The sequence below is a fragment of the Pseudomonas sp. RHF3.3-3 genome, from assembly GCF_048069595.1.
GTDB lineage: Bacteria > Pseudomonadota > Gammaproteobacteria > Pseudomonadales > Pseudomonadaceae > Aquipseudomonas > Aquipseudomonas fuscovaginae_B.
This window is the reverse complement of sequence record NZ_CP182250.1, coordinates 1,254,833-1,311,956: the sequence shown is the minus strand read 5'-3', so window position 1 is coordinate 1,311,956 and position 57,124 is coordinate 1,254,833. Positions and strand designations below refer to the sequence as shown.

49 protein-coding genes, 1 pseudogene and 1 riboswitch (2 of these 51 cut by a window edge) are annotated in these 57,124 nt (G+C 60.8%); of the genes and pseudogenes, 24 read left to right on the top strand and 26 right to left on the bottom strand.

What is annotated here, in order from left to right:
- From ACMGT0_RS05930 to ACMGT0_RS05905, 6 genes are all read right to left on the bottom strand, one after another.
- Positions 1-1,507, bottom strand: the 5' portion of a protein-coding gene (locus tag ACMGT0_RS05930; protein ID WP_054059892.1) for a putative bifunctional diguanylate cyclase/phosphodiesterase. 188 nt of this gene lie to the left of the window's left edge; only the first 1,507 of its 1,695 coding nucleotides appear in the window; the start codon lies at positions 1,505-1,507; the stop codon falls past the left edge of the window.
- A gap of 177 nt (positions 1,508-1,684) precedes the next feature.
- On the bottom strand, positions 1,685-4,408 hold the full coding sequence (locus ACMGT0_RS05925; RefSeq protein ID WP_416771837.1) for a LuxR C-terminal-related transcriptional regulator: 2,724 nt from the start codon (positions 4,406-4,408) through the stop codon (positions 1,685-1,687).
- Positions 4,409-4,613: 205 nt separating this feature from the next.
- Complete coding sequence (locus ACMGT0_RS05920) at positions 4,614-5,978, bottom strand: DUF1329 domain-containing protein (protein ID WP_054061455.1); 1,365 nt, start codon at positions 5,976-5,978, stop codon at positions 4,614-4,616.
- Positions 5,979-6,007: 29 nt separating this feature from the next.
- Positions 6,008-7,876, bottom strand: coding sequence for a DUF1302 domain-containing protein (locus ACMGT0_RS05915; RefSeq protein ID WP_416771835.1), 1,869 nt, complete (start codon positions 7,874-7,876; stop codon positions 6,008-6,010).
- A gap of 333 nt (positions 7,877-8,209) precedes the next feature.
- A complete protein-coding gene (locus tag ACMGT0_RS05910; RefSeq protein WP_416771834.1) occupies positions 8,210-9,892 on the bottom strand; it encodes a fatty acid--CoA ligase in 1,683 nt (560 codons plus the stop codon).
- A 148-nt stretch (positions 9,893-10,040) separates the two neighbouring features.
- Positions 10,041-11,225, bottom strand: coding sequence for an MFS transporter (locus ACMGT0_RS05905; RefSeq protein WP_416771832.1), 1,185 nt, complete (start codon positions 11,223-11,225; stop codon positions 10,041-10,043).
- A 110-nt stretch (positions 11,226-11,335) separates the two neighbouring features.
- Between ACMGT0_RS05905 and ACMGT0_RS05900 the strand changes: the two genes are divergently transcribed.
- Positions 11,336-12,109 carry an AraC family transcriptional regulator gene (locus tag ACMGT0_RS05900; protein ID WP_054061451.1) on the top strand — a complete coding sequence of 258 codons (774 nt, stop codon included), beginning with the start codon at positions 11,336-11,338 and terminating at the stop codon, positions 12,107-12,109.
- Here the strand turns inward: ACMGT0_RS05900 and ACMGT0_RS05895 are convergent.
- Positions 12,093-12,722, bottom strand: a complete 630-nt coding sequence (locus tag ACMGT0_RS05895) for a LysE family translocator (RefSeq protein ID WP_416773426.1) — start codon at positions 12,720-12,722, stop codon at positions 12,093-12,095. The two genes, ACMGT0_RS05900 and ACMGT0_RS05895, sit on opposite strands and share 17 nt — an antisense overlap.
- Before the next feature lie 255 nt (positions 12,723-12,977).
- On the opposite strand from ACMGT0_RS05895, the gene ACMGT0_RS05890 reads away from it, so the two are divergent.
- The 3 genes from ACMGT0_RS05890 to ACMGT0_RS05880 all read left to right on the top strand — a co-directional run bounded on the left by ACMGT0_RS05890 (position 12,978) and on the right by ACMGT0_RS05880 (position 15,809).
- On the top strand, positions 12,978-13,943 hold the full coding sequence (locus tag ACMGT0_RS05890) for a 2-hydroxyacid dehydrogenase (RefSeq protein WP_054064164.1): 966 nt from the start codon (positions 12,978-12,980) through the stop codon (positions 13,941-13,943).
- A gap of 33 nt (positions 13,944-13,976) precedes the next feature.
- A complete protein-coding gene (locus ACMGT0_RS05885; RefSeq protein WP_054064163.1) occupies positions 13,977-14,975 on the top strand; it encodes a class I SAM-dependent methyltransferase in 999 nt (332 codons plus the stop codon).
- A gap of 41 nt (positions 14,976-15,016) precedes the next feature.
- A riboswitch (yybP-ykoY riboswitch) is annotated at positions 15,017-15,136 on the top strand.
- An 88-nt stretch (positions 15,137-15,224) separates the two neighbouring features.
- Positions 15,225-15,809, top strand: coding sequence for a TMEM165/GDT1 family protein (locus tag ACMGT0_RS05880; protein WP_054058556.1), 585 nt, complete (start codon positions 15,225-15,227; stop codon positions 15,807-15,809).
- 63 nt (positions 15,810-15,872) lie between these two features.
- Here ACMGT0_RS05880 and ACMGT0_RS05875 read toward each other — a convergent pair whose 3' ends face one another.
- Positions 15,873-16,691: a M48 family metallopeptidase gene (locus ACMGT0_RS05875; protein WP_054058555.1), complete on the bottom strand. Its 819-nt coding sequence runs from the start codon at positions 16,689-16,691 to the stop codon at positions 15,873-15,875.
- Positions 16,692-16,731: 40 nt separating this feature from the next.
- Here ACMGT0_RS05875 and ACMGT0_RS05870 point away from each other — a divergent pair.
- Positions 16,732-18,246: pseudogene (locus tag ACMGT0_RS05870) on the top strand (HAMP domain-containing protein); the annotation flags it as partial.
- Positions 18,247-18,261: 15 nt separating this feature from the next.
- Entirely contained in the window at positions 18,262-19,104 is an 843-nt protein-coding gene (locus tag ACMGT0_RS05865; protein WP_416773424.1) for a methyl-accepting chemotaxis protein, read from the top strand.
- Positions 19,105-19,254: 150 nt separating this feature from the next.
- On the opposite strand, the gene ACMGT0_RS05860 is transcribed toward ACMGT0_RS05865, so the two are convergent.
- The 3 genes from ACMGT0_RS05860 to ACMGT0_RS05850 all read right to left on the bottom strand — a co-directional run bounded on the left by ACMGT0_RS05860 (position 19,255) and on the right by ACMGT0_RS05850 (position 20,513).
- Positions 19,255-19,875 (bottom strand): SOS response-associated peptidase, encoded by a 621-nt coding sequence (locus ACMGT0_RS05860; RefSeq protein WP_054058553.1) that lies wholly within the window; start codon positions 19,873-19,875, stop codon positions 19,255-19,257.
- A gap of 180 nt (positions 19,876-20,055) precedes the next feature.
- Positions 20,056-20,316 (bottom strand): putative signal transducing protein, encoded by a 261-nt coding sequence (locus ACMGT0_RS05855; protein WP_054058560.1) that lies wholly within the window; start codon positions 20,314-20,316, stop codon positions 20,056-20,058.
- A 14-nt stretch (positions 20,317-20,330) separates the two neighbouring features.
- Positions 20,331-20,513 (bottom strand): CPXCG motif-containing cysteine-rich protein, encoded by a 183-nt coding sequence (locus ACMGT0_RS05850; RefSeq protein WP_416771828.1) that lies wholly within the window; start codon positions 20,511-20,513, stop codon positions 20,331-20,333.
- Positions 20,514-20,655: 142 nt separating this feature from the next.
- On the opposite strand from ACMGT0_RS05850, the gene ACMGT0_RS05845 reads away from it, so the two are divergent.
- Positions 20,656-21,822, top strand: a complete 1,167-nt coding sequence (locus ACMGT0_RS05845) for a 1-acyl-sn-glycerol-3-phosphate acyltransferase (protein WP_054058551.1) — start codon at positions 20,656-20,658, stop codon at positions 21,820-21,822.
- Positions 21,823-21,999: 177 nt separating this feature from the next.
- Here ACMGT0_RS05845 and ACMGT0_RS05840 read toward each other — a convergent pair whose 3' ends face one another.
- The gene (locus tag ACMGT0_RS05840) at positions 22,000-22,287 is read right to left on the bottom strand and encodes a hypothetical protein (RefSeq protein WP_192842709.1); all 288 of its coding nucleotides are present in this window, start codon (positions 22,285-22,287) and stop codon (positions 22,000-22,002) included.
- A gap of 203 nt (positions 22,288-22,490) precedes the next feature.
- On the opposite strand from ACMGT0_RS05840, the gene ACMGT0_RS05835 reads away from it, so the two are divergent.
- On the top strand, positions 22,491-22,697 hold the full coding sequence (locus tag ACMGT0_RS05835; protein ID WP_017904795.1) for a hypothetical protein: 207 nt from the start codon (positions 22,491-22,493) through the stop codon (positions 22,695-22,697).
- Between the two features lie 76 nt (positions 22,698-22,773).
- Here the strand turns inward: ACMGT0_RS05835 and ACMGT0_RS05830 are convergent, their stop codons facing one another.
- The gene (locus ACMGT0_RS05830) at positions 22,774-23,358 is read right to left on the bottom strand and encodes a YajG family lipoprotein (protein ID WP_054058558.1); all 585 of its coding nucleotides are present in this window, start codon (positions 23,356-23,358) and stop codon (positions 22,774-22,776) included.
- A 358-nt stretch (positions 23,359-23,716) separates the two neighbouring features.
- Here ACMGT0_RS05830 and ACMGT0_RS05825 point away from each other — a divergent pair, with 358 nt between their 5' ends.
- Positions 23,717-23,950: a hypothetical protein gene (locus ACMGT0_RS05825; RefSeq protein ID WP_054064160.1), complete on the top strand. Its 234-nt coding sequence runs from the start codon at positions 23,717-23,719 to the stop codon at positions 23,948-23,950.
- Between the two features lie 731 nt (positions 23,951-24,681).
- A complete protein-coding gene (gene mqo / locus ACMGT0_RS05820) occupies positions 24,682-26,190 on the top strand; it encodes a malate dehydrogenase (quinone) (RefSeq protein WP_054058549.1) in 1,509 nt (502 codons plus the stop codon).
- 71 nt (positions 26,191-26,261) lie between these two features.
- Here the strand turns inward: mqo and ACMGT0_RS05815 are convergent, their stop codons facing one another.
- Positions 26,262-26,549, bottom strand: coding sequence for a PA4642 family protein (locus ACMGT0_RS05815; RefSeq protein ID WP_054064159.1), 288 nt, complete (start codon positions 26,547-26,549; stop codon positions 26,262-26,264).
- Positions 26,550-26,611: 62 nt separating this feature from the next.
- Positions 26,612-27,106, bottom strand: coding sequence for a hypothetical protein (locus tag ACMGT0_RS05810; RefSeq protein ID WP_054058547.1), 495 nt, complete (start codon positions 27,104-27,106; stop codon positions 26,612-26,614).
- Positions 27,107-27,251: 145 nt separating this feature from the next.
- Here ACMGT0_RS05810 and glsB point away from each other — a divergent pair, with 145 nt between their 5' ends.
- From glsB to ACMGT0_RS05795, 3 genes are all read left to right on the top strand, one after another.
- Positions 27,252-28,160, top strand: a complete 909-nt coding sequence (gene glsB / locus ACMGT0_RS05805) for a glutaminase B (RefSeq protein WP_054058546.1) — start codon at positions 27,252-27,254, stop codon at positions 28,158-28,160.
- Between the two features lie 187 nt (positions 28,161-28,347).
- Complete coding sequence (locus tag ACMGT0_RS05800) at positions 28,348-29,997, top strand: hypothetical protein (protein WP_054058545.1); 1,650 nt, start codon at positions 28,348-28,350, stop codon at positions 29,995-29,997.
- 14 nt (positions 29,998-30,011) lie between these two features.
- Complete coding sequence (locus ACMGT0_RS05795; protein ID WP_054064158.1) at positions 30,012-30,200, top strand: hypothetical protein; 189 nt, start codon at positions 30,012-30,014, stop codon at positions 30,198-30,200.
- 81 nt (positions 30,201-30,281) lie between these two features.
- Here ACMGT0_RS05795 and ACMGT0_RS05790 read toward each other — a convergent pair whose 3' ends face one another.
- The 4 genes from ACMGT0_RS05790 to ACMGT0_RS05775 all read right to left on the bottom strand — a co-directional run bounded on the left by ACMGT0_RS05790 (position 30,282) and on the right by ACMGT0_RS05775 (position 34,746).
- Positions 30,282-31,031 carry a FadR/GntR family transcriptional regulator gene (locus ACMGT0_RS05790; protein ID WP_054058543.1) on the bottom strand — a complete coding sequence of 250 codons (750 nt, stop codon included), beginning with the start codon at positions 31,029-31,031 and terminating at the stop codon, positions 30,282-30,284.
- A gap of 71 nt (positions 31,032-31,102) precedes the next feature.
- Positions 31,103-32,833: an ABC transporter ATP-binding protein/permease gene (locus ACMGT0_RS05785; RefSeq protein WP_416771823.1), complete on the bottom strand. Its 1,731-nt coding sequence runs from the start codon at positions 32,831-32,833 to the stop codon at positions 31,103-31,105.
- A 96-nt stretch (positions 32,834-32,929) separates the two neighbouring features.
- Positions 32,930-33,490: a response regulator transcription factor gene (locus ACMGT0_RS05780; RefSeq protein ID WP_017904783.1), complete on the bottom strand. Its 561-nt coding sequence runs from the start codon at positions 33,488-33,490 to the stop codon at positions 32,930-32,932.
- Positions 33,487-34,746 carry an ATP-binding protein gene (locus ACMGT0_RS05775; RefSeq protein ID WP_054058541.1) on the bottom strand — a complete coding sequence of 420 codons (1,260 nt, stop codon included), beginning with the start codon at positions 34,744-34,746 and terminating at the stop codon, positions 33,487-33,489. The genes ACMGT0_RS05780 and ACMGT0_RS05775 overlap by 4 nt, the downstream gene beginning before the upstream one ends.
- A gap of 221 nt (positions 34,747-34,967) precedes the next feature.
- On the opposite strand from ACMGT0_RS05775, the gene ACMGT0_RS05770 reads away from it, so the two are divergent.
- From ACMGT0_RS05770 to ACMGT0_RS05725, 10 genes are all read left to right on the top strand, one after another.
- On the top strand, positions 34,968-35,678 hold the full coding sequence (locus ACMGT0_RS05770; RefSeq protein ID WP_054058540.1) for an SIMPL domain-containing protein: 711 nt from the start codon (positions 34,968-34,970) through the stop codon (positions 35,676-35,678).
- 104 nt (positions 35,679-35,782) lie between these two features.
- A complete protein-coding gene (locus ACMGT0_RS05765; RefSeq protein WP_054064154.1) occupies positions 35,783-37,384 on the top strand; it encodes an ABC transporter substrate-binding protein in 1,602 nt (533 codons plus the stop codon).
- A gap of 259 nt (positions 37,385-37,643) precedes the next feature.
- Positions 37,644-39,269: an ABC transporter substrate-binding protein gene (locus ACMGT0_RS05760; protein WP_054058538.1), complete on the top strand. Its 1,626-nt coding sequence runs from the start codon at positions 37,644-37,646 to the stop codon at positions 39,267-39,269.
- A 298-nt stretch (positions 39,270-39,567) separates the two neighbouring features.
- Positions 39,568-41,166: an ABC transporter substrate-binding protein gene (locus ACMGT0_RS05755; protein WP_054058537.1), complete on the top strand. Its 1,599-nt coding sequence runs from the start codon at positions 39,568-39,570 to the stop codon at positions 41,164-41,166.
- 169 nt (positions 41,167-41,335) lie between these two features.
- Positions 41,336-42,715: an OprD family porin gene (locus tag ACMGT0_RS05750; protein ID WP_054058536.1), complete on the top strand. Its 1,380-nt coding sequence runs from the start codon at positions 41,336-41,338 to the stop codon at positions 42,713-42,715.
- A 91-nt stretch (positions 42,716-42,806) separates the two neighbouring features.
- Positions 42,807-44,402, top strand: a complete 1,596-nt coding sequence (locus tag ACMGT0_RS05745; protein WP_054058535.1) for an ABC transporter substrate-binding protein — start codon at positions 42,807-42,809, stop codon at positions 44,400-44,402.
- Between the two features lie 73 nt (positions 44,403-44,475).
- Positions 44,476-45,486 (top strand): ABC transporter permease subunit, encoded by a 1,011-nt coding sequence (locus ACMGT0_RS05740; RefSeq protein WP_054058534.1) that lies wholly within the window; start codon positions 44,476-44,478, stop codon positions 45,484-45,486.
- A 10-nt stretch (positions 45,487-45,496) separates the two neighbouring features.
- A complete protein-coding gene (locus ACMGT0_RS05735) occupies positions 45,497-46,408 on the top strand; it encodes an ABC transporter permease subunit (protein WP_054058533.1) in 912 nt (303 codons plus the stop codon).
- Positions 46,409-46,418: 10 nt separating this feature from the next.
- The gene (locus ACMGT0_RS05730; RefSeq protein WP_017902286.1) at positions 46,419-47,387 is read left to right on the top strand and encodes an ABC transporter ATP-binding protein; all 969 of its coding nucleotides are present in this window, start codon (positions 46,419-46,421) and stop codon (positions 47,385-47,387) included.
- A complete protein-coding gene (locus ACMGT0_RS05725; protein WP_054058532.1) occupies positions 47,387-48,355 on the top strand; it encodes a peptide ABC transporter ATP-binding protein in 969 nt (322 codons plus the stop codon). The genes ACMGT0_RS05730 and ACMGT0_RS05725 overlap by 1 nt, the downstream gene beginning before the upstream one ends.
- A gap of 442 nt (positions 48,356-48,797) precedes the next feature.
- On the opposite strand, the gene ACMGT0_RS05720 is transcribed toward ACMGT0_RS05725, so the two are convergent.
- The 7 genes from ACMGT0_RS05720 to ACMGT0_RS05690 form a co-directional block, all read right to left on the bottom strand.
- Complete coding sequence (locus ACMGT0_RS05720; protein ID WP_054058530.1) at positions 48,798-49,061, bottom strand: hypothetical protein; 264 nt, start codon at positions 49,059-49,061, stop codon at positions 48,798-48,800.
- Between the two features lie 398 nt (positions 49,062-49,459).
- Positions 49,460-50,146, bottom strand: a complete 687-nt coding sequence (locus tag ACMGT0_RS05715; protein ID WP_054064152.1) for a dTMP kinase — start codon at positions 50,144-50,146, stop codon at positions 49,460-49,462.
- Positions 50,143-51,279, bottom strand: a complete 1,137-nt coding sequence (locus ACMGT0_RS05710; protein WP_416771817.1) for a radical SAM protein — start codon at positions 51,277-51,279, stop codon at positions 50,143-50,145. The genes ACMGT0_RS05715 and ACMGT0_RS05710 overlap by 4 nt, the downstream gene beginning before the upstream one ends.
- A gap of 17 nt (positions 51,280-51,296) precedes the next feature.
- Complete coding sequence (locus tag ACMGT0_RS05705) at positions 51,297-52,136, bottom strand: inositol monophosphatase family protein (protein WP_081009909.1); 840 nt, start codon at positions 52,134-52,136, stop codon at positions 51,297-51,299.
- Between the two features lie 2 nt (positions 52,137-52,138).
- Positions 52,139-53,197: a hypothetical protein gene (locus tag ACMGT0_RS05700; RefSeq protein ID WP_239687980.1), complete on the bottom strand. Its 1,059-nt coding sequence runs from the start codon at positions 53,195-53,197 to the stop codon at positions 52,139-52,141.
- A 47-nt stretch (positions 53,198-53,244) separates the two neighbouring features.
- The gene (locus ACMGT0_RS05695) at positions 53,245-54,303 is read right to left on the bottom strand and encodes a hypothetical protein (RefSeq protein ID WP_054058529.1); all 1,059 of its coding nucleotides are present in this window, start codon (positions 54,301-54,303) and stop codon (positions 53,245-53,247) included.
- Positions 54,304-54,616: 313 nt separating this feature from the next.
- Positions 54,617-56,200 carry a peptide chain release factor 3 gene (locus ACMGT0_RS05690; RefSeq protein ID WP_054058528.1) on the bottom strand — a complete coding sequence of 528 codons (1,584 nt, stop codon included), beginning with the start codon at positions 56,198-56,200 and terminating at the stop codon, positions 54,617-54,619.
- Between the two features lie 379 nt (positions 56,201-56,579).
- Here ACMGT0_RS05690 and ACMGT0_RS05685 point away from each other — a divergent pair, with 379 nt between their 5' ends.
- Positions 56,580-57,124, top strand: the 5' portion of a protein-coding gene (locus ACMGT0_RS05685; protein ID WP_192842710.1) for an ABC transporter permease. 145 nt of this gene lie beyond the right edge of the window; only the first 545 of its 690 coding nucleotides appear in the window; the start codon lies at positions 56,580-56,582; its stop codon lies off the right edge, out of view.

Sequence of the window (57,124 nt, the reverse complement as noted above, 5' to 3'; positions counted from 1 at the left end):
CGATGGCCAGGTCGCTCTTGTCGGTGAGCATGTCGCGCACGAAGCTCTGGTCGATCTTCAGCACATCGATGGGAAAACGCTTGAGGTAGGCCAGGCTCGAGTAGCCGGTGCCGAAATCGTCGATGGCCACGTGCACACCCAGCGCCTTGAGCGCCATCAGGGTTTCGCGGGCGTTGTCGGTGTCACGGGCCAGCACCCCTTCGGTGATTTCCAGCTCCAGCCACTGCGGGGCGAGCCCGGAATCGAGCAGGATGTCCTTGACCATCCCCAGGAACGACGACTCGCGGAACTGCACGGCACTGATGTTGACGCTGACGCAAACCGGAAAACCCTGCTCGTGCAGTTTGCGCGTCTCCTTGCACGCCTGGAGCATCACGTATTTGCCGATGGGGATGATCAGCCCGGTTTCCTCGGCCAGCGGGATGAAGTCCGAGGGCGAAACCAGATTGCCGCCACCATCGCGCCAGCGGATCAGTGCCTCCATGCCGACCACCCGATGCTCGCGGACATCGACCTTGGCCTGGTAGAAAACCTCGAACACCCCATCGTCGATGGCGGCGCGCATATGCCGTTCCAGCAGATGCCGGGCGCGCATACCGCTTTCGATGGCCGGCGAGAAGAACTGGTAGCGATTGCGTCCGGCCTGCTTGGCCTGGTACATCGCGGAGTCGGCATGGCGGTAGAGCGACTCCAGGTCTTCGCTGTCCTCCGGAAACACGCCGATGCCGATACTGGCGCTGAGGTCGTAGCGATTGCCTTGCAGCGAGAAGGGGTTGGAAATGGTGGTCAGCACCTGCTCGGCAAAATCGCCGACCGCCTCGAAACTGTCGACCTCCGACAGCAGGATGATGAACTCGTCCCCACCCTGCCGGCTGAGGGTGTCCATGCTGCCGAGGATCAGCGACAACCGCGTGGCCACGTACTTGAGCATCTGATCACCGACCGAATGCCCCATGGAGTCGTTGATGGCCTTGAAGTTGTCCAGGTCCAGCAACAGCATCGCCAGCCGACCGTGATTGCGCCGGGCCATTTTCAGCGCCTGTTCCGCCCGGTCCTGCAGCAGCATGCGGTTGGGCAGGCCGGTGAGGGCGTCATGATTGGCCAGGCGCTTGGCCTCGTTGCGCAGGGTCAGGTGGGCGTTGATATGGGCCCTGGCCACCGGCAGGTTGAGGGGTTTCTGGATGAAATCGATCCCCCCGTAGCCCAACGCCTGCAGCTCGTAGTCGGCCTGGGCATGGGAGGTGACGAAAATCACCGCGGCGTCGGACAGCTTGGGGTCGGCCTTGAGTGCCCGACAGACTTCGAAGCCGCTCATGTCGGGCATTTCTATGTCCAGCAGAACCACATCCGGACGAAACTGGCGAGCCACGCGCAAGGCTTCCTCACCACTGCTGGCGACATACACCTGTGCCAGGTCCCGCACCGACTCACTGAGAATAAGCGCATCGGTTGTCTGGTCATCGACTATCAGCACAACCGGAGCGGGATTGAAGGAGGTTTCACGCATTCCTTGCTCCCAGACATTCCTTGGTAACTCATGATCGAAGGGCGCCGGAGGTTTCCCGCCCTCTGGGCCACCACAGGACGTGCGGCGCGGCAGGCGTCGCAAAGGAAATCACACGTCTATTGGTTATAGCGCAGACAAGGCGTATAGCCACCCCCTGGACGGGGATTACGCCGCAAACTACTGCAGCAGCCCCAGGTCCTGGGCCCGCGCCACGGCCTGAGTGCGCCGCTCTACGCCCAACTTGCTGTTGATGTGGCTGGCGTGGGTTTTCACGGTGTGCAGCGAGATGAACAACTGGTCGCTGATTTCCTGGTTCGAGCAGCCCTGGGCGATCAATTGCAGAACCGCCAGCTCGCGGGCGCTCAATTGTTCGCTCGGATGGCTGGGCTCACGTACCACGTGGGCCGGCAACAGCCCCAGCAGACTCTGGCGCAGGGGCGTGTCCGGCCCCGCCAGCAACTGCTCGCGCATCCACTCCGGATGGCTGCCGCTCAGGGCCTGGAACGGCAGCAGGGCTCCGCCGGTTCCGGCCTCCATGGCCCGGGCGAACAGCGAACGGGCCTGGGCGTCCCGCGACTCGGCGAGCGCCAGCACCACCAGTTGATTCCAGGCCAGGATGCTGAGCAGTTGCCCCCCGCTGGCCTGCCCCTGGGCCACCAGCCTGCCCAGGCGCTGCCGGGCCGCCTCGGGTCGGCCCTGGCGCACATCGAGTTGCGCCTGCTGCAACTCGATGTGCGCTGGCAGTTGGGGATGAAACTCCGGCGCGGCGGCCGGCTGCTCGCCGGTGTAGGTCTGCCCCAGGCGACCGAGCCAGGCTTCGGCCAGGTCGACACGCCCTTGGGCCAGCCACAGCTCGCATTTGACCAGGGTGATCATCGCCAGGTAGTAGATCGGCGGCACATCCCAGACATGCATCAGTCGCTCGGCTTCGGCCAGTTCGGCAAAGGCCCTGGCAAAGTCGCCGCCCTGGCCTTCCTGGCAGGCGATCACGCAATAGCCGATCAGCACGCTGACATCACGACAGGCCCGTGCTTCGTGCAGTCCGGCCAGCAGGCGCTGGCGCGATGCCTGCGGTTGCAGGCGCAGGTTCAGCAGGTAGCCCTCGTATATCGTCAGCCGCGCCCGTGCCGCATAGACCCGTTGCGCGGGCAGGCCCTGCAGGCGCTGCAAGCCTTGCCGCACCTCCTCCAGTGCCCGCAGCACTTCGCCGCGCGCCTGCAGCACCCGCGCCCGGTCATAGTGGGCCAGCGCCTCGAACAGCGGGTTGCCGACCCGCTGGGCCAGTTCCAGGGACTCCCGGTTCAGGCTCCGGGCGCGCCACAGGTCGCCCTCGGCAATCGCCAGGTTGGACAGCGTCGACAGGCACAGCAGGCGCTGCCCATAACGCTTGTGGGGCAGGCTGAGCAAGGCCTCGCCGCAATAGGCCAGGGTCCGCTCACGATCACCGCGACCGCGGGCGATGATGCCACTCAGGGCCAGCCACTGGGCCAGCATGGACTGCTGCGCGGTGGCCGACGGTGCTGGCAGGAAGTTGCTCAGGTTGCTGGCCAGTTCCTGCGCCGCATCCAGTTGACAGGCCAGCCCCAATGCCCAGGCGTACAACACGATCAAGCGTGGCGAACTGGTCAGCAGGCTGTCGGGCAGGTCCATTTTCCAGCGCAGCAGCATGCCGACGTTCTGCTCGGCCAGCAGTTGCTCCTCGGAAAGGTTCTGCACCAGGTTGGCCGCCACATCCAGGTGACCGGCGCGCAAGGCCTGCTCCACCGCTTCATCCAGCAACCCCTGGGAGCTGAACCAGCGGCAGGCGCGCAGATGCAGGCTGGCGGGTGGGACCAGGCCGTTGGCCGCGGGGCGGCTGCGCAGCAGGTCGGAAAACAGATGGTGGTAGCGGAACCAGTGGCCATGCTCGTCCAGCGGCACGAGAAAGACCTGGTGCGATTGCAGGTAATCGAGAATCTGCCCGCTGTCATGGGACTCGCGGATCGCATCGCACAGCTCGCGGCAAAAACGCTCCTGGGAAGCGGTGTCGTAGAGAAAGGCCTGGACGTGCGCCGGCAGGAAATCGATCACCTCCTCCAGCAGGTAGTCGCGAATCAGGCCCTCGCCGCCATGCAGGACCTGGGGCAGTTGCTCATCGTTGGCCTGTGCCGCCAGCAACCAGAAGCGCAGACCGGCGACCCAGCCCTCGCTGCGCTCGATCAGGGTCTGCAGGGCTTCGCCGCTCAAGGCGTTGCGGTGCCGGTCGAACAACGCCATGGACTCGCCGAGCGTCAGCCGCAGGTCCTGTTCGCTCAGTTCCAGCAATTGGCGCGACAGGCGCAGACGCGCCAGATGCCATTCCGGTCGCTGGCGACTGGTGACCAGCACCAGCAGCCCCGGCGGCAGGTGGTTGAGAAAGAATTGCAGGCAACGGTCGAGCACCGGTCCCTGGGCCAGGTGATAGTCATCGAGCACCAGCAGCAGGGGCGTATTGTTCGAAAGCTGTACCGCCAACTCATCGAGCAGCCCGTCCAGCCACTCCTCGAAGGCGAACGGCTGATGACGCTGGCGCATTTTCAACAGGCCCAGCGCTCGGCCACCCAGGTCGGGAAAATACTGTTGCAGGCCATCGAGCAGACGCTCCAGGAAACGTCCCGGATCGCTGTCGCGCGGACTGAGCCCCAGCCACAGGCTTTGCCAGTGGCCGGGCAGGCTCTGGCAGAACTCCACCGCCAGCGAACTCTTGCCAAAACCGGCCGGGGCACTGATCAACAGCAGACGGCCATTGAGCCCCTCGCCCAGACGTTCGCACAGACGAGGTCGCAGCACATGCCCTTCTGGCAACGGCGGTCGGTAGAAGCGTCCTTCCAGTGCAGGTATGGCCGGGACCACGGGGTCTGGCATACGGAACAGATCAGTCATGGCCGGCTCTTGTCAAAGGCGGTTATCGGCAAGGCACATCAGCGCAGACTAGCGGGAATGGTCAGCGCAATGAAGGTTTTTTAGCGTAAATGTGTCGAAATGCCTGCATATTGAAATATCTAGCCACAGTTTTGCCGGGCAAAAAAACGCCCCGAACCTGTCGGGGCGTTCTGACAGAGGATGCGCCTCTGTCCTACGAAAAACCTCAGCGAACGCCGTCCTGGCGCAATGCTGCGGGGGTGAAGTCACTGGTGCTGGCGGTGAAGCCGAAGTCATACGCCTGCTTCTCTTCGTTCTTCATGCCCAGCGCCAGGTAACGGCCGGACTGCAGGTCGTAGAGGGTTTCCAGGGCGTACCACGGCACCTGCTTGTCGTAGTAGTTCTCGGCATGGGCCTCGGCCACGCGCCACAGTTGGCCACGACCGTCGTAGTGGTCGATCACCGCCGCCTGCCAGGTGTCCTCGTCGATGTAGAAGTCACGCTTGGCATAGATGTGGCGCTGGCCTTCCTTCAGGGTCGCGACCACATGCCAGACCCGGCGCAGCTCGTAGCGAGCCAGGTCCTGGTTGATATGACCGGCCTTGATGATGTCGGTGTACTTGAGTTTCGGATCGTCGAGCTTGTAGCTGTCGGAGGCGATGTACATCTCCTTCTTGCCTTCGAGCTTCCAGTCGTAGCGGTCCGGTGCGCCGTTGTACATGTCGAGGTTGTCGGAAGTGCGCAGGCCGTCGGCCGCGGTACCCGGGCCGTCATAGGACACCTGCGGGGCACGCCGCACGCGACGCTGGCCGGCGTTGTAGACCCACGCCGAACGCGGCTCCTTGACCTGGTCGAGGGTTTCGTGAACCAGCAGCACGCCACCGGCCAGACGCGCCGGCGCGGTCACCTTCTGCTTGAAGTAGAACAGGATGTTGCCCGGGTTGGCCGGATCGTAGTCCTTCATCTTGTCGCGGAAAACGAACTGGTCCTGGAAGTACACCAGGCTGAACGAACCGTTGGCCTGGGGCGTGGCCTGGGTCACCAGGCGGGTCACGCTGCCGCCGCGATAGCGGGTGATGTGGTTCCAGATCACTTCCACGCCGCTTTTCGGGATCGGGAACGGGATCGCCGTCTTGAAGTTCTCCAGGCCGTTGCCGCCGCTGACCAGGTTGGTCTTGGTGGCGTTCTCCCTGATCGCGGCAAACACGTCATCCGGTACCGTGGCACCGCGGTGGGACGGATACACCGGCATCTTGAAGGTGTCCGGGTAGCGCTTGATCATCGCGTACTGGCCGGGCGCCAACTGGTTCTTGTACTGCTCGACGTTCTGCGCGGTGATGGTGAACAGCGGTTTCTCGCTGGCATACGGGTCGGAGAGGAAACCCTTGCTGTCGACGCTGCCGATGTTCTTCGGCATCGGTTTCCAGGCCGGGATGGTGCCGGCCGCGTTACCGGCCATTTCCGCACCCATCGGGGTCAGGCTGGTGCCGAGCTTGGCGGCTTCGTCGGCCGACACCGCCGCCATCACGCTGCTCGCCAGCATGGACAGCCCGAGTACGCCGACCTGCAACAGATTCTTGGTCATTTTCATGTTCTTGTTCTTCCTGAAATTCAGCCCGCTTAGAAGTTCACACCGACGCTCAGCGCCACGAAGTCACGGTCATCCACCGTGCTGTAGTCGCCGCCGAAGAAGTTGGTGTAGGCCAGGCTCGCGGTGTAGGTGTTCTGGTACTCGGCATCGAGGCCCAGGCTGACCGCCTTGCGACCTTCCTCGAAGTTGCCGCCAGGACCTGGCGAGTAGCCTTTCACGTCGTGGGACCAGGCCACGTTCGGCTTGAGGTTGACCCCGGCGAAAACGTCCGGGTATTCCCAGATCGCCCGGGCGCGGTAGCCCCAGGAGGTGGCGGTGGTGAAGCCGTCGTTGTCGCAGTTGGAGGTACGGTTGCTGCCATCCGCGCCAGCGCCAGCACCCGCAATCGTCGAAGTATTGAGGGCTGCGCAGAAACCATTCGGCAGTCGGCCAGGGCCGAATACCGGATCGCGACCGTAACGAGCCTTGGACTTGCTCTCAAGCCCGCCTACATGGGTCACACCCACCTCTCCTACCAGGGTCAAGCGACTCGCGCCCATGACCTGGTCAAGAAAATGTGTGAACGTGGTCTGGAATTGAGTGATTTCCTTGCGGTTGTAGCCGTGCAGGTCCTGACCGATCACCCCCTTCAGCGGGGAGGCATTGCCAAAACCGGTGAGCGGGGTAACGCCGGCATACAGGATGTCCGTGGTATTCAATTGAACTGGAGCGTTTGGACGATAGCTCAGTTCGCCGCTCCAGGCGGTGCCTGTAGGCAGCGTGGTGGAGAAGCTCAGGCCATATAGACGAATGTCCTCCGGATACTCGACGAAATAACTGGAGTTACCCGCAATATAGACCGGGGCAAGTGAACCGAATGCGGGTGCGGTGAGAAACGCCGCACGGTTTGCCGCCGTAGCGCTGAAGATCGGCGCACGGCTGTGGTAATTCATGAAGTACGCGCCGAACTCCGTATCCAGCGGCTCATAGTTATAGTGGAACGCGACACCGAATTGACCGCCGTCGCGTGCATCGCGGTCACCGGCACGACGAACCAGCGTGCCCTCTTCGTTGATGTCCAGGCCCCTGGCAGTCAAACCCGCGAGGGCAGCTGGACTGGCCGCACCGATGGTCGAGCGCTTGGCCAGCAGGCGCAGGTTGTCTTTGCAACCATCGGAAATCACATCGGGCTGCGAGAAGAACGTCCCACAGTTATCCGTCACCGTCTGGTCCCATTCCAACTGATAGAACGCCTCGGCTGACAGGTTGTCGGTGAGCGTCTGGGACACATAGAACATGTTGACCGGAATCAGGCCTTCCTTGATCTCGGCCCCCGGACGACGGAACGCCGACACGTCGATCGGGTTGATGGAGTTGATACCGCCACCAATGAAGGTGCTCTCACCCCAGCTCACCACCTGCTTGCCGAAACGCACGGAGCCCGGCAGGTCGGCAATGGAATAGTTGTGGTAGACGAAGGCATCGAGAATCTGCCCGCCGGACGACTTGGCGCCTTCCTTGCGGTTGTCGTTGCTGACGTTCTTGAATCTCAGGTCCTCGTCTTCCAGCTTGAAGTCGTACCAGTACTTGCCGCGCACGAACACACCGGTATCGCCGTACTTGAGTTCCAGGTCATGGATACCCTTGAAGATCTTCGAGAAGGTATCCCCGGCCTTGAAGTTCAGGTGTCCGTCATCGGAGGTCTGCGACAGGCCCTTGCCGCCGTTGTTGACGCCAATCAGGTTCTTGTTGGGGTTCTGGGTCGACCAACTGGCCCCCAGCGACAGCGACGAGTCGAAACTGCCCTCGATTTCACCGATGTTGAAACTGACACCGAATGCGGGGCCAGCGAGCGTAGAGGCGAGGCTGACGGCCAGGGGCAACTTCGCCCGGCGCCAGAACTGGTTTACTGAGATCATCGACACTACTCCATGTACTTTATTGTTATGGCAGTGAGCACTTTCAAGAACGCCCCGTCACATGGAAATCCCGCTTTCCTGTCTCGTTCGAGGTGGCACGTTCATAGCGCGTGCCTGCTCCGTTATTGAAAATCCCTGGGCGGACTATAGCCAGCAGGTAGCACTGCTTGATCCCTCTAAAGTGTGATTTGCAGTCGCAACCACTCTGGCACAGCCTTTTGACCCGCCTCGCCACAATCGGCTCGGCAAGCATGGCCGAAAAAAATCATTTGGCAAGGCAAGCGCTTGCTTGGTCGGGGATTGCCACGCCCGGACGGGCGTGGCGAGAAGGAATTACAAGGTGGAAAGGAAGGCGCTGTTACTCTCCTGCCATTCGACGATATCGAGGCGGATACGCTTCTTGTCGAGCTTGCCGACGCTGGTCTTGGGAATTTCAGTAACAACGGCGATCTGGCTTGGGATCGCCCACTTGCTCAGGTGGCCCAGCTCGACGAACGGCTTGAGATGTTCCTTGAGTTCCCGCGCATCGAGCTGATGGCCCTCGCGCAGTACCAGCAAGGCAAACGGACGCTCGCCCCATTGCGGATCGGCGATACCCACCACCGCCACTTCGCGGACGCCCGGATGGCGGCTGACCAGATCTTCCAGGGCCAGGGACGACACCCATTCACCGCCGGTCTTGATCACATCCTTGATCCGGTCGCGGATGTCGATCACGCCCATGCTGTCCAGGGTCGCGACATCGCCGGTGTGCTGCCAGCCCCCGGCCCAGAGCTGGGCGCCCTTCTCCGGCTCGTTGAAGTAGCCTTCGCTCAGCCACGGTGCACGCAATACCAGCTCACCCTGGCTTTCGCCATCGGCGGGGAGGAAGTTGCCGTCATCGTCGATGATCGCCGCCTCGACCAGCGGCCCCGGCACACCGGCCTTGATCCGGTAGGTGGTGCGCTCGTCCTCGCTGCCGGCCATCAATTCCTCGTTGAGGTGGGCGCAGGACACCAGCGGCCCGGTCTCCGACATGCCGTAGGCGGCCGTCAACTGGATGCCGCGGCTCTTGGCCGTCTCGTACAGCGTGCGATTCAATGCGCTGCCGCCGATGACCATCTTCCAGCCCTTGAAATCGACGCCCTGCGCGGCTTTGGCGTTGAGCACCATCTGCAGAATGGTCGGCACGCAGTGGGAAAAGGTGACCTTCTCCCGGCGCCACAACTCCACCAGGTACTCCGGATCGTAGCGCCCGGGATAGACCTGCTTGAGCCCGAGCATGGTCGCCACATAGGGCAGGCCCCAGGCGTGCACATGGAACATCGGGGTGATCGGCATGTATACGTCGTTGGTGCCCAGCAGCCGCACGCTGTCGACACTGCCCATGACCGTCGCAACGCCCATGGTGTGCAGTACCAGTTGCCGATGGCTGAAGTACACCCCCTTGGGGTTGCCGGTGGTGCCGGTGGTGTAGAAGGTGGTGGCGACGGAGTTCTCGTCGAAGTCCTGGAAATCGTAGACCGGACTGGCCGCCGCCAGCAGTTGCTCGTACTCGCCGACCAGGTTCGGCAGATCGGCCGTGGTCGCGTCGGTATCGGTGAGCAGCAGGGTCTTCTCCACGGTAGTCAGTTGCCCGGCGATCGCCTGGTACAACCCGACGAACTCGCTGTTGACCAGCACGAAGCGGTCATCGGCGTGGTTCATGGTGTAGAGGATCTGCTCCGGCGACAGACGCACGTTGATCGTGTGGATCACTGCACCCAGCATCGGAATGGCGAACATGCACTCCAGGTAGCGATGGCTGTCCCAGTCCATCACCGCCACGGTGTCGCCGGCCTTGACCCCGGCCTGTGTCAGCACGTTGGCCAGGCGGGCGACCCGTTCGGCCAGGGTCGGATAGCTGTAGCGCACCTTGTCGCGGTAGACGATTTCGCGGGTCTTTTCATAGCGGCTGCCGGACATCAGCAGCCGCTTGATCAGCAGCGGGTATCGATAAGCCCCTTCGGCGGGCGGAATTACGCGTGTCTGCAACATGGAGTTCCCTTTCTCTGACTGCACGGTCGTGGCTAAAGATAGGCACTCTAGAGGCGCCGCGCACTCTCTAAATCAGCCAAAGGGATGATTTGCAGACGGACGCGAATAATGGCTAGGGGACATTATTCACGCCGAAACAGCGCGAACCTCAGGCCACCTGCGCCGCCGGCAGCTGTGCCGGGGTCCTGGGAAACACCAGTGCGGCGATGAAGGTCAGGGCAGCGAACCCGGCCAGGACCAGGTACAGCCCGGTCAATCCCTGGCGCGGCTCGAGGTAGGCGATCAGCGGAATCGCCGTGGCGCTGGCACCGAAGGACAGGCAGTAGCGCAGGGCAAATACCCGCGCCTGCCACTGCGGCGCGACGAAGTTGGCAACCATCGCGTCGTTCACCGTGACCTGGCCGAACACCACGAACATCAGCGCCGCCCCCAGCACCAGCACCGACAGGCCATCGACCTGGGCCAGACCGAACAGCAGCGGCGCCTGGCACAGCGTCAGCAGCACGAAGGGCCATTTGAGGCTGACGCGGTCGATCACCCGGCCGATGCTCAACTGCGCGACCGCGCCGAAGGCATAGGCCAGGCTGACCACCAGGCCGAGAGTCTGCGGCGAGGCGAACAGCTCATGCAGGCGCTCCTGGAACAGCTTCGGGTAGGTCATGGTGGTAGCGTTGAACACCACCCCACCGGTGGCGGTGACCAGCGCCAGCACGCTGAACACCATGACCATCGAGATCTGCCGGCCATTTTCACCCTTGGGGCGGGTGTGGGCGGTCAACGGAATCGGCTCCTCGCGAACCTGCAAGGCAAAGCCCACGCCCAGCAGGATCGAGATCGCTCCGGGCAGGATGAATGCGGCGCGCCAGCCGAAGTACGCCACCAGCAGACCGGTGATCAACGCCGAGAATGCCACGCCGAGGTTGCCCCACATGCCGTTGATGCCGATTTCACGGCCGCGGTTGCGTGCGTAGCTGACCAGCATCGCCGTGCCGACCGGGTGATAGATCGCGGCGAAGACGCCGATCAGCGTCAGCCCCAGGGTCAGCATCGGCGCCGTGCGGGTGAGGCCGGTGAACACCGCCGCGGCGCCGATGCCGAAAAAGAACAGCAGCATCATGCTGCGTCGACTCCAGCGATCGCCCAGCCAGCCGGCCGGCAGCGAACAGGCGCCAAAAGCGATGAAACCACCAAGGGACAGGCCGATCATCGCGGCAAAATCCAGGCCGAAGGTCTCGCCCATACCCAGCACGGCGGCGGGAAAGATCAGCATGAACATGTGATCGATCACATGGGCGGCATTGATGTAACGGATCACGTTTCTGGCTTGGTGCATGAAGGCACGCCTCACGAAAGTCGGGGGGGGGGGAGCCTTATGCTAGGTTGGCAATAAAACGCATTTCTGCCATATAAGTCATCGAATCGGACAGAGTGAGTCTGGCGCACATGCTGATCAGCCATTTTCTCCACGCCCCCGTCAGTGCCTACCCGCGGGACTACCCCGATGGCGCTCACCAGGAGCGGCACCGGCATGCCGAAGCGCAGTTGCTGTACGCGGTCTGCGGCGTGATGCGCCTGGTGACGGACCAGGGGGCCTGGATCATACCGCCGACCCGGGCGGTGTGGATTCCACCGCAGGTGGAACACGAAATCTTCATGAGCGGCGAGGTGCGCATGCGCTCGCTGTTCGTCGCTGCCGAGCTGTCACCGGCCAACCTCCAGGGCTGCTGCGTGCTGGCGGTCACCCCGTTGCTGCGCGAACTGATCATGCGTGCGGTGCAGGGGCCGAAACAGGCCGGCAATCCGCTGATCCAGCAACTCATGCTGGAGGAACTCGCCACCCTGGAAAACCTGCCGCTGCACATTCCCATGCCCAGCGACCGTCGGCTGCAGCGGATCTGCCTGGCCCTGCTGCAGACCCCGACCCACCCCAACACCCTGGAGGACTGGGCCCTGCAGGTCGGGGCCAGCACCCGGACCCTGGCCCGGCTGTTCCAGCAGCAACTGGGGATGAACTTCAACACCTGGCGCCAGCAGTTGCGCCTGATGGAAGCCTTGCCCCGGCTGCTGGCCGGAGACAGCGTGCAGCAGGTGGCCAAGGCCTGTGGCTACGGCAGTGCCCGGGCATTCAGCTCGATGTTTCGCCGCCTGCTCGGGGAGAATCCGCGGGAGTACGTCGCCAATCTGAACCAGTTCAGCGCACTCAACGCATCTCGCTGAACGCCAGCTTCACGCCAATGGCGATCAGCACCGCGCCCATGGTCCGGTCGAACCAGTGGCCCATGCGGGCGAAACCGGCGCGAACCCGCGGCTGGCTGAACAGCCGCGCCACCAGGCAGAACCATAGCGCGGTGGCGGCAGCCAGGTAGACGCCATAGCCGGCCTGGATCGCCAGTGGGGTATGGGGGTTGATCACCACGGTGAACAACGACAGGAAGAACAGCGTCGCCTTCGGGTTCAGGCCATTGGTCACGAAGCCCGCCACGTAGGCCCCACGCGCCGTGCGCTCGCCAGCCTCCCTGGCCAGCGCCTCGGTGGCCGCTGCCGCCGGCCTGGCGCGAAGGGCCTTGAAGCCGATGTACAGCAGGTACGCTGCTGCCAGCCATTTCAGCACGTTGAACAGCACGATCGACTGCGACACGATCAGGCCGATGCCCAGCAGCGAATAACCGACATGCAGGAAGATCGCGCTGCCGACCCCCAGGGCGGTCCAGGTGCCGGCACGGCGCCCGTGGGTCACGCTTTCCCTTACCACCACGGCAAAGTCGGGCCCCGGACTGGCCACCGCCAGCAGGTGGATCAGCGCAACGGTCAAGAATTCGGTCAGGTACATGGACACGTCGGTGGACTCCTCGGTAACGAGTGGCCTGTACGGTTAATTCGAACACTCAAGTTCGGGTCCAGGGGTTTGCCAGACAAGGCGCCATGACGAGTCGTAGCAGGGCTACGGCGAGGAGTGGCAGCGCAGTCTGGCGAAGCCCTGGGCCCGGAGTGGGGTATGCGAATTTAGCCACACAGGCCACTGGGCAGGTCATCTGTTAGGCTGGCTACCTTACGCGTTCAACCGACAGCAAAAAAGGTACAGTTGATGAGCCACCCTCGCCGCGCGGTATTTCTCGATCACCCGTCCCTGGACCTCGGCGATCTCGACCTCGCCCCCCTGCGCAGTTGCTTCGATGAATTGCGCCTGTGCAGCCGGACCACGGCGCAGAACCTGCTGGAAAACCTGGAGGGCGCGACCGTCGCCATCAGCAACAAGGTGCCGCTGGATGCCGCGACACTGGCGGCCTGCCCCGAGCTGAAACTGATCCTGGTGTCCGCCACCGGTACCAACAACGTCGACCTGGTGGCTGCCCGCAAACAGGGGATCACCGTCAGCAACTGCCAGGCCTATGGCACGCCGTCGGTGGCCCAGCACACGCTGATGTTGCTGCTGGCCCTGGCGACCCGTCTGAACGACTACCAGAAGGCCGTGGGCGAAGGCCGCTGGCAGCAGGCGACGCAGTTCTGCCTGCTGGACTTCCCGATCGTCGAGTTGCAGGGCAAGACCCTCGGCCTGCTCGGCCATGGCGAACTGGGCGGAGCGGTGGCCAGGCTGGCCGAAGCCTTCGGCATGCGCGTGCTGCTGGGGCAGATTCCCGGCCGGCCGCAGCGTGACGACCGCATCCCCCTGGCGCAATTGCTGCCACAGGTCGATGCCCTGACCCTGCACTGCCCGTTGAACGAACACACCCGCCACTTCATCGGCGCCACCGAGCTGGCCCTGCTCAAGCCGGGCGCCTTCGTGGTGAATACCGCCCGCGGCGGCCTGATCGACGAGCAGGCGCTGGCCGATGCCCTGCGCAACGGTCATCTCGGCGGTGCCGCGACCGACGTGCTCAGCGTCGAGCCGCCCAGCGCCGGCAACCCGCTGCTGGCCGGCGACATTCCGAGGCTGATCGTCACCCCGCACAACGCCTGGGGCAGCCGCGAAGCCCGGCAGCGCATCGTCGGCCAACTGGCGGAAAACGCCCGGGGCTTTTTCGCCGGGGCAGCGCTGCGGGTCGTCAATTGATAGACTGCCGGACTTTTTTTCAGGGAGCAGACCATGGATCCGCGCAGTGAAGTACTGCTTCGTCAGGCCGAATATTTCCAGGGCAACCTGCTGCTGGTGGGCCTGCCCGCCGACGACCTGCTCGGCCACCTGCCCAATGCCCGCGGCTGGTGCTGGCATGCCGGTGACCAGGCGGCGCTCGACGCGCGTTTCGCCGGACGCAGCCACTTTGGCGTAACCCCACCCGAGGCGGCGTTCGACGCCGCCGTGGTGTTCCTGCCCAAGTCCCGCGAATTGGCCGACTACCTGCTCAATGCCGTCGCCGCCCGGCTGCCTGGCGGCGAGCTGTTCCTGGTCGGCGAAAAACGCGGCGGCATCGAAGGCGCGGCCAAACAGCTGTCGGTACTCGGCAAACCGCGCAAGCTCGACAGCGCGCGGCATTGCCAGCTGTGGCAGGTCACCGTCGCCGAGGCCCCGCAGGCCAAACCGCTGGAAAGCCTGGCCAGGCATTACCGGCTGGACCTGACGGACGGCCCACTGACCGTGGTCAGCCTGCCGGGTGTGTTCAGCCATGGCCGGCTCGACCGTGGCACGGCCCTGTTGCTCGAACACCTGGACAATCTGCCTGGCGGCCCCCTGCTGGATTTCGGCTGCGGTGCCGGCGTGCTCGGGGCCGTGGTCAAACGCCGCTACCCGGACAACCAGGTGATCCTGCTCGACGTCGATGCGTTCGCCGCCGCCAGCAGTCGCCTGACCCTGGCGACCAACGGTCTGGAAGGCGAAGTGCTGACCGGGGACGGCATCGAGGCCGCCCCCCTCGGTTTGAGTACGATCCTGAGCAATCCACCGTTCCACACCGGGGTTCACACCGACTATCAGGCCAGCGAGAACCTGCTGAAAAAAGCCGGTAAACATCTGCAAAATGGCGGCGAACTTCGCCTGGTCGCCAACAGCTTCCTACGCTATCAGCCGCTGATCGAAGAACACCTGGGCCCCTGCGTGACCCAGGCCGAAGGCGACGGTTTCCGAATCTACAGCGCCCGGCGTCGCTGAAAAATAAACGCTTGCGCAATGGGTTTTGCCTAGGCAGAATCCGCTCCGTCCTAGGGGAGTAGTCTCCCACGAGCGCCACGCTCGTCCGGCATGCGTCAACATACTTGGTCCTCAGACCATGGCGCATGCGACCCACGGTTCGCACAGACGAGCCCGGGGTTTGACAAGACCTATGACACGTACACCTTACCCGGGGCGGGAAGGCTGTACGTGTCATAGCCGTGTCGACCCGCCCCTTAGGAAAACCTGATGCTGGATTCCCTTCTCGTTCCCACCGCAATCGTTGCCTTGGCCGAAATCGGCGACAAGACGCAATTGCTCGCGCTCATCCTGGCAGCTCGTTTTCGCAAACCCTGGCCGATCATCGCCGGTATCGTCGCCGCGACCCTGGCCAACCATGCCGCAGCCGGTGCGGTAGGCGCCTGGTTCGGCAGTTTCTTCTCGGATGCGGTCCTGCACTGGATTCTCGCCGCGAGCTTCACCGCCACCGCGTTGTGGACCCTGGTACCGGACAAGATGGACGATGACGAAGCCAGCACCAGCCGCCGGTTCGGCCCGTTCCTGACCACGCTTATTGCCTTCTTCCTCGCGGAGATCGGCGACAAGACCCAGGTCGCCACGGTCATGCTGGCGGCCCAGTACCCGGAACTGTGGCTGGTGATCATCGGCACCACCCTGGGCATGCTGATTGCCAACGTGCCGGTGGTGCTGGCCGGCAACTTCGCCGCCGACAAGCTGCCGCTGACCCTGATCCGTCGCCTGGCCGCCTCGGCGTTCTTCATCCTGGCGCTCGTCGCGGTGTACAAGGCACTGCAGAGCAGCGGCTGGATCTGATGGGAACCACGGTGGCGAGGGGCAGCCCCCGCCACCGTGGGCAATGGACAGGCTCTGCGGTCCTCAGGACTTGCGGGCCTGCTGGTACAGCGGCATGACCTTCGGAATGGCCGCCTGCAACGAGGCGATCCGGCTGCTGGACGCCGGGTGAGTGCTCATGAACTCCGGCGGCGCGCCTTCAGAGGCCTTGCTCATCTTGTTCCACAGGCTGATAGCCGCATTCGGGTTGTAGCCGGCGCGAGCCGCCAGTTCCAGACCGATCAGGTCGGCCTCGTTTTCGTTTTCGCGGCTGTTGGGCAGGGTCATGCCATAGTTCGCCACGGTATCGGCCAACGCCAGGCTGTCCTTGCCCAGGCCGAACAGGGCACCCGCACCCTGCTTGGCCATTTCCAGGCCGTAGGCCTTGGACATCGCTTCGCGCCCATGCTCCCGCAGGGCGTGGGCGATTTCATGGCCCATCACTGCGGCGATCTCGTCGTCGGTCAGCTTGAGCTGGTCGATCAGGCCGCTGTAAAAGATGATCTTGCCGCCAGGGCCGCAGTTGGCGTTCAGTTCATCGCTCTTGATCAGATTGACTTCCCACTGCCACTGGGCCGAATCCGGACGGAATGTCGGCGCCTGGGCGATCAGCCGGTTGGCGATGGCCTGAACCCGCTTGGCATTGGTGCTGGTCTTGTCCAGCACCCCCGACCCCTTCGCCTCACCCAGCGTCTTCTGATACGACTGGGCGTACATCTGATCGACTTCCTGGCTCGACAACATGCTGAACATATATTGTTGGCGCTGGACACCCACGGCACCACCACTGGTGGTATTCACCGCCTGGCACCCGGCCAGCAGCAGCCCTGTCGTCAACGCACACAAAACCAATCGTTTAGTCATGAACACTCTCCCTGAAAACTGCCGGCTATCCTAGGCGGTGATGTGTATCGACGCCAGATACAAAGCATCTGTAGTCCTGGATTTCAGACGAGCTTCAACATTTGTAGGAAAAAATTCACGATCAGCGCCACAGCGCGATCCATCAGAGCTGGGGACTTACTCATTTACGACATGGGCACACTCAAAACAGTCATTTCCTGCCCGCCCCCTAATGCCCGGCCGATGCCCTGCCGATATAACCGTACAGACGTCACCTACCGCGTCCGGAGCCTCCATGAAATTCAAGTCGATTCAGTTTTCCGTCGCGGCCCTGGCCGGCGCCATCGTTCTCAGCGTGGTCGCCGCCCTGGTGATCTATGCCCTGGTGTCCGGTGCCAAGACCCAGGACATGGTGCAACAACGTACCCAGGAACAGTTCGAACAAGTCATCGAACAACGTCTCAATGCCCTGGCCAGAACCCAGGTCAGCCAGATCCAGCGCGAGCTCGAGGCGCCTCTGCTGATCGCCTCCGGCCTGGTGCATGTCAACGCCCTGATCGGCACTCCGGACGCCGACGGCAAGCCGGTCCTGAGCATCAGCCGCGAACAGCTGATCAGCCTGATCAAGGAAAATGTCGAGCGCAATCCCAAGGTGCTCGGCGCCTATATCGCCTGGGAAAAGAACGCCCTGGATCACAACGACGCGGCCTATGCCGGCAACGCCAAGGCCGGCGCGGCCAAGGACGGGCGTTTCCTGCCCTGGTGGTTCCGCAACGACGACGGCAGCCTGGGCTTCTCGACCCTGGTGGACGTGGACGACCAGAAGTTGCTGTCCACCGGCGTGCGGGCGAGCGAGTACTACCTGTGCTCCAAGGAAACCGGCAAGACCTGTGTGATCGACCCGGCGCCCTACAAGGTCGGCGACAAGATGGTGATGCTCGCCTCCTTCATCCAGCCGATCATGCTGGGCGGCGCCTTCCAGGGCATCGTCGGTGCCGACCTGTCGGTGAACTTCATCCAGGACATGCTGCTGGCGGCCAACCAGAAGCTGTACAACGGCGCCGGTAACATGGCCCTGGTCGGTACCAACGGCCGCCTGGTGGCCTACACCAAGGACCCGAGCAAGTTCGGCGAAAAGGTCAGCGATATCCTCGATGCCGATAAAGTCGCGACCATGGGCAAGCTCAATCGCGGCGAGGTGACCTACAACGTCGACAAGAGCAAAGGGCTGATCGAGCTGTACCTGCCCTTCGGCATCGGCCAGAGCGATGCACGCTGGACCCTGATGATGCAACTGCCGCTGAACGCGGTGATGGCCGACCTGCAGAAACTCCAGGACGAACTGGACGAACAGCGCAAGGCCGACGTGTTCGGCATGGCGGTGGTCGGCCTGGTCATCGCCGCGCTCGGCCTGCTGGTGATCTGGCTGGTCGGCCACGGCATCGCCCGGCCACTGCGGCAGATGGTGGCGATGCTCGACGATATCGCCCAGGGCGAAGGCGACCTGACCCGCCGCCTGAGCAGCGACCGCGCCGACGAACTGGGCTCGATCGCCAAGGGTTTCAACACCTTCCTGATCAAGTTGCAGGCGATGATCAGCCAGGTGGTGACCTCGGTGCAGAGCGTCAGCGACTCCTCGGAACACACGGCCGACATCGCCATCCGCACCAATCTGGGCGTGCACAAGCAAATGGCCGAGATCGATCAGGTGGCCACCGCCGTGCAGGAAATGACCGCCACCGCCCAGGACGTGGCCCGCAACGCCACCCAGGCGGCACAGGCCGCCAGCCACGCGGACATGGCCGCCAGCGATGGCATGCGCATCGTGCGCGATACCTCCGCCGCCATCGGCGACCTGGCCGTGGAAATCGGCCGCGCCGTGGGCGTGGTGCAGACCCTGGCCAAGGACAGCGAGAACATCAACGCGATCCTCACCGCCATTCGCGGCATTGCCGAGCAGACCAACCTGCTGGCGCTCAACGCGGCGATCGAGGCGGCCCGCGCCGGCGAACAGGGGCGTGGTTTTGCCGTGGTCGCCGACGAGGTGCGCAACCTGGCCCAGAAGACCCAGCAGGCCACCGAAGAAATCCAGTCGATGATCCAGCAGTTGCAGCAGGGCACCCGCGAAGTGGTCAGGGTCATGGAGGACAGCCAGCACAAGACCGACGAAAGCGTGCAGCACGCGGCCAAGGCCGCCGAGGCGCTGGAAACCATTACCCAGGCGGTGTCGGTGATCAACGACATGAACACCCAGATCGCCAGCGCGGCCGAGGAACAGAGCGCGGTGGCCGACGACATCAACCGCAACGTGATCAACATCGGCCAGGTGGCGAACGAGGTGGCCGGCGGGGCCGACGAGTCGAGCACGGCCAGTGCGCAACTGACCAAGCTGGCGGAGCAGCAGCGGCGCCTGATCAATCAGTTCAAGGTCTAGTCTGAAAAAGCCCACCCCCTGTAGGAGCCGGGCTTGCCCGCGAAAGGGACCTCCAGGCCGCTAAAAGCTTCGCGGGCAAGCCCGGCTCCTACAGGGTTTCCGGTTCAACACCCAGCCCGGCCCCGACAGGAGCCAACTCATTGCCGGGCCTCAACCCGGCGTCAGGCACTCCGGCGCATTGAGCTTCGGATCATTCACCAGGTTGGCCAGCAGGCGCTCGCGCAACGGCATCTGCGGGCTGGCCAGCAACCCCTGCAACACATGCAGCGGGGTGTCCTCGGCCAACCAGGCGGCCTGCCCCGCTTCATCGAGAATCAGCGGTCGGCGCTGACTGGCCGCCGATTGCGTGACCACCGCCGTACTCAGCCAGACCTGCTCCTGCACCGGATAGGCCTCCCAGATCGCCGCAAAAAACAGGCTGGAGCCCTCGGCCGGTGTCAGCCAGTACGGCCGCTTGCGCTGGGTGCCGCGCCACTCGTAGAAACCGTTGGCCGGCAACAGGCAACGCCGCTCGCGAAACGCCTGGCGGAACATCGGCTGCTCGGCCAGGGTTTCGGCCCGGGCATGGGCCGGCGTGCGCGACAGGTCGGTCAGCCAGGCCGGCGTCAGCCCCCAGCGGGCCCTGGCCAGTTCACGCCGGCCGGCGTTGGCACGCAGGATCAGCACCGAATCGTTGGGCGAAATGTTCCATTGCGCCTGCTGATCGGCGGGAAAACCGGGCAAGGCTGCAAAGGCGGGGTTCCAGCGAAACAGGGCAAAACGTCCACACATGGGGCAATACGACTCGTTCTGTAAACTCGATCAGGGTGCTAGGCTATGTACGAAATCGCTTGAAACTTGGTTATGCAGCGTTAAAAACCGGCTCGGAATGCTCATTTACTCCAGTAAACTCCGCTTCCTCGCCGGTTTTTGCCTTGCCTAACCTGCGTTTCAAACAATTTCGTACACAGCCTAGCAAAGCAGCACCCCGGCAACCTGCTCCGGCTCATCGCCAGGCAGCGGCAGTGCGGCATTGTACGCGGCGATCAACTCGCGTGCGTACTGCGCCTGCTCATCCTCCACCGCCAGGGCCAGCAGGCCGAACACCGGCAACTCGCCGACGCCCCCCAGCAGGTCGCGCCCGACCAGGTGCGCCTCCACGCCTTCGCTGGCGAGCATGCCCAGCAGCAGCTCGCCCTCCATCAGGTTTTCCGGCTCATAGATGCGCTGCATCGGGATGCCCCCAATCACTCGTTTTCCGTGTGAACGTCGAGCATCCACTCGTGACCGTCGGTCTGCAGAGTGAACACGATCGGTCGACAACACACCGGGCAGTCCTCGATATAGGTCTGGTCGCCACCGGAAAGATCCAGCAAGGCCTCGGTTTCTTCACCACAGTAGGGACAGGAGTAGTACTCAGTTTCCAGCATCGCGGCCTCCGAAGGTGACTTGTGCGTATAATTGCCGGTCTATTTGCAAGGCTGATTTTTGTCCGAGCCTTATTTTTCCAATCGGGCTTTGTTATTTATCACTCAACCCTCTACTTACCCTAGCCGTTTCCAACAAGAGAGCATGATGGGCGAATTCGATGCCATCCGACCTTACGACGACTCCGAGGTGCCAGCCGTGCTGGCCCGGTTGCTCGGTGACAAGGCTTTTCTGGATATTCTCACGCACTTCCGTTTCCCCCGCCTGGTCGGAACCTTTGGCTGGCTGCTACGGCCACTGATCGCCTATCGGCTGCGTCGTGAATTCGCCGACGTGAAATGCGTGGCAACCCTGCAGGACAAGATCGAGGTCTACGTCGACAACACCATCGAACGGGCCACCGATGGCGTGACCTATACCGGCGTCGAGCAGTTCAAGTCCGGCACCGCCTATCTGTTCCTGGCCAACCATCGCGATATCGTCATGGACCCGGCGTTCGTCAACTATGCCGTCTACCATGCCGGCCTGCCGACGCCACGCATCGCCATCGGCGACAACCTGCTGCAGAAGCCGTTCGTCAGCGACCTGATGCGCCTGAACAAGAGCTTCATCGTGCACCGTTCGATCAGCGGGCGGCGGGAAAAAATGGCGGCCTACCAGTTGCTGTCGGCCTACATCAACCACTCGATCCGCCACGACTGCCAGTCGATCTGGATCGCCCAGGCCGAAGGCCGGGCCAAGGACGGTGACGACCGCACCGAGTCGGCCATCCTGAAAATGTTCCACATGAGCCGCAAGGACGAGCCCTTCGCCGAGGTCATCCAGTCGCTGAACCTGACCCCGGTGTCGATCAGCTACGAATACGACCCTTGCGACCTGGCCAAGGCCCGCGAGCTGTACATCCGCGCCACTACCGGCAGCTACAGCAAGGCACCGGGCGAGGATGACGTGAGCATCGCCAAGGGCATCACCGGCTACAAGGGCCGCGTGCACGTGAATTTTGCCGCGCCATTGAGCGGGGCCTTCGAGGACACCAAGGTGCTGGCCCAGGAGATGGATCGGCAGATCCTCGGTGGCTACCGGCTGTTCCCGGTGCATTACCTGGCCTATGCGCAGTGGAGCGACGCCGATCCGCAGCTACAGGTGCCCAAGGCTGCCGAGCTGTTCCCGGCCGAAGAACTGAACAAGGCCAGGGAGCAATGGCAAAGCCGCCTGGACGCCTGCCCGGCCGAACACCAGCCCTACCTGGTGCAGCAATACGCGACCCCGGTGCGCAACCAGTATCGGGTCAAGGCGGGGCTACCGCTGTAAGGGCGTAGTCGCAGGGTGGGGGCAGGGCTTGCCGGCCTATTCGCGGGCAAGCCCTGCTCCTGCCGGGAACGCGTTCGACGCGGTCCATGTGGGAGCCGGCTTGCTGCGGGCGTTGCTCCGACGATCCGCCAAAAGTGGCCATCCACCGGCAAGCCGCGCCCAGGCAAGGGGTAGGCTCTACAGCCTGGTACTGATCCAGGACACCAGCAGCGCCACCCCCAGGCAGGCGAACCCGAACCGGTAGAAAAACCGGTTCGCCCGCACCACCCGCGAGTCGAGCAGCAGCAACGGCTGATCGATCGACCGCCCTTCGCTCTGCATCTCCAGCTTTTCCAGCGCCCGTAGCTCACGGCGGCGCGTGAGCTGCAACAGCCATGCACCGGGGCAGGCCACCAGCAGGGCGAACAGGTTGAGCCATTTGCCCGGATGCCCGGCGAATACGCTCCAGATCAATTGCAACGACATCATGAACCCTCGGATGAACCAGCGCCTGTCCAACACCCGGACGAACGGCAGATAGCCGTCGCCGCGCACGCTGGTATGGGAACACCCGTGCGTTACAGTTTCCTGTGTCCGGCTCCGTACAATTTACGGATTAATTTGCGCTGTCACCTGAACGTCACCTTAACAGGCCACCCTGTCGCCCTAGAACATTCACGGAGCTTGTCATGCTGCACGCCAACAACCAGGACCGCCTTTACCTGATCGCCCCCAGCGATGAACAGGAAGCCCTGGTGGACGCCATGTCGTTCAACGTCCAGGACCGCCACTGGCTGGTCTATTGTGCCCTCGGCGGCCATCAGCACGCCGACCTGCCCGAAGCCGACCTGACCACCGGCGTGAGCCTGCTGGACTTCCACATCGAAGCCGCTTGACCCCAGGCGGGCAGTCGACAGACAGGCAATAAAAAGCCCGGCCTCCAGAGCCGGGCTTTTCCATTGCTGCGCCGGGTTACTGGCTCAGCAGGCGGCCGATGCTCGGGTCCTTGAAGACCCGGGTCAGCGCGTCGCTCAACACGTCACTGATCAGCTTGGTGTTGGTCTGCTCGTTGGGCGCCATGCCGAAGCGCTGGTTCAGCGATGCACCGTACTGGCCGCTGTAGCGCTGGTTGGCGTTGGTCACGTCGGAGCGGAAGTTGGCCCCGATGGTGGCCTCGGTCACGTAGGTGGTGTCCTTCGGCGACTGGTAGGTCAGGTCGGACAGGGTCACGGTCAGGGTCGGTGCGTTCATCGCATTCGGCGTTGGGGTGAAGCCCAGCAGACGGACGGCGGCTTCAGCCTGGGCCTGCAGCCTTGGCACCAGGTCGGCGCCCTGGACGGTGATGGAGCTGGTTTCAGGGTAGAGGCCGCCACGAGTGCCCAGTACCGGCGAGCGACGACCGTCGACAACCCGGACCACCACTTGCTGCCCATGTCCAACCGGGGCGAGCTGGGTAGTGAGCGTGGGTTGCGGGCTAAGCTGCTGAGGACTGTTGGCACAGCCGACCAGGGTCAGGCTGGTCACAGTGATCAAACCGAACAACAGGCGTTGCAACATGCGCATCTCTCCAAGGACTAGGCTGTGTACGAAATTGTTTGAAACGCAGGTTAGGCAAGGCAAAAACCGGCGAGGAACGGCCGGGGTCGCGCCCGACTTTACTGGAGTAAATGAGCATTCCGAGCCGGTTTTTAACGCCGCATAACCAAGTTTCAAGCGATTTCGTATATAGCCTGGGCACAATCAGGCCGTCAGTATAGCCGTGCACGTGCGCCGCTCACCAGACATCGCCCCGCAGGCGGCTGCGGATACCGCGAACCGGGGGAGTCATGTCACATTTAATTCACCGCCCCTACATGCGCACGTAACAGCCCCGATACAACATCGATACCACAACGGGACAACAGGTAACGTGACGATGGAATTGCTCTGGCAACTGTTTTTCCCTCGCAAGCCCATACGCAGCTTCGCCCGGCTCGGTGCCGACGGCCGCTGCCAGGCCTTCAAGCAGTGCAACCTGCCGCCGGCGGGCGACGGCTGGGTCGAAATCGAGGAGATTCGCCTGGCCTGGATGCACCAGCCACTGCCTGCCAGTGCCCGTGTCAGCCCACGGACGTCACATCCGCGTCGGGCGCTGCCGTTGACCATCTGACCAAACGGCTAATAAAAGTCATTCAACAGGGTCATTTCTGCGCATTTCTTGGTTACAATCTCCCCCCGATTATAAGGACGTCTCCTGATCGGGCCTCGCAGTATCGCTGATGCACCTGCATCGGTCCCCCGCACCGCCCACAGAGAGCCGCCCACACAGATCGAGTGAAGTCGGCGTGCTTGCTGCTGCACCTGCAACCCACCGTTTTACCGAATCTGCCAGAGCTGCCTTTGTGCTCGTTCACTGAGCTGTTTGCCCGTACGCCAGCCTTGCTTCCCGGCCGGCATTTGCTTCGCGGGCCCGGTGACAGGCCGCGGCAGCCCTTTTTTGAGGTTCACGTCTTCAAAAGAGCGTGAAAAAACGGGTATTCACTACTTCACGAGAGTGTGGCGAGCAAATGAAAAGTTTTGCCTCTGGAAATGCACCATTAACGTCCTTGACGACTCGATCACACAGGACCCGATATTCCCAGGCAGGTGCTTGAAGCCTGTCCGCCTACGGATTTGGTTGCACGATCGGATGCTCTCGACCATAAGTCGAATTGCCGGAAGTCGCCTGAAATGCGTTCATACGCACCTCAAGCCCACCGACAGCGTCCGCTGAAGTTGCAAAAAATTGCGAAAAATCGGACATGGCGAACCTGGCCATGAGTGACACCGGGCTGACGTTGCCCTGTCAATTCCTGGCGGCCATGCCGTCAATGTGGTGCTGCAGATTTTGGAGACGCGTTAATGGCGCATAACGAAGCAGTCGATGTGGTCCTGGTAGGGGCCGGCATCATGAGTGCGACCCTCGCGGTGCTGCTCAAGGAGCTCGACCCCGCGATCAAGCTGGAAGTCGTCGAGCTGATGGACTCCGGTGCCGCGGAGAGTTCCAACCCATGGAACAACGCCGGTACCGGCCACGCCGGGCTGTGCGAGCTGAACTACACGCCACAGGCTGCCGACGGTTCCGTCGACATCAAGAAAGCCGTGCACATCAACAGCCAGTTCGAAGTGTCCAAGCAGTTCTGGGCCTACCTGTCGAAAAAAGGCACCTTCGGCTCGTGCAAGTCGTTCATCAGCCCGGTGCCGCACCTGAGCTTCGTGCAGGGTGAAAAGGACATCGGCTTCCTGAAGAAGCGGTTCGAAGTGCTGCACCAGCACCACGCCTTCGCCGAGATGGAATACACCGAAGACCGGGCGAAGATGGCCGAGTGGATGCCCTTGATGATGCCGGGCCGTCCGGTCGATCAGCCGATCGCCGCCACCCGTGTGCTCAAGGGCACCGACGTGAACTTCGGCGCGCTGACCAACCAGTTGCTCAACCACCTGACCAGCGCCCCGGACACCCAGGTCAAGTACTGCAAGCGCGTGACCGGCCTCAAGCGCAACGGCAGCGGCTGGACCGTGAGCATCAAGGACGTCAACAGTGGCAGCAGCCGTGAAGTCGACGCCAAGTTCGTCTTCCTTGGTGCCGGCGGTGCCGCCCTGCCCCTGCTGCAGGCCTCGGGCATCGAGGAAGGCAAGGGCTTCGGCGGCTTCCCGGTCAGCGGCCAGTGGCTGCGTTGCGACAACCCGGAAGTGGTCAAGCACCACCAGGCGAAGGTCTACAGCCAGGCGGCCGTGGGCTCGCCACCGATGTCCGTGCCGCACCTGGACACCCGTGTGGTCGATGGCAAGAAGTCCCTGCTGTTCGGTCCCTACGCCGGCTTCACCACCAAGTTCCTCAAGCACGGCTCGCTGTTCGACCTGCCGAGCTCGATCCGTCCCGGCAACATCGGTCCGATGCTGGCCGTGGCCCGCGACAACATGGACCTGACCAAGTACCTGATCAGCGAAGTGCGTCAGTCGATGGAGCAGCGCCTGGAATCCCTGCGCCGCTTCTACCCTGAGGCGAAAGCCGAGGACTGGCGCCTGGAAGTGGCCGGCCAGCGGGTACAGATCATCAAGAAGGACCCGAAGAAAGGCGGCGTGCTGCAGTTCGGTACCGAACTGGTCGCGGCTGCGGACGGTTCGCTGGCCGCCCTGCTCGGCGCCTCGCCAGGCGCCTCGGTGACCGTGTCGATCATGCTGGAACTGATCGAACGCTGCTTCGCCGACAAGGCCAAGGGTGAATGGGCCGCCAAGCTGCAGGAAATCTTCCCGGCGCGGGAGAAGGCCCTGGCTACCGACGCGGCGCTGTATCGCCGGATCAACGCCCAGAACAACATCAGCCTGGAGCTGGTGGAGCCGAGCAGCGAGACCGAAAGCTACGCCTGAGGTACTCGCGCCATGAAAAACGCCCCGGCCTGTTGAGGTCCGGGGCGTTTTTTTTTCAGGCTGTGGAAAACTCAGCCGCGAGCGTTGTTGATCAGCTCGATATAGTCCGACGCGTTGCGCTGGTCCTGGATCAGGGTCACGAAGTCCTGGCCATGCTCGTCCTTGCCGTCGAGGTCGTAGCCGGCTTCCTTGAAGAACACCAGGAAACGCTCGAAGTCGTCGATACGCAGGCCACGATAGGCCTTGATCAGCTTGTGCAGGGACGGCGAGGTTGCATCGGCCGGCTCGAAGTCGAGGAACGACTTGACCTGCGCATCGCCGATCTCGTCACCAATCACCTGTTTCTTGTCTTTGCGCATTACCGGCTCCAGCCACAGATATTACACGGGGCGGGCAGTTTACCCCCGCATCTGCTCCGCTCTCAACGAGTACGAACTGATCCGGTATGCAGGTCGGCCCAGATATGGCCGTTGGCGTAGCTCAGGAACTGGCAATACACCGTGTCGTTGCGCAAAAGGTCCATGACCACCCGGTACTGGGTCAGCGGGTAATACAGGTTCAGGGTCTTGCTCGCCTCGTCGAACGTCGGTTTTTTCAGGCTCTTGCTCTCGCCGTCGAAGCTGACCAGCACCTGGTTGACGGTCGCGCCCTTGCTCAACGGCTTGCCCTTGAGGCGCACCAGCAGCGACGAGGTCACCGGAATCGGCTGCTGGTTGGACTGGCGCTGGCTGCCGATCACCACCGAATACTCGGTGACCTGCAACAGTTGCTGCTGCTCCGGCTCGGCGCGGCGCAGGGACAGGTCGTCCGGAGGCAGGTATTGCCCGTGCAAGGGCGCCCCCGGCGCGGCGTCGACGGTCAGGGGCAGTCCGGCGAACATCAACAGCGTCGCGGCATGGCGGATCGAAACGGGCATGGCAGGCTCCAGGGCGCTTGGCAGGGCACTCTAGCACAGAGCAACACGGCGCTTGCTCGCAATAAAAACTGTGCTTCAAAGCCTGCGCCCGGCGTCTAGCAGCTTGTAGTCCCGCAACCCGCGGGAAGTGACTGCGAGTTCGAGCATGCAAGCGCTGTTGAACGAAATCCTCGATGAAGTGCGTCCCCTGATCGGCCAGGGCAAGGTGGCCAATTACATCCCGGCGCTGGCCGATGTGCCGGCCAACCAGTTGGGCATCGCCGTGTACGGCAACGATGGCGAGCTGTACTACGCTGGCGATGCGCAGACGCCCTTCTCGATCCAGAGTATTTCCAAGGTATTCAGCCTGGTCCAGGCGATCAACCATTCCGGCGAAGCGATCTGGGAGCGCCTGGGTCACGAGCCGTCCGGCCAGCCGTTCAACTCGCTGGTGCAGCTGGAGTTCGAACGCGGACGCCCGCGCAACCCGTTCATCAATGCCGGCGCCCTGGTGATCTGCGACATCAACCAGTCGCGCTTCGCCGCCCCGGCCCTGTCGATGCGCGACTTCGTGCGACGGCTGTCCGGCAACCTGCAGGTGATGGTCGACGGCAAGGTCGCCGACTCGGAATACCAGCATCGCGCCCGCAACGCGGCGATGGCCTACCTGATGCAGTCGTTCGGCAATTTTCACAACGATGTGGAAACGGTGCTGCGCAGCTACTTCAGCCATTGCGCCCTGCGCATGAACTGCATCGACCTGGCCCGCGCCTTCGGCTTCCTGGCCAACGACGGCTTCTGCAAGCACAGCGGCGAGCAGGTCCTGACGGCGCGCCAGACCCAACAGGTCAACTCGATCATGGCCACCAGCGGGCTGTACGACGAGGCCGGCAACTTTGCCTACCGGGTCGGCCTGCCGGGCAAGAGCGGCGTGGGTGGCGGGATCGTCGCGGTGGTACCGGGACGGTTCACCATCTGCGTCTGGTCGCCGGAGCTCAACACCGCCGGCAACTCGCTGGCGGGCATGGCGGCGCTGGAGCTGCTGAGCCAACGGATCGGCTGGTCGGTGTTCTGACCAAGGCCGTGCGCAATGCACGGCCTCATCAGCATCCGTATGTCATCGCACAAACTCAATCGCAAAGATCAGCAGGTCCCACAGACTTTTCCGCCCTTGACGTAGGAAATATTCCATCTATGCTCCTGTTTAACTGTATATCCATACAGTTAAATTGAACAAACGATGACATATCAAGGAGCTAGAAATGTCAGCCATTGAACGCACACCGCAGCGAAACCTGCTGCACGACGGCAAACTCATTGCCGAACTGGACAGCCTCTTCAGCCAACAGGGCATTGCAATCCCCGGCGATGGCAGCACCGTCGTCCTGCTCGCCGAAGGGCATCACACCCTCAAGTATCACCGGCCCGAACACCTGCCGAACGGACCCGCCAGCCAACTCAAGGGGTCGCCCCAGGTCCGCTTCGAAGGCGGCGAGCACACCGCCATCGGCGATGCCACACTGCTGCGCTTCGCCGAAAACGCACCGGCCATTCCCGCCTGGCAGGTGGAGCTGCACCTGAATAACGGCCTGGCCCTGACCTACGGGCAGATCATCGCCCTGGGCGGCGACTTCTACGGCATCCCGGACCGGCCGATCGCCGACGGCAACACCGCGCAGGACCGCCAGACGCGCTTTCGCGCAGCCTTCGACTCGCTGGCCGTGCTGCCCGCCTCCCGCGAGGAAGCGCAGAATATCCTGCAGGTGATGAAAACCGAGATCAATGCCGCCAACCAGGCGATCCGCGATGGCCGGCAACCGCACGAGGCCTATGACGAACTGGGCGATACCCTGTCGGGCGAATGGAACAGGATCACCGGCGGCGGCAGCATCGCCTCGCCGCTCTTCCCCCTCGGCCGCTACCTGAAACTGGCCGCCAGCAACTGGGACCACTTCGGCCCATGGGCCCTGCTCGCCTACCAGGCCGGTCACGCCGTAGCCTTGCAACAGGCGCTGGTGGCCCGCCAGAGCGGCAAGGACCAGGATCTGGAACTGGCCTATGCAATGAACGCTTTTGCCGACCACTTTCTCACCGACCTGTTTTCCGCCGGCCACTTGCGCGTCCCCCGCAAGCAACTGGCCGACAGCGTCACCCCCAGCGACGTCGGCTCGCTGATCTCGCGCTTCATGCACGACGAGGACAGCCAGTACGGTTTGAAAGTCCGCAACGCCCGCGGTGAACAGTGGAACTGCTACGGCGACAAGCGTTACTTCGACAGCATCGACGACAGCAACCGGCGCCAGGTCAGGCAAGCGGTGCAGCAGTCGGCGGACGAGGTGTTCGCCGCCTACCTCAGCGGTGTTGTGGTGCCGGCCGAACGTTACGCCGCCCTGGGCTCGGTGCCCGACCTGGCAAAAGTCGAAGACCGCCAGGACCGCCTGAATTTCGCCCCGCTGTTCGCCCTCAAGGGCGGGAACGTGCTGCGCCGCAAGGACGTCAACGACCTCAATGACCGCAACCAGAGCGACAACTGGTGGGGCTGGAGCACCTACCTGCTGCTCAAGGACTATCAGCCGAACAAGCCCGCGGGCTACCTGAACCCGCCCGGCGTCGCCCCGACCATCAGCGCCGATGGCTGGCAGAGCCGCACCGCCAGCGAACCCAACTGGCTGCCGGGAAATGCCGTGCGCTATGCCTTCAGCTACAGCAAGGGGCTGGACGAATCCTACATCGGACCCTGGACGACCTATGCCGAACTGACCGACCGCTTCCAGCCGACCCTCAACGTACCGGTCAATGCCGCCTCCGGCGCGACCGGACGCAACGTGTTCCGCCAGTTCCGCGGTGGCTCACCGGAACGGATCGGCACGCTGGACAACCAGGCAACGACCTTTATCGACAACCATCAATGACAGGGAGATCAACGATGACCTTTACCGTAAGACTTGCGCTGGCTAGCGGCCAGTCGCTCAGGGATATGCCGCTGGAACTGCTGGCCGATGGCGTGGCAGTGGCCCGGGCGAAGGCGGATGACACCGGGAAAGTGGTGTTCGATGTATCGGCGAAAGCCGTGCAGTGGGCCATACGCGTGGATCGCACGATCCTGGCAGGGTGAGCGGTCAGTTGAAACCGCTATCCGCGGGCAGCCACGCCCGTGCAGGCGCGGCGTTTGCCCGCGAAGAACGCTGACGCAAGCCTACTCAGTCTGAGCCTCGGCCTCTTCATGGGCCTGGCGCAACCGCTCGCGGCTGTTGGTCAGGTGCAGGCGCATCGCCGCCCGCGCCGCGTCGGAGTCCTGACGGGCGATGGCCTCGTAGATCTCCTCGTGCTCGCGCCCCAGCCGATTCATGTAGTGCTGCTGGTCATCATGGGCCAGGCGTGCGGAATTCAGGCGCGTGCGCGGAATGATGCTGGTGCCCAGGTGGGTCATGATGTCGGTGAAGTAGCGGTTGCCGGTGGCCAGGGCGATCTGCAGGTGGAACTGGAAATCGGAGGCCACCGCATCGCTGGCATGGGCCACGCTGTCGTTCAGCGCATCCAGTGCCGCGCGCATCGCCGCCAGTTGCTCGGGCGAGCGCCGTTGCGCCGCCAGGCCGGCCGATTCCACTTCCAGGCTGATACGCAATTCGAGGATCGCCAGCACATCACGCAGGGTCACCACCGTCGCCGGGTCGATACGGAAACCGCTCGGGCTCGGCGTGTCCAGCACGAAGGTGCCGATGCCGTGGCGGGTCTCCACCTGCCCTGCCGCCTGCAGGCGGGAAATCGCCTCGCGCACCACCGTGCGGCTGACGCCGTGGGCGTCCATGATCGCCGACTCGGTGGGCAGCTTGTCGCCGCGCTTGAGCTGGCCATCACGAATCTGCTCGGTCAGGACCGTGACCAATTCCTGGGCAAGACTGCGGCGCTTGCGAGGTGCGCGGAGCGCGGCGCTCTGGTTTTCCATATCGAACATCTATCTCGGCTGAACGGCTGAGCCCCATGATAGCTCAACGAGGTTGTACGATCACCGTCCGACTATGCGCCGACCGGCTCCTGAGTGACCAGATGTCCCTGTTCGATACGCAGATGCCGCGGATGGAACTTGTTCAGGCTGCTGCGGTGGCCAACGCTGACGATACTCAGGCCGGGGATCTGGTCGATCAATGCCTGGTACAGCGCCGCTTCATCCTCCTCGTCCATCGCTGCCGTGGCCTCATCGAGGAACAGCCATTGCGGGGCATACAGCAGTGCCCGGGCGAAGGCCAGGCGTTGCTGCTCACCCGGTGACAACATGCGCTGCCAATGATTGCTCTCATCGAGGCGGCCGGCAAGATGTCCAAGGCGGCAGGTGTGCAGGACCTCCTGGTAACGCGGGTCCGGATAGGCATCGCCCGGCTGTGGATAACTCATCACCTCGCGCAGGCTGCCGATCGGCAGATAAGGCTTCTGTGGCAGGAACAACGAACGCGCAGCCGGTAGCCGAATGCTGCCGCGCCCCCTTGGCCAGAGCTTGCCCATGGCCCGCAACAGGGTGCTCTTGCCGCTGCCGGAACGCCCGCTGAGCATTACCCGCTCGCCCGCCGCCACCGCCATGTTCGCCCCGGCCAGCAGGTGCCGACCATCCGCCAGGTCCAGGCTCAGGTCGCTCACCTGCAAGCTGTCGCCCCGGTTCTGCACGTCGATGGCCGCGGCACGCTCCTCGTTATCGAGCATGGCCTGGCGGAAACTCAGCAGACGGTCGCAGGTGGCCTTCCATACCGCGATGTTCGAGTAGGCATCGATGAACCAGCTGAAGTTCTCCTGCACATTGCCAAACGCCGAGTTGATCTGCATCAGTTCGCCGAGCTGGATCTTGCCGGCGAAGTAGCGTGGCGCGGCGACGATGAAGGGGAAGATGATCGCGATCTGGGCATAACCGGAGGTGAAAAAGGTCAGGCGCTTGGTGACCCGCATCAGCGCCCAGTAGTTGGACCAGACCTTGCCGAAACGGCTGCTCAGGCGCTGGTTCTCGTTCGGCTCGCCATCGTACAGGGCGATGCTTTCGGCATTCTCGCGCACCCGCACCAGGGAGAAACGCAGGTCGGCTTCGAAGCGCTGCTGCTGGTTGTTCAGCGGGATCAGGCTGCTGCCGATCACCCGGGTCAGCCAACTGCCGATGGCCGCGTAGAGGAAGGCGCACCAGAACATGTAGCCGGGGATGGTGATGCCGAACACCTCGATGCTCCCCGAAACGCCCCAGAGGATGATCGAGAACGACACCAGGCTGACGACCGTGCGAAACAGCCCGAGGCTCAGGGTCAGGGTATCGCTGGTGAAACTGTTGAGGTCTTCGCTCAACCGCTGGTCGGGGTTGTCGGTGTGCCCGCCCGACTCCATCTGGTAGTAGTTCTTGTGCTCTAGCCAGCGCTTGAAGTGCTGCTCGGTCAGCCAGCGCCGCCAACTGATGGTCAGCATCTGGGTCAGGTAGAGCCGATACACCGCCCCCAGGATGGCGACGGCGGCGATCGCGCCGAAATACAGGATCAGGTGCCAGAAGGCCTCGCTGTTCTTTTCCTGCAGGGCGTTGTAGAAGTCCTTGTACCAACTGTTGAGCCAGACGGAGATGCCGACGCTGAACAGCGAAAGTGCAACCACGCTGATCAGCAGCAACCAGGCCTTGCCCTTCTCCTCACTGCGCCAGTAAGGCGAGGCCAACTGCCAGACCCTACGAAAAAACTGACCTTTTACTGCATCGTTGACCGCGGAATATTCAGCGTTCTTAGTCATTCTAAGGCTCGGTTGGCGTAAGAAATTTCACCAACCGATCATAGATGATTCGCCTGGGCAGGCGTGCAGCTTGAAAGGATTCCGTTCAGCGCCGGTTCAGCGGCGCACCGGCCGTTTCTGCAATTTGCGCTGCAGGGTCCGCCGGTGCATGCCCAGGGCACGGGCCGTCGCGGAGATGTTGCCCTCGTGCTCGGTGAGCACCCGCTGGATGTGTTCCCACTGCAGGCGGTCCACCGACATCGGGTTTTCCGGTACCAGGGTGTCGAGGTCGGCATGCTCGGAAAGCAGGGCCGCCAGCACGTCGTCGGCATCCGCCGGCTTGCACAGGTAGTTGCAGGCACCGCGCTTGATCGCCTCCACCGCGGTGGCGATGCTGGAATAGCCGGTCAGGATCAGCACACGCATCTCCGGATCCAGTTCCAGCAGCTTGGGCAGCAGCACCAGGCCGGAGTCGCCCTCCATCTTCAGGTCCAGCGCGGCATAGTCCGGCAGGTCCTGCTGGGCCAGGATCAGCCCCTCTTCGGCGGAACCGGCGATGCTGACGCGGAAACCGCGACGGCTCATGGCCCGTGCCATCACACGGGTAAAGGTGGCGTCGTCATCCACCAGCAACAGGTGCGGCAGTTCCTCGCCTTCGACCTGGATCTCGTCACTCATGCTTCGTCTCCTCGGGCAACACGGGGCAGGCGCAGCTCGGTGAGCGTGCCACCTTCCTCATGACTGTAGAGTTTCACCGAGCCGCCAGCGCGTGTCACGCTGGCCTTGCTCAAGAACAGGCCGAGGCCGAAGCCCTTGCCCTTGGTGGTAAAGAACGGCTTGCCGATCTGCTCGGCGATGGCCAGCGGCACACCGGCGCCGTGGTCGCGAATACTGATGGTGAAGTTCTCCTCATCCCAGTCGAGTCGCACTTCCAGGCCTTCGGGGCAGGCATCGGCGGCGTTGTTCAACAGGTTGAGCAGGGCCTGGGTCAGGTCCGGCGGCGGGGCCAGGCGCGGCACCTCGCCCTGCCCCAGGCGCTGGAAGCGGTAGCTGGCTTCCGGACGCATCAGGTGCCAGCGGTTCAGCGCCTCGTCGAGCCAGACGGTGACATCCTGCATCTCGACCGCCAGCCGGCGATTGGCCTCGGCGGCGCGCACCAGTTGCTGCAGGGTCTCCTTGCACAGCTTGACCTGGTCCTGGAGCACGCTCAGGTCGTCCTGGAGCAGGGGGTCCGGATGGTCCTGGCGCATTTCCTTGAGCAGCACGCTCATGGTTGCCAGCGGCGTACCCAGTTCATGGGCGGCACCGGCAGCCTGGGTCGCCACGGCCAGCAGTTGCTGGTCACGCAGGCCCTCTTCACGGCGCAGCGCGCGCAGTTCTTCCTGGCGGCGCAGCTCCTCGGCCATCTTCGCGGCAAAGAAGGTGATCACCGCGGCGGCCAGGGCGAAGCTCAGCCACATGCCGTAAATCTGCAGTTTTTCCCGCGAGATCGGCAAGGTTTCCAAGGGGTAGAACTGCACCAGCAGCAGGGTGTACAGCGCCAGCGCGACGCCGGAAAGCACCAGCGAGAAACGCCAGGGCAAGGTCACCGCGGCGATGGTCAGCGGCACCAGGTAATAGGACACGAAGGGGTTGGTCGAACCACCGGAGAAATACAGCAGCGCACTGTGGATGAACAGGTCGCAGGCCAGTTGCACGGCATACTCGAGTTCGGTGACCGGCCAGGTGGTGCGCAGGCGCACGACGGTGAAGGCGCACAGCACCGCGGAGCAGGCCAGCGTGGTCCACAGTTGCAGCCAGGGCAGCGGCAGCAGTTCGAAGCCGTAGGCAATGCCTACCGAGCCGGCCTGGGCAGCCAGCACCAGGATACGGATGAACGTCAGGCGCCAGAGATTCTGGCGAGTCGCGGACAGCAATTGAAAGGGGGCGAGCATGAGCTCTCCTGATGAGCGCTCCAGGCGGACCCTCACGAGTATACCCAAGCCGGGCGCCCGTCTGGCAAAAGTGCGGCAAACGGCCACAGCTCTCCCGACAACAGTTCCTTACATATGTATAGAAGTTGTAATTGGGTGAAACCGACGATAACCGCTAGAGTCTCATGGGTTCACGCGACATCGCCCGACGACCGTCGCGTCCCGTATCTCAAGGAGTCTCTATGCAACGGTTCACTCGCAGCGCCACCCTGATCGCCCTCAGCACCGCCACCCTGGCCAGCCTGCCGGCGTTGGCTGCCGATGAGCTTCATTACAACCAGGTCTCCCTGCGGGCCGAAGCCAGCCAGGAAGTGGCGCGCGACCTGATGATCGTCACCCTCTACACCGAGGCGCAGAACGCCGACCCGGCCAAGCTCGCCGCACAGATCACCACCACCATGAACAAGGCCCTTGGCGAGGCCCGCGAAGTGAAGGCCGTGACCCTGCGCCAGGGCTCACGCAACAGCTACCCGATCTACGACAGCAAGACCCAGAAGATCACCGGCTGGCAGGAGCGCGCCGAACTGCGCCTGGAAAGCCCGGACTTCGCCGCCCTGTCCAAGCTCACCGGCGACCTGATGCAGACCCTGAAGATGGACAGCATGAACTTCGCCATCTCCACCGCAGCGCGCAAGACCAGCGAGGACGCCCTGCTCAAGGACGCGGTCAACGCCTTCAAGGCCCGCGCCCAGATCGCCACCGAAGCTCTCGGCGGCAAGAGCTACAAGATCGTCAACCTGAACCTCAACAGCGGCGGTTATCCACAGCCCTACGCCCGCGCTCCGATGATGATGAAGGCGGCCGCGATGGATTCGGCACCGGCACCGGAAGTCGAGGCCGGTACCAGCGAAGTGAAGATGAGTGCCGACGGCGTGATCGAAGTCCTGCAATAAGCCCGGCCAAAGCCCCACAAGTGCTTTCTAAGCGGCCCGCAACGGCGGTAACCTCGGTGACCGCCGTTTTTTTTCGCTCGCTAAAGGCACTCCCAGGGGATTCCATGGAAAGAACCGTATTCAAACCGCTGCTCCTTGCCGCCGGCCTGTTGGCCTGCGCTCCGCTGGCCCAGGCCGCCAGCACCCTGGTCTACTGCTCGGAGGCCAGCCCGGCCGGCTTCGACCCCAGCCAGTACACCAGCGGCACCGACTTCGATGCCTCGGCGGAAACCGTGTTCAACCGCCTGACCCAGTTCAAGCGTGGCGGCACCGAGGTCGAACCCGGCCTGGCCACCCGTTGGGAAGTGTCCCCGGACGGCCTGGCCTACACCTTCCACCTGCGCCAGGGCGTGAAGTTCCATACCACCGACTATTTCACCCCGAGCCGCGACTTCAACGCCGACGATGTGCTGTTCACCTTCAACCGTCTGCTCGACAAGAACATGCCATTCCGCAAGGCCTACCCTTCCGAGTCGCCGTACTTCACCGACATGGGCCTGGACACCACGATCAGGAACATCGAGAAACTCGACGAACAGACCGTGCGCTTCAACCTGAACAATGTCGATGCGGCCTTCGTGCAGAACCTGGCGATGAGCTTCGCCTCGATCCAGTCCGCCGAATACGCCGACAAGCTGCTCAAGGAGGGCAAGGCCGAGGAACTCAACCAGAAACCGGTGGGCACCGGGCCATTCGTGTTCAAGCGCTACCAGAAGGATGCGCAGATCCGCTACAGCGCCAACAAGGCCTACTGGAAACCCGAGGACGTCAAGCTCGACAACCTGGTCTTCGCCATCACCCCGGATGCCGCCGCCCGCCTGCAGAAGCTCAAGGCCGGTGAATGCCAGGTCAGCGGCTACCCGCGCCCGGCCGACATCGAGGTGATGAAGCAGGACCCGAACCTGCAGGTGCTGCAACAGGCCGGCTTCAACCTGGGCTTTCTGGCCTACAACGTCACCCACAAGCCACTCGACCAGCTCAAGGTCCGCCAGGCGCTGGACATGGCCATCGACAAGCCGGCGATCATCAAGGCGGTGTACCAGGGCGCCGGGCAACTGGCGCAGAACGCCCTGCCACCGGCGCAGTGGTCGTTCGACCCGAACATCAAGGATGCACCCTACGATCCGACCAGGGCCAAGGCGCTGCTCAAGGAGGCCGGTGTCGCGCCCGGCACCCGCATCGACCTGTGGGCAATGACCGTGCAGCGCGCGTCGAACCCCAATGCGCGGATGTCGGCGCAGATGATCCAGCAGGACTGGGCCAAGGTCGGGATCAAGGCCAACATCGTCAGCTATGAGTGGGGCGAGTACATCAAGCGCGCCAAGAATGGCGAGCATGACGCGATGATCTATGGCTGGACCGGCGACAACGGCGACCCGGACAACTGGCTGGGCGTGCTGTACAGCTGCGCCGCGGTCAAGGGCAGCAACTACGCCAAGTGGTGCGACCCGGACTATGACAAGCTGGTCCAGAAGGCCAAGCTGTCCAGCAACCGCGATGAGCGGGTGAAGCTCTATCAACAGGCGCAGAAAATCCTCAAGGAACAGGTGCCGATCACACCGATCGCCAACTCGACGGTATTCCAGCCGCTGCGCAAGGAAGTCCGTGATTTCAGGATCAGTCCATTCGGCCTGACACCCTTCTACGGCGTGAGTCTGGATAAGTAACACCAACGCCCCAACCGGGTGCGCCAGACGCCCCGCTTGCCCACTCGCAGTGCGCCGTTTGCACCGGAAAAACCCGATGCAAACGGTCAAATGCGTCAGTATTTATACATTTGCGACATTCCTGTACGTTCGTGCCACACTTTGAGACTTGCAGCCTATCTGCATCTTGCAATGGGTACAGGGCCTGCATAAGTATCCGCAGGTCGACTCACGAGGTCGTCCTCACAACCAAAAATGACAACAAATCATGAGGCCACCAATGCTTAAAAAAGCAGTCATTCCGTTTTTTGTTGGCGCAGGCCTCCTGGCCAGCGCACCGTTCGCCCTCGCAGCGACAAACCTGGTGTACTGCTCCGAAGGGAGCCCGGCCGGTTTCGATCCTGGCCAATACACCGCCGGAACCGACTTCGATGCCTCTGCCGAAACCGTCTTCAACCGTCTGAGCCAGTTTGAACGTGGCGGCACCGCCGTGGTTCCTGGCCTGGCGACCAGTTGGGACATTTCGCCCGACGGCCTGACCTACACCTTCCACCTGCGCGAAGGGGTCAAGTTCCACACCACCGATTACTTCAAGCCGACGCGCAATTTCAACGCCGACGACGTGCTCTTCACCTTCAACCGCATGCTCGACAAGGACATGCCGTTCCGCAAGGCCTACCCGACCGAGTTCCCGTACTTCACCGACATGGGGATGGACACCAACATCGCGAAGGTCGAGAAGCTCGACGACCACACCGTCAAGTTCACCCTGAAAGCCGTCGATGCCGCCTTCATCCAGAACCTGGCGATGAGCTTCGCCTCCATCCAGTCCGCCGAGTACGCCGACAAGCTGCTCAAGGAAGGCAAGGCCAGCGACATCAACCAGAAGCCGGTCGGCACTGGTCCGTTCGTGTTCAAGAGCTACCAGAAAGACTCCAACATCCGCTACACCGGGAACAAGGAGTACTGGAAGCCTGAAGACGTGAAGATCGACAACCTGATCTTCGCCATCACCACCGATGCCTCGGTGCGGATGCAGAAACTCAAGAAGAACGAGTGCCAGGTCAGCGTCTATCCGCGCCCGGCCGACCTCGCGCCGCTCAAGGCCGACCCGAAACTGCAGATGCCGAGCCAGGCCGGTTTCAACCTGGGCTACATCGCCTATAACGTGATGCCGGTGCTCAAGGGCGAAACCGCCGCCAACCCGCTGGCCGACCTGCGCGTTCGCCAGGCGCTGGACATGGCCGTGAACAAGCCGCAGATCATCGAATCGGTGTACCAGGGCGCCGGCCAGCTGGCCGTCAACGCCATGCCGCCGACCCAGTGGTCCTACGACACCACCATCAAGGATGCCAAGTACGATCCCGAGAAAGCCAAGCAACTGCTCAAGGAAGCGGGCATCAAGGAAGGCACCGAGATCAAGCTGTGGGCCATGCCGGTCCAGCGTCCGTACAACCCGAACGCCAAGCTGATGGCGGAAATGCTCCAGTCCGACTGGAAGAACATCGGCCTGAACGTGAAGATCGTCAGCTATGAGTGGGGTGAATACCTCAAGCGCGCCAAGGCCGGCGAGCAGCAGGCGATGATCATCGGCTGGAGCGGTGACAACGGTGACCCGGACAACTGGCTGAACGTACTGTTCGGTTGCGATGCCATCAACGGCAACAACTTCTCGAAGTACTGCACGCCGAAATACGACAGCCTGATGAAGGAAGCCAAGTCGACCTCCGACCAGGCCAAGCGCACCGAGCTGTACAAGCAGGCCCAGCACATTCTCAAGGATGATGTCCCGTACACACCGATCGCGCACTCGACGGTGTATCAACCCATGAGCGCTACCGTGAAAGACTTCAAGATCAGCCCGTTCGGCTTGAACTCGTTCTACGGCGTCAGCGTCAGCAAGTAAGGTCCCGCAAAGGCGACGTCGCAACACGTCGCCTTTGCGCTACCCGCCAGAATTGCAGGAATTGCCCTCTCCCTGACCGTCCGACTTAGGAAAGATGAGTCAGAAGCGCAGTTTTTTCCTACAACTCTCTCAGGCTCTACGCATTTACGGCATTGACTTGGCGCCATAACGTCAGGACATCACCGACACATGCTGATGAGCGGCACTGCTGTATTCGACTGACTGGGTTGGTGATGTTTCCATGTAGCACGACATGGCAATTGCTCACCAACGACAATAAAAATGGATTGAGATCGTCATGCGCCATACCTTCGTTTTATCCGCTTTGATCAGTACCGCCCTGCTGGCGGGCACTGCTTGCGCCCAGGCTGCCGGTAGCCTGGTGTTCTGCTCCGAGGGCAGCCCGGCCGGGTTTGACACCGCGCAGTACACCGCCGCGACCGACAACGATGCCGCCGAGCCGATCTACAACCGGCTGGTGGAATTCGTCCGAGGCGAGACCACCGTCGCACCGGCGCTGGCCAAGAGCTGGGATATCTCGCCGGATGGCCTGGTGTATACCTTCCACCTGCGCGAAGGCGTGAAGTTCCACACCACCAAGTACTTCACCCCCCATCGCGACTTCAATGCCGACGACGTGCTGTTCACCTTCAACCGCATGCTCGATCCCGAACACCCGTTCCGCAAGGCCTACCCCACCGAGTTCCCCTACTTCACCGGGATGAGCCTGAACAAGAATATCGCCAAGGTCGAAAAGACCGGGCCGCTGACCGTGGTCATGACCCTCAACAGCGTCGACGCCGCGTTCATCCAGAACCTCGCCATGAGCTTCGCCTCGATCCTCTCCGCCGAGTACGCCGAACAGTTGCTCAAGGCCGGCAACCCGAGCGAGATCAACCAGCAGCCCATCGGCACCGGGCCCTACGTGTTCCAGCGTTACCAGAAGGACACGCAGATCCGCTACGCCGCCAACAACCACTACTGGGACCCGGAGAAGGTCAAGCTCGACCAGCTGATTTTCTCGATCAACACCGATGCCTCGGTACGCGTACAGAAACTCAAGCGCAATGAATGCCAGGTGACCTTGCACCCACGCCCGGCCGACGTCCCGGCGCTCAAGAGCGATCCCAAGCTGCAGGTGATCGAAAAACCGGGGTTCAACCTCGGCTACATCGCCTACAACGTCCGCCACAAGCCGTTCGACCAGCCTGAAGTGCGCCGGGCCCTGGACATGGCGGTGAACAAGCCGAGCATCCTCAACGCGGTCTACCAGGGCGCCGGTCAACTGGCGGTCAACGCCATGCCGCCGACCCAGTGGTCCTATGACGACACCATCAGGGACGCCGCCTACGACCCGGAAAAGGCCAAGGAACTGCTCAAGGCCGCCGGCGTCAAGGAAGGCACCGAGATCACCCTGTGGGCCATGCCGGTCCAGCGTCCGTACAACCCCAACGCCAAGCTGATGGCCGAAATGCTCCAGGCCGACTGGGCGAAGATCGGCCTCAAGGTGAAGATCGTCAGCTACGAATGGGGCGAATACATCAAGCGCACCAAGAATGGCGAGCACGACATCAGTCTGATCGGCTGGACCGGTGACAACGGCGACCCGGACAACTGGCTCGGCACGCTCTACAGCTGTGACGCGATCGGCGGCAACAACTACTCCATGTGGTGCGACCCGCAATACGACAAGCTGATCAAGCAAGCCAAGATCGTCACTGACCGTGACCAGCGGACAGTGCTTTACAAGCAGGCCCAGCAGTTGCTCAAGCAGCAGGTGCCCATCACCCCGATCGCCCACTCGACGGTGAACCAGCCGTTAAGCGCCAAGGTGCATGACTTCAAGGTCAGCCCCTTCGGTCGCAACTCGTTCTCGGGCGTCAGTATCGAACAATAAAAACCGTGACCCACGCGTTGGGGGCGAATTTCGCCCTCACGCAATCTTGCAGCCGAAATTCGGCGAGTCACTGCCAAGCAAACGTTTGCGACAAGAAAAAGAGTTCACCCCAAACAACCGGCATACCTAAAAGGCCGGTAACCAAAAAAGAAAATAAAGGAGCTTTACGTTGAAACTCTCTCAGAAAGCGTTGTTAGCCTTAGCAATCAGTAGTGCCAGCCTCATGGCCCATGCGGAATCGCAAAGCCAGGAATTCATTCCGACCGGCCTCAACACCAGTAATGCCCAGAGTGAAGCCAAGGGCTTCATCGATGGCCAGAGCCTGGGCGGTACGACCCGTAACTGGTACGCCAACGAACTGAAACGCCGTGATGACCGTTTCTCCTACAAGAAAGGCGGCGACACCCCGACCCCGACCCCACGTCGTATCAACTGGGTCCAGGGCACCATCCTGAACTACACCTCGGGCTTCACCCAGGGCACCGTCGGCGTCAGCACCGAAGTCGCCGCCTACAACGCCATCGCCCTGGACCGTGACCGCAAGGACCTGGCCGGCGGTGGCAACCGGACCCTGACCCACAGCGACGGCGACGCCGTCGGCCAGTGGAGCAAGCTGGGCCTGGCCAACGTCAAGTTCCGCGTGTCGAACACCACCCTGACCGCCGGCCGCCAGAACTTCAGCACCCCGATCGTCGACACCATCGGCAACCGTGCGCTGCCTTCCAGCTTCGAAGGTGTGAGCCTGCACAGCGAAGAGCTGAACAACCTGTCTTTCGACGTCGCCACCTTCGATCGCGTCTCGCCACGGACCGAGCAGAGCCTGTCGAAATTCCGTTCCGAGTACACCAACAACGGTGCCGAGACCGACCACGTCAACACCGCCGGTATCAACTACCAGCCATTCAAGAGCCTGAAGACCAGTCTCTACGGCGCCCACGTCGAAGATTTCTGGAACCAGTACTACTTCGGTGCCACCCACGACCTGGGCGACAGCTCGGTGCTGAGCCTGACCACCGGCCTGAACTACTACAAGACCGTCGACACCGGCAAAAAGAAGATGGGTGAGATCGACAACGACACCTACTCGCTGTCCTTCGGACTGACCCACCAGGCCCACAGCCTGACCTTCTCCTACCAGGAGATCAACGGTAACGAGTACTTCGACTACCTGCACGAAACCAACGGCATCTACCTGGCCAACTCCCTGCTGTCGGACTTCAACGGCCCGAACGAGAAATCCTTCCAGATCGCCTACGGTCTGAACATGGCCGAATACGGTGTGCCAGGCCTGAAGTTCAACATCTACCAGGCTCGCGGCTGGGGCATCGACGGTACCCACTACACCGGCACCGCCTATGACGTGCGCAACATGAACGGTGAGCACCACTACGAATACGGCATCGGCGCCTCCTACGCGGTGCAGAGCGGTCCGCTGAAGGCCACCGCCATTCGCGCCACCTACACCACTCACCGTGCCTCGGAAAACCAGGCCGACGGCAACCTCAACGAGTTCCGTCTGGTCACCACCATCCCGTTCAAGATTCTTTGATCCCGGGATCCCGATAGGCAACGACGCCGGGGCCGGCTCGACGAATCGGCCCCAGCGACTAATCTGGCTCATTTGATTACGGAGGGTTTATATGAAGATGCTTTCCCTGCGGGCGGCCGTCGCAGCCAGCCTGCTGACCATAGCCGTCGGCGTTTCGGCAAAACCCTTGGTGGTTTGCACCGAAGCCAGCCCGGAAGGTTTCGACCCGGTGCTGTACACCACCGCCGTCACATCCGACGCCGCGGCCGAGACCCTGTTCAACCGCCTGGTGGACTTCAAGCCGGGCACCGCCGAGATCCAGCCGGCCCTGGCCGAAAGCTGGGAAATCAGCCCCGACGGCCTGCAGTACACGTTCCATCTGCGCAAGGGCGTCAAGTTCCACACCACCGATTACTTCAAGCCGACCCGCGAGCTCAATGCCGACGATGTGCTCTGGAGCTTCCAGCGCCAGCTGGACCCGAACCACCCCTGGCACAAGCAGTCCACGGTGGGCTTCCCCTATTTTGAAAGCATGGGCTTCCAGGACCTGTTGAAGAACGTCGAGAAAGTCGACGACATGACCGTGCGTTTCACCCTGTCCCGTCCCGAAGCGCCCTTCCTGCTCGACCTGGGCATGGCCTTCACCTCGATCCACTCCGCCGAATACGCAGGCCAGTTGCTCAAGGCCGGCAAGCAGGACGATCTGAACGCCAAGCCGATCGGCACCGGCCCGTTCGTGTTCCAGCGTTATGCCAAGGATGCCCAGGTGCGCTACAAGGCCAACCCGGACTATTTCCGTGGCAAGCCGCCGGCCGAGGTCCTGGTCTTCGCCATCACCCCGGACAACAACACCCGCCTGCAGAAGCTGCGGGCCAACGAGTGCCAGGTGGCGCTGTATCCGAAACCGGATGACGTGCCGAGCATCCAGGCCGATCCGAACCTGCAGGTGGTCAGCATGGCGGCCATGGCCACCGGCTACACCGCCATCAACACCGAGCACAAGTACCTGAGCGACGTGCGGGTGCGCCGGGCCATCGAACTGGCCCTGGACAAGCAGACCTACGTCGACACCCTGTACGGCAAGGGCAACGCCATCGCCGCGGTCAACCCCTACCCGTCAACCCTGCTGGGCTACAACGACAAGCTGAAGAACCCGCCGCAGAACCTGGAAAAGGCCCGCGCCCTGCTCAAGGAAGCCGGCGTGCCCGAAGGCACGGTCTTCACCCTGTACACCCGCAACGGCGGCGGTCCGACCAACCCGAACCCGCAACTGGGCGCGCAACTGATCCAGTCGGACCTGGCCAAGGTCGGTATCAAGATCGATATCCGCGTCATGGAATGGGCCGAAATGCTCAAGCGCGCGAAAAAGGGCGAACATGACCTGGTGTCCGCCGGCTGGAGCGGCGACAACGGTGATCCGGACAACTTCCTCAGCCCGCTGATGAGTTGCGAAGCCGCCAAAAACGGCGAAAACTACAGCCGCTGGTGCAACCCGCAATTCCAGACGCTGATCGACCAGGCCCGGGCCAGGACGGAACCGGCCGAACGCGCCGCGCTCTACGAAAAAGCCCTGGAGATCCTGCACGACCAGGTACTCTGGGTCGACCAGGCGCATCCCAAGATGTTCACCGCCATGCGCAAGAACGTAGAGGGTTATCACATTAACCCGCTGTCCACCAATAACTTCGCCACGACCCAGGTGAAGTAGAAAACACGCAGGGAGCGGCCCTACCCGGGGCCGCGACCGGCACGCCTAACCGGCTGATGAGGTACACAACAAGATGTTTAGTTTTATTGCCCGCCGACTGGGGTTATTGATCCCCACGTTTTTCGGCATCACGCTGTTGACCTTCGCGCTGATTCGCATGATCCCTGGCGACCCCGTGGAAGTCATGATGGGCGAGCGTCGGGTCGACCCGCAGATGCACGCACAGGCGATGGAACGCCTTGGCCTGAACAAGCCGCTCTACGAACAATACATCGACTACGTGGGCAAGCTGGCCCACGGCGATCTCGGTGAATCCCTGCGCACCCGCACCGGTGTCTGGACCGAATTCACTGCGCTGTTCCCCGCCACCTTGGAACTGTCGATCTCCGCCCTGCTGTTCGCCGGCGTCTTCGGCCTGCTGGCCGGGGTGATCGCCGCCCTCAAGCGAGGATCGCTGTTCGACCACGGGGTCATGGGCATCTCCCTTGCCGGATATTCGATGCCGATCTTCTGGTGGGGCCTGATCCTGATCATGTTCTTCTCGGTCGCCCTGGGCTGGACCCCGGTTTCCGGGCGGATCGACCTGCTCTACGATATCGAGCCGAAGACCGGCTTCATGCTGATCGACACCCTGCTCAGCGGCGAGCCGGATGCGTTCTGGGACGCCCTGCATCACATGATCCTGCCGTCCATCGTACTGGGCACCATCCCGCTGGCGGTGATCGCCCGGATGACCCGCTCGTCGATGCTCGAAGTCCTGCGCGAGGACTACATCCGCACCGCCCGCGCCAAGGGCATGTCGCCGGCCCGCGTGGTATTCGTCCACGGCCTGCGCAACGCGCTGATCCCGGTACTGACCGTGATGGGCCTGCAGGTCGGCACGCTGCTGGCCGGCGCGGTCCTGACCGAAACCATCTTCTCCTGGCCCGGCATCGGCAAGTGGCTGATCGAAGCCATCGGCGCCCGGGACTATCCGGTGGTGCAGAACGGCATCCTGCTGATCGCCTGCATCGTGATCCTGGTCAACTTCGTGGTGGACATCCTCTACGGCCTTGCCAACCCACGTATCCGTCACCAGCGCTGAGAGCCTATTCATGAGTACTCCAATCTCCTCAGCAGCAGTCGACCAGAGCCTGCTGTACCCATCACCCTACAAGGAATTCTGGCAGGCCTTCGCCCGCAACAAGGGCGCCGTCGCCGGCCTGCTGTTCATGCTGCTGGTGATCTTCTGCGCAATCTTCGCCCCCTGGGTATCGCCACACGACCCGAGCGAGCAGTTCCGCGACTTCCTGCTCACCCCACCGGCCTGGCTCGAAGGTGGCCAGGCCCAGTTCCTGCTGGGCACCGACGAACTGGGTCGTGACCTGCTGTCGCGGCTGATCCAGGGCTCGCGCCTGTCGCTGCTGATCGGCCTGTCCTCGGTGGTGATGTCGCTGATCCCCGGGATCCTGATGGGCCTGCTGGCCGGCTTCTTCCCGCGCGTCCTCGGGCCGACCATCATGCGTCTGATGGACATCATGCTCGCCCTGCCGTCACTGCTGCTGGCCGTGGCGATCGTCGCCATCCTCGGCCCTGGCCTGATCAACACCGTGATCGCCATCGCCATCGTGTCGCTGCCGTCCTACGTGCGCCTGACCCGCGCCGCGGTGATGGGCGAACTGAACCGCGACTACGTGACCGCCGCCCGCCTCGCCGGTGCCGGCCTGCCACGCCTGATGTTCATCACCGTGCTGCCCAACTGCATGGCACCGCTGATCGTCCAGGCGACCCTGAGCTTCTCCTCGGCCATCCTCGACGCGGCCGCCCTGGGCTTTCTCGGCCTCGGCGTACAACCGCCGACCCCGGAATGGGGCACCATGCTGGCCTCGGCCCGCGACTACATCGAACGCGCCTGGTGGGTGGTGAGCCTGCCCGGCCTGACCATTTTGCTCAGCGTGCTGGCAATCAACCTGATGGGCGACGGCCTGCGCGACGCGCTGGACCCGAAACTCAAGAATGCCGCCTGAGGAGATTCCCATGTCACTGCTAGAAATCAAGAATCTCAACGTCCGCTTCGGCGACAAGAACGCCGTTCCGGTGGTCGACGGCCTCGACCTGAGCGTGAACAAGGGCGAGGTCCTGGCGATCGTCGGCGAGTCGGGTTCCGGTAAATCCGTGACCATGATGGCTCTGATGGGCCTGATCGAGCACCCCGGTATCGTCACCGCCGACGCCCTGCGCTTCGACGGCAAGGACATGCTCACCCTCAACGCCCGCCAGCGCCGGCAGATCGTCGGCAAGGACCTGGCGATGGTCTTCCAGGACCCGATGACCGCGTTGAACCCCAGCTACACCGTGGGCTTCCAGATCGAGGAAGTCCTGCGCCTGCACCTGAAGATGTCCGGCAAGCAGGCGCGCAAGCGGGCCATCGAGCTGCTGGAGAAAGTCGAGATCCCGGGCGCCGCGAGCCGCATGGACGCCTACCCGCACCAACTGTCCGGCGGCATGAGCCAGCGCGTGGCGATTGCCATGGCGATTGCCGGCGAGCCGAAACTGCTGATCGCCGACGAACCGACCACTGCCCTCGACGTGACCATCCAGGCGCAGATCATGGACCTGCTGATCAGCCTGCAGCAGGAACAGAACATGGGCCTGGTACTGATCACCCACGACCTCGCGGTGGTGGCGGAAACCGCCCAGCGGGTCTGCGTGATGTACGCCGGGCAAGCGGTGGAAGTCGGGCAGGTCCCCGGCCTGTTCGACATCCCGGCACACCCCTACAGCGAAGCGCTGCTCAAGGCGATCCCGGAGCACAGCCTGGGAGCCGAGCGCCTGTCGACCCTGCCGGGCATCGTGCCCGGCCGCTACGACCGGCCGCAGGGTTGCCTGCTGTCGCCACGCTGCCCGTACGTGCAGGAAAACTGCCGGCAGCAGCGTCCGGCCCTGGACCCGAAAGCCAATAGCCTTGCCCGTTGCTTCTACCCGCTGAACCAGGAGGTGGCGTAATGGCCGTCGTTCTTACCGCCCGCGACCTCACCCGTCACTACGAAGTGTCCCGTGGCCTGTTCAAGGGCCACGCCACCGTGCGCGCCCTCAACGGTGTGTCCTTCGAGCTGGAGGCCGGCAAGACCCTGGCCGTGGTCGGCGAATCGGGCTGTGGCAAGTCCACCCTGGCCCGCGCCCTGACCCTGATCGAGGAACCGTCCTCCGGCTCGCTGAAGATCGCCGGCCAGGAAGTCGCCGGCGCCGACAAGGCCCAGCGCAAGCAACTGCGCAAGGACGTGCAGATGGTGTTCCAGAGCCCGTACGCCTCGCTCAACCCACGGCAGAAGATCGGTGACCAGCTCGGCGAGCCGCTGCTGATCAACACCAGGCTGTCGGCCGCCGAACGCCGCGAGAAAGTCCAGGCGATGATGAAGCAGGTGGGCCTGCGCCCTGAGCATTACCAGCGCTACCCGCACATGTTCTCCGGTGGTCAGCGCCAGCGGATCGCCCTGGCCCGCGCCATGATGCTGCAGCCCAAGGTGCTGGTGGCGGACGAGCCGACCTCGGCGCTCGACGTGTCGATCCAGGCCCAGGTGCTGAACCTGTTCATGGACCTGCAGCAGGAGTTCAACACCGCCTACGTGTTCATCTCCCACAACCTGGCGGTGGTGCGCCACGTCGCCGACCAGGTGCTGGTGATGTACCTCGGGCGCCCTGCGGAAATGGGCCCCAAGGAAGACATCTACGAGCGTCCGTTGCACCCCTACACCCAGGCGCTGCTGTCGGCGACCCCGGCGATTCACCCGGACCCGCTGAAGCCGAAGATCAAGATCGCCGGCGAATTGCCCAACCCGCTCAACCCGCCGAGTGGCTGCGCGTTCCACAAGCGTTGCCCTTACGCCACCGAGCGTTGCGCGACCGAGTTGCCGGAACTGCGCCAGGTGGATACCCGCCAGGTTGCCTGCCACTACGCCGAGCAGTTCCTGTAGGGCAGTAAAAAGCGCTCTCCAGAACCTGCGAGAGCGCTGAAACCGCAAACCCAGCCCCTTCCGTCAGGTTGCGCATCGACCTGGCAGAAGGGGCTTTTTCATTTCATTTCGGGCGCTGATCGATCCCTGTGGGGTGCTGCGATGATCTCATTTCAGCATTGATGACACGCCCTAAGATACCTATTTCGGCCTTGAAGATATAAAGCCACCTTGAGCTCAGAAGAAAATATGCGCTCATCCCTGAAAAACTGCGCAAGAGATTTTACGATGTCGTCAAGGATAAAAGCCTGGAAGTCAACTTCGTCGACCTCACCGAAACCCTGCCCGAATGATTGCTCCCCTTTCGTGGAAAGGCCCTGCATCAACTCAACAGCGGACGCAGAGCGTCTAGGGAAGCGTTCCCACGCAGAGCACGGGAACGCTCTGATCTCCGGTTGATCGATCAGGTATCGCTGTCACCCTCATCGCCTTCATCGGTGTCCGGTTCCTCGGTGGTCGAGTCGTCATCGCCCTTGCTTCCGCCCTGGCCTTCGTCACCTGGCTCGGAGTCGGACTTGGCAAGCAACAGCCCACTGTCCTGAGCGCTGTTCACACCCCAGAAGCCGTGGGTCTGGGGCGAATTCGCGCTGGCCCACGCAGCTGTCGTTCCGAGCGACAGCACCACCAGCACCTTGAGTAGCAATACCATGCGTTGAAAGATCTTCATCGTCGTCCAGTCCTTCTATAGACAAGTCGCGAGTGCCTGAGCGCTGGCTCGCAGAACCGGCACCCAAACTTGACTGAACCTACTCCCGTCAACGGGCTTTTTCCATGCTGACAACATGAAATTTTCCAGTGCCACTTAGAATAATTCCGACTAGCTATCAGAGCTGGAGGAACTATGACACTTTTGTTAGGAGATTGTCCTCATCCAGCGACCTCTCCCCTCAACCCTGAGCCTTCAAATGAGACCGTTGTGGCAAATAAAACTGATCCGGTGGGGAAAAACCATGACGGAACTCATCGTGGAATATCATGGCCCTTAACTTGGTGCGAGTCGACAGACCATCGGTTCAGATGGTACTAAAATACCCGACGTCTTGCCCGTATAAACGGGGCAACTGCCTATTTCCTGATGAGCAAGTCCTGCACCACTGCGATGGATTTGTGAAGAACCGCCTCCTCACTGAGATCAGTAGTATCAATCACCACCCATTCATCTAGACCACATGCCTCATAACTGGACCTGACTTTTTTTTGATACTCAACAAAACTCTTAAGACGATCTTCGCCACCACCATCATATGCACCGCTCTCACTAAGACGAAAAGCACCTTTTCTATCAGCGGAGATAACCGGATCGACATCGAGGAAAATGACAACGTCAGGCCTTCTTACAGTAGAAAAAAATGCCATAGCCTCTCCAGCCAAGATCGGGTCCTTCAGTAAAAATCGAGCCAGATATTTATAATACCAGCCATCAGAGATACAACTGATCCCAGACTCAATTGCTGGTCTGACAACAGCATGATCCGTAGCTTGAAACCAAGCAACAATGAGACTTAACCAATGTCTATCGCCTAATTGTTCGAGAGGAGCATCATCCGGATATTCCCAAAGAATATCGCGTATTCGCCCCATATGAAACTCCGAATACCCCGAAGTTACCGGCGGACGATTTTTATCTATAAACTTAAAATCCGGAACCGATTCAGAAATCTTGTCGTATGTTGCACGGGCAATCGTGGACTTCCCCGCGCCATCAGTGCCCTCGAAAACAATCAACAAAGGTTGCTTTTTTACACTACTCATGAAAATCCCCCTAAATAGGCTTCGGTATCTAAAGAGTTCCTACCGCTACCTTCGATTAATGGGCGAAACCCCTCTCTCCGATACACCTCGGACATCTTCCTCCCCAATGCTGTAAGAAACTCCAATGAAGGACGTTGTTTGTGAATATATTGAGAACCGAAATCTGGATGAAATACTGCAACAGCGGGCACAACGCCCATCCGCCCAAAATACTCAATACCTTCAATGATTGACTCCAGAGGCTCTAGGCCAGCGACAAATCCAGCGTAAACATTACCTCGCCCTATGATTTCAACCGCAGCCTCAAAAGCAGCCAAGAATCGTTCACGAGTATAGTCATCAGATTTTCCTTGGCAAATTTCAGAAAACAGCTCTGGGTTGAACACCTCCAAACTCATTGACATATTATTGCCAATCTCTTTAAAACGCTCAAAAAGATGAAAATCTTTAGGTGGCATAGAAATCAAATGGTAATCCAAATTGAACTCCGAGTTAATTTCTTTCACTCTCGAAAGCAAATTTAGGTGATTTGAGTACCCCTTGTCATAATCGGGGATCGTTCCACCATTCAACAAAACCCTTTTATATCTCTCACCATCATCCTTTAACGCTAAATTTACTGCCTCACCTGCAATATCTCCCTTGACTCGCATTTTATGATCTGAAAAATCATCTCTTGCTCGCCCCAAAGAGCAAAACTTACACTCACGCCCACTATTAAAATAATAACAGTGACCTGGGGAAAAAATACCGAGCGTCGAATCACCATATACAGTTACGTACCGTTCAAAAAACTCACCATTACTCAATTTTTTCCCATAAGATTCAGGGCGCCCGGGAAATCCGACCCTAACAACCTTGTCCCCAGATCTCAACACTGGAACCCCCTTATCCAAATCAACCACATGATCAGATCTTGGGTTATAATTTGCCGCCACCAATATTTGACGATCAAGAATTATCTCTTGTGGCACACGAGCATGTGAATCAAGGACAGCGCTATCACCCACTCCATACGCACGTCTTTTTTCAATACCATTATCATGAATTTGATAGTACTCCAGAAAATCACTGGAAAAATTCACGCCATTACACAAAACCTCAACTTTTAAGTTTACCATTTCGAAAATCATAAAAACCTCAAAATAATTTAATTAAAAGCTATAAATTGCATAAGCTCCTTAGATGACAACGCGACGAGTGTTCCACGATCAGAGAGAGACGCAGTGGATGGTGGCAAGGAAAACCTAGGGTTTCCAAACATATCAAATAGTGTTCCTCCTGCCTCCCTCAGAATTAGCTCTGCCGCAGCAATGTCGCAACTACGTTCATGCCCTGGATTATCGATGTCTATAAATGCATCAAGAACCCCAGCAGCAATAAGACAAATCTCTAATGATGAACATGAACAAACTCTTACCTTATCAACAGCCCAGAGCATTCCTTCTATTAGTGCCCTCTCCACTCCTCCTTCTGGGCGATGAAAAGCAATACGCATTTCATCTAAACGATAGACATTACGAGTTCGAAGCCTCTTCACAACAATTGGCGATTGGAGATATGCGCCTTCACCTAAAGAAGCGGTATATACTATATCCCTTGACATATCATAAACCCAGCCAAATATGTAAGCACCTTCATGATAAAGTGCGACACTGGAGGTATAAGCTGGAAATCCCAAAATCGCATTGTGCGTACCATCGAGTGGATCTACGATCAGATAAAACTCTCCACCTTCACCAAAAGTTATTGAAGAATCTATTTCCTCGGAAAATATCGTGACTCGCATACCGATATTTGAAAAACTCTCAAATATAAGAGATTGACACTCCAAATCATATTTTGTTTGCTGACCAGTTAGATCTTCGCCCCCTGCAAAACTAGGTAGCCGAGCTAAAGTGCCAGCCCAATATCGACGCAATTTTTTCCTAGCCTCATAGAGACATCTCTCCAGTTCGAAAATATGCGCCGCACCAAATAACGGTCTCATACTCACTCCATTATTAGCTGAGTGTGCCAGCACTCCCTATCCAATCGTGGGGCGCACTCCTTTACCTCAAACAGCTTCCCGGCATAAACTGCATAATCTGCGCTCATAAACGCGCCAAATGATTTAGGAAATAGTGCCAATGTTTTTACATCAGCATCATAACCCAAACTTTCCCTTAGTGAATTAGCCGCATGTTTAATGCTACCACCCGTATAGGATTTATCTATAATCAACCAAGATTCACTGGATAGATTTGGCGTAGGGAAAATACCCCGAAATGCAAAATCTCTATTTAAAAGCCCAGAATCGTTTTGTCGATGAATTTCTGTGAAGAAAATGTTCTGGTCACCGGTTGCAGCCAAGTAGCCCAATGCCAAGGGTAAACCTGCTGCCAGCAAGAACAGCTTATTTTTTGAGATTTTTTTGATTTGATGCCAGACCAAGTGATCTTCATAGATATATCGTGCATTGAATACACTACTGACATCCCAATACTCATGAGATATATACTTACTATAAAAAGCACAAAACTCACTATAAAACTCCATTGTTTCAGTATTTGCGTCTATAAGTAGTCGATTCTTGGCGATTCCATGAAGGGTGTTTTTCGAAAAATGTACATCTTTATCAAAATCAAAACCGAGCTGCGAAAATCCCTCACCCACAAGGCGCTGCTTAATATTTTTTAGCTGAAGCATGGACGGTCCGGAAATCGCTATTTCAGGTGAAAGTCCATCTCCACTTATTCGACGCACGCCTCCGAATCTGATTTTTTTTGTAACTGAATCCAGATATTTCCACAGGCGTATGATATCTTCAGAATCTATGCCGTTATAGATCGATTCAAGATTACTCAAATCACAAATCATCTCCTCCGGATGCCGAAGCTCGAAGGAGGCCTTTTGAAGATGACATCCTTCGCGCATGGCATTACGATAAACATAATAGTCATTTGTTTGAACTCCACCTAAAGTCCGCCAACCATGTCGCTCACTGATTATAGTTATAAAATTTACGTACTGATCTAATGTACGCTGCATAAAAAGCCCAGTACGCTCCATCGCTCAGCACTCCTGATACGGCCAATTAAAATTCAGTACACGCTTCCTCAATCCCACTCTTTCAGCAGGCTGACCAAGGAAGGCGTCTCTCCTGCTAAAAAATATTTTTTCCTGAAATAGTACTCACACTTTGATATTTTATGCCCCGTTTGCCGCCGACCATCAAACTCTCTATCCAACGCAAATAAAGATTTTTGTACAGATGGATATATACATATTTTTTTTAGCAACTTCTCCATTTCCAAAAAAACCAAATCCATATACTCAAGAACCTCTTCAATATATAACCGACATTCCACATCTGTAACCGCACCTACTCTAACCAACCTGAAAAACTCCTTTTTAATCTTGTCGAAGCCAACAACCCGAAAAACATTCGAATAAACCCACTTATAATGCTTATTAGTTATTCCAGTCAGGTAGGTAAAACTCATTGTCGTTTTGAGCATCATATCTCTTGCAATCTCACAACCCATCCATAGGTTTCCTGATTGCCAGCAACCTTGAACATCCTGGAAAGCATAAAAAACAGGTAATTTTTCGCGATGAGCAACATAAATATGCTTCTCCAATGGAATCCTGCTTTTGAAGTTATTGAACCTATTCTCGTTCTCCAATGCATAGCCTATCAGAGCTCTATGGATTACATTATTTTCTGTATTAGTTAAAATAGGATCATAAATAACCCTCTGATCCCCAACAATCTCATCAAATGCACTTTCAATTTTTCCTATAATTTCGTAAACCTCAGAAAACGTTATGTAATCGACATCAATGTGAATACTGGTATCCCCATAAAAATCTGTCGTATTATGGACATCCTCATCGCTGGCAATATAGCGATAATTTATGTCAGTTACTAAAGCATGCTCACTCTTCTCAACTTCTCTCGCTGTAGGTCTTTTTTCACACAAAACAATGCAATCGATATCAGAGTGAATGGTCCCAATACCCTCAATCAAACTTCCAGAAACAACCAAAACACTATTTCTCTCTAAAAAAACCCTCTCTAGCAGGTATTTTTTTGGGATTAAAATCTTCCCATCCAGAATCGAAATGTCATGTTCATGAATTTTTGACTGCGAGGTACTCACTAGAATATTCATTCGTCCCACCCATATGTTTATGTTTAAGAAACGTAGTCCTGGCGAGAGAATTTCTCCAATATTTTTCTAAAAATCAGAAATTGCCCACACTCAACAAAATAGCCGCCACTAAATTTGTAGATATTCTCCCAAGCATATGAAAGATATTTCTTACAACCTGCTTATCTATGTGGCAGAGACCGATACTTACCAATCCAAAAAGACATGACAGCACAGCAACAATAACGGTTAATCCAGGACCACAGAAAAATCCGAGCAAAAAAAAACCGCTGCTCTCGCAACGGTTTTTTAACTTCGTGGTTAAAGTGTACGTCTAGTGATGCTCACGCGTCGCGCGGAATTTCACATCCGGCCAGCGCTCTTCCATCAGCGCCAGGTTGACCCGGGTCGGGGCCAGGTAGGTCAGGTGACCGCCGCCGTCCAGCGCCAGGTTTTCCACCGCCTTGTTGCTGAATTCCTCGAGCTTCTTCTTGTCGCTGCATTCGATCCAGCGCGCGGACCACACGGTGATCGGCTCGTAGGAGCACTCGACCTTGTATTCCTCCTTCAGGCGGCTGGCGACCACATCGAACTGCAGCACACCGACGGCGCCCAGAATGATGTCGTTGCTGCGCTCGGGGAAGAACACCTGGGTCGCACCCTCTTCCGCCAGTTGCTGCAGGCCCTGGCGCAGTTGCTTGGACTTGAGCGGGTCACGCAGGCGCACACGGCGGAACAGTTCCGGGGCGAAGTGCGGGATACCGGTGAAGCCCAGCGCCTCGCCTTCGGTGAAGGTATCGCCGATCTGGATGGTGCCGTGGTTGTGCAGGCCGATGATGTCGCCGGCGTAGGCCTCTTCCAGTTGCTCACGCTCGGAGGAGAAGAAGGTCAGCGCGTCGCCGATGCGCACGTCCTTGCCGGTGCGCACGTGACGCATCTTCATGCCCTTGTCGTACTTGCCGGAGCAGATACGCATGAAGGCGATACGGTCGCGGTGCTTGGGGTCCATGTTTGCCTGGATCTTGAACACGAAACCTGTGAACTTCTCCTCCACCGGCTCCACCGAACGCTCGTTGGCCACACGGGCCAGCGGCATCGGCGCCCAGTCGACCACCGCGTCGAGCACATGGTCGACACCGAAGTTGCCCAGCGCGGTACCGAAGAACACCGGGGTCATCTGGCCAGTGAGGAATTCCTCCTGGTTGAACTCGTGGCAGGCGCCCTGCACCAGTTCCAGCTGTTCGAGGAAGCGCTCGTACTCGTCACCCAGGTGGGCGCGGGCTTCCGCCGAGTCGAGCTTCTCGATGATCTTCACCTCGGTGCGCTCATGGCCGTGACCCGGGGTGTAGACGATGATGTAGTCGCCCGCCAGGTGGTACACGCCCTTGAAGTCGCGGTAGCAGCCGATCGGCCAGGTGATCGGCGCGGCCTTGATCTTCAGCACCGCCTCGATTTCGTCGAGCAGTTCGATCGGGTCGCGGATATCGCGGTCGAGCTTGTTGATGAAGCTGACGATCGGCGTATCGCGCAGGCGGCAGACGTCCATCAGGGCGATGGTACGCGGCTCGACGCCCTTACCGCCGTCGAGCACCATCAGCGCCGAGTCCACGGCGGTCAGGGTCCGGTAGGTGTCTTCCGAGAAGTCTTCGTGGCCAGGGGTGTCGAGCAGGTTGATCATGTGCTCGCGATACGGGAACTGCATGACCGAGGTGGTAATGGAAATACCGCGCTGCTTCTCCATCTCCATCCAGTCGGAGGTGGCGTGGCGGTCGGACTTGCGCGACTTCACCGTACCGGCCACGGAAATCGCCTTGCCCATCAGCAAGAGCTTTTCGGTGATGGTGGTCTTACCCGCATCCGGGTGGGAAATGATGGCGAAGGTGCGGCGTTTCGCGACTTCGGCGGCCTGGTTGGTCATGGGAAATCGCCTGACAGGTGATTCAAAAAAAGGGCGCAGATTATAGACCAGACTGCACTCCAGCGGCCACCGCCAGCCCGACCGACGCCCTCCGGCTGCCCCCCGGCGAGATGGCCAAATGCTGCCAATTGCGGAACCTTTTAAACATCACAGACGTCCACTCCCCTGTCATGACCTTTCGTCAGGTGTAGAAAAATCAGTCAGTTAGCCTGACGAGGGCGGCGCTCATGGCCTTTCCCATGGCCGTTTATCGGCCGGGACAAGGCTGCTCTTCGCGAACATCTTTTCCGCCAGCCAGGAATGGTTTTGCCTCACGGGGAAGTGTTCGCCGACCGAAAAAAGGAGTCCATCTGTGGCTAATCGCTATGGCAAGGGGCTTATGGGAGGCGTGACAGTGATCGCGCTCCTGGCCCTGTTGATCCACTGGATCGGCATCAGCACGATCGAGCACTACCAGGCCGATCTGTGGTTCTACCTGCAAGCGCATCTCTACCTGGTGCTCGCCTCGATGTTCGCGGCGCTCGTCGTCGGCATTCCCGCCGGCATCCTGCTCAGTCGCCCGGCCATGGCCGCGCGGGCCGAACGCTTCATGCAGGTCTTCAACATCGGCAATACCGTGCCCCCGCTGGCGGTGTTGGCCATCGCTCTGGGGATTCTCGGCATCGGCGCCGGGCCGGCGATCCTGGCCTTGTTCCTCGCCTCGCTGCTGCCGATCGTGCGCAACACCTACGAAGGCCTGAAGAACGTCGAGGCTTCGCTGAAGGAGGCCGCCACCGGCATCGGCATGACCCCGCGCCAGGTGCTGTGGAAAGTCGAATTGCCCAACGCCGTGCCGATCATCATCGGCGGCGTGCGGGTGGCCCTGGCGCTCAACGTCGGCACCGCGCCACTGGCGTTCCTGATCGGTGCCAACAGCCTGGGCAG

Coding starts and splice junctions, on each gene's coding strand:
- ACMGT0_RS05895 (WP_416773426.1), bottom strand. CDS start 12,722: ATGTACCTGACCGAATTCTTGACCGTTGCGCTGATCCACCTGCTGGCG.
- ACMGT0_RS05780 (WP_017904783.1), bottom strand. CDS start 33,490: ATGAGTGACGAGATCCAGGTCGAAGGCGAGGAACTGCCGCACCTGTTG.
- ACMGT0_RS05755 (WP_054058537.1), top strand. CDS start 39,568: ATGCGCCATACCTTCGTTTTATCCGCTTTGATCAGTACCGCCCTGCTG.
- ACMGT0_RS05715 (WP_054064152.1), bottom strand. CDS start 50,146: ATGAGTAGTGTAAAAAAGCAACCTTTGTTGATTGTTTTCGAGGGCACT.
- ACMGT0_RS05900 (WP_054061451.1), top strand. CDS start 11,336: ATGCTGATCAGCCATTTTCTCCACGCCCCCGTCAGTGCCTACCCGCGG.
- ACMGT0_RS05745 (WP_054058535.1), top strand. CDS start 42,807: ATGAAGATGCTTTCCCTGCGGGCGGCCGTCGCAGCCAGCCTGCTGACC.
- ACMGT0_RS05770 (WP_054058540.1), top strand. CDS start 34,968: ATGCAACGGTTCACTCGCAGCGCCACCCTGATCGCCCTCAGCACCGCC.
- ACMGT0_RS05835 (WP_017904795.1), top strand. CDS start 22,491: ATGCTGCACGCCAACAACCAGGACCGCCTTTACCTGATCGCCCCCAGC.
- ACMGT0_RS05865 (WP_416773424.1), top strand. CDS start 18,262: ATGATCAGCCAGGTGGTGACCTCGGTGCAGAGCGTCAGCGACTCCTCG.
- ACMGT0_RS05695 (WP_054058529.1), bottom strand. CDS start 54,303: ATGAATATTCTAGTGAGTACCTCGCAGTCAAAAATTCATGAACATGAC.
- glsB (WP_054058546.1), top strand. CDS start 27,252: ATGCAAGCGCTGTTGAACGAAATCCTCGATGAAGTGCGTCCCCTGATC.
- ACMGT0_RS05855 (WP_054058560.1), bottom strand. CDS start 20,316: ATGCAGCGCATCTATGAGCCGGAAAACCTGATGGAGGGCGAGCTGCTG.
- ACMGT0_RS05890 (WP_054064164.1), top strand. CDS start 12,978: ATGAGCCACCCTCGCCGCGCGGTATTTCTCGATCACCCGTCCCTGGAC.
- ACMGT0_RS05740 (WP_054058534.1), top strand. CDS start 44,476: ATGTTTAGTTTTATTGCCCGCCGACTGGGGTTATTGATCCCCACGTTT.
- ACMGT0_RS05840 (WP_192842709.1), bottom strand. CDS start 22,287: ATGTCGTTGCAATTGATCTGGAGCGTATTCGCCGGGCATCCGGGCAAA.
- ACMGT0_RS05795 (WP_054064158.1), top strand. CDS start 30,012: ATGACCTTTACCGTAAGACTTGCGCTGGCTAGCGGCCAGTCGCTCAGG.
- ACMGT0_RS05705 (WP_081009909.1), bottom strand. CDS start 52,136: ATGAGACCGTTATTTGGTGCGGCGCATATTTTCGAACTGGAGAGATGT.
- ACMGT0_RS05730 (WP_017902286.1), top strand. CDS start 46,419: ATGTCACTGCTAGAAATCAAGAATCTCAACGTCCGCTTCGGCGACAAG.
- ACMGT0_RS05825 (WP_054064160.1), top strand. CDS start 23,717: ATGGAATTGCTCTGGCAACTGTTTTTCCCTCGCAAGCCCATACGCAGC.
- ACMGT0_RS05690 (WP_054058528.1), bottom strand. CDS start 56,200: ATGACCAACCAGGCCGCCGAAGTCGCGAAACGCCGCACCTTCGCCATC.
- ACMGT0_RS05800 (WP_054058545.1), top strand. CDS start 28,348: ATGTCAGCCATTGAACGCACACCGCAGCGAAACCTGCTGCACGACGGC.
- ACMGT0_RS05845 (WP_054058551.1), top strand. CDS start 20,656: ATGATGGGCGAATTCGATGCCATCCGACCTTACGACGACTCCGAGGTG.
- ACMGT0_RS05815 (WP_054064159.1), bottom strand. CDS start 26,549: ATGCGCAAAGACAAGAAACAGGTGATTGGTGACGAGATCGGCGATGCG.
- ACMGT0_RS05760 (WP_054058538.1), top strand. CDS start 37,644: ATGCTTAAAAAAGCAGTCATTCCGTTTTTTGTTGGCGCAGGCCTCCTG.
- ACMGT0_RS05810 (WP_054058547.1), bottom strand. CDS start 27,106: ATGCCCGTTTCGATCCGCCATGCCGCGACGCTGTTGATGTTCGCCGGA.
- ACMGT0_RS05880 (WP_054058556.1), top strand. CDS start 15,225: ATGCTGGATTCCCTTCTCGTTCCCACCGCAATCGTTGCCTTGGCCGAA.
- ACMGT0_RS05915 (WP_416771835.1), bottom strand. CDS start 7,876: ATGATCTCAGTAAACCAGTTCTGGCGCCGGGCGAAGTTGCCCCTGGCC.
- ACMGT0_RS05725 (WP_054058532.1), top strand. CDS start 47,387: ATGGCCGTCGTTCTTACCGCCCGCGACCTCACCCGTCACTACGAAGTG.
- ACMGT0_RS05910 (WP_416771834.1), bottom strand. CDS start 9,892: ATGTTGCAGACACGCGTAATTCCGCCCGCCGAAGGGGCTTATCGATAC.
- ACMGT0_RS05790 (WP_054058543.1), bottom strand. CDS start 31,031: ATGGAAAACCAGAGCGCCGCGCTCCGCGCACCTCGCAAGCGCCGCAGT.
- ACMGT0_RS05775 (WP_054058541.1), bottom strand. CDS start 34,746: ATGCTCGCCCCCTTTCAATTGCTGTCCGCGACTCGCCAGAATCTCTGG.
- ACMGT0_RS05850 (WP_416771828.1), bottom strand. CDS start 20,513: ATGCTGGAAACTGAGTACTACTCCTGTCCCTACTGTGGTGAAGAAACC.
- ACMGT0_RS05785 (WP_416771823.1), bottom strand. CDS start 32,833: ATGACTAAGAACGCTGAATATTCCGCGGTCAACGATGCAGTAAAAGGT.
- ACMGT0_RS05875 (WP_054058555.1), bottom strand. CDS start 16,691: ATGACTAAACGATTGGTTTTGTGTGCGTTGACGACAGGGCTGCTGCTG.
- ACMGT0_RS05885 (WP_054064163.1), top strand. CDS start 13,977: ATGGATCCGCGCAGTGAAGTACTGCTTCGTCAGGCCGAATATTTCCAG.
- ACMGT0_RS05920 (WP_054061455.1), bottom strand. CDS start 5,978: ATGAAAATGACCAAGAATCTGTTGCAGGTCGGCGTACTCGGGCTGTCC.
- ACMGT0_RS05765 (WP_054064154.1), top strand. CDS start 35,783: ATGGAAAGAACCGTATTCAAACCGCTGCTCCTTGCCGCCGGCCTGTTG.
- ACMGT0_RS05830 (WP_054058558.1), bottom strand. CDS start 23,358: ATGTTGCAACGCCTGTTGTTCGGTTTGATCACTGTGACCAGCCTGACC.
- ACMGT0_RS05860 (WP_054058553.1), bottom strand. CDS start 19,875: ATGTGTGGACGTTTTGCCCTGTTTCGCTGGAACCCCGCCTTTGCAGCC.
- ACMGT0_RS05720 (WP_054058530.1), bottom strand. CDS start 49,061: ATGAAGATCTTTCAACGCATGGTATTGCTACTCAAGGTGCTGGTGGTG.
- mqo (WP_054058549.1), top strand. CDS start 24,682: ATGGCGCATAACGAAGCAGTCGATGTGGTCCTGGTAGGGGCCGGCATC.
- ACMGT0_RS05710 (WP_416771817.1), bottom strand. CDS start 51,279: ATGATTTTCGAAATGGTAAACTTAAAAGTTGAGGTTTTGTGTAATGGC.
- ACMGT0_RS05925 (WP_416771837.1), bottom strand. CDS start 4,408: ATGACTGATCTGTTCCGTATGCCAGACCCCGTGGTCCCGGCCATACCT.
- ACMGT0_RS05735 (WP_054058533.1), top strand. CDS start 45,497: ATGAGTACTCCAATCTCCTCAGCAGCAGTCGACCAGAGCCTGCTGTAC.
- ACMGT0_RS05700 (WP_239687980.1), bottom strand. CDS start 53,197: ATGGAGCGTACTGGGCTTTTTATGCAGCGTACATTAGATCAGTACGTA.
- ACMGT0_RS05905 (WP_416771832.1), bottom strand. CDS start 11,225: ATGCACCAAGCCAGAAACGTGATCCGTTACATCAATGCCGCCCATGTG.